Genomic DNA, 54,218 nt, shown 5'->3' with positions numbered 1-54,218 from the left:
TCGTAGTTGCCGCCGCGTGCCCGTTCGACCATCGACGCCACGGCGTCCTCGTCGTCGATCCACTCCAGTTCCTCCTCGCCGGACGCGCCGCGGCCCTGCCCGCGGAGTTCGTGCGTGATGTCGGTCACCAGGAGGTCCTCGATCGTCGACCCCGCGAGGTCGGCCTCGTTCCACCCCCAGCGCTCGTAGAACCGCTCGTTGGCCTCGCGGAGCGCGAGCGTCTCCGGGTCGAACTCGACGACGGCCTCGTCCGCGAAGTCCGCCAGTCGCCACGCGGTCGTCGAGCCCGTGACCTCGACGAGGTGGGCGAGCCGAACCGGAAGCGTCGTCGCGAGGTCGGCTCCCGGACGGACGTGGTCGGCCCGTGGGTCGCCGACCACCGTCTCCACGTCCCCCCGATCGAGGTCGGCCGCGACCACGACCGGCGTCGCCTCGTCGCTCTCCCTGAGTTGTTCGTACGCCGCCGCGCTCGAACAGACCACACAGTCGAGCGACTCGTCCGAGAGCGCGTCGTCGAGTCGGTCGTCGTCGGTGACCGTCACGCCGCTCTCCCCCGAAAGCGCCGCGACGAGAGGTGTCCGCCGGTCGCCTGGCGCGACGACGGCGACACGGGTCGCTCCGTCCCCCGGGTCTGACATTGGGACCTTATTTGCCAGTTCGATTCAAATATCTCCCGGTAACGGATCGGATACTGACAAATTCGACGGTGGCACACCAGGGTCGCCCCGGACTCAGAGGTCGTCGCCGCGCGGCACGCCCCTGAACTCGAAGCGCGCGCCACGGTCGCGCTTGGCGGGCTCCGTGTCCGGATCGGGGGTGTCGCCGTCTGAGGCGCTCCGGGCGCCGTCGGCGACCCTGGCCGTCCAGCCGTGGGCCTCGGCGATCTCCCTGACGACGGCGAGGCCGAACCCGGTGCCGCCGTCCTCGGTGGTGACGCCCCGCTGGAACGCCGTGCCGGGGTTCGATAGCTCGATGCCGGGGCCGTCGTCCTCGACGTAGAACCCGGGGTCGTCGTCGAGCGTGCCGACGCGGACGGTCACGTCCTCGCCGGCGTCGTCGGCCTCTGGCCGACTGCTCGTGGAACCGTGTTCCACGGCGTTGCGAAAGAGGTTCTCGAAGAGGCGCGCGAGCCGTTCGGCGTCGGCCTCGATGGCGTACTCCCAGTCCTGCTCGAGCGTCGCGGTCGCGGTGGCGACGCTCCCCCAGGCCCGCGCTGCGACCGTGGCGCCGTCGAGCCACTCCGTCTGTTCGACCCGACTCCCTTTGCGGGCGTAGGTGAGCACGTCGTCGACGATCGACTCGATGCGGTCGTGCATCTCCGCTATCACGTCGAGTTCGGACTCGTCTCCCGACTGGCGGTAGAGGTCGAGCCGCCCCTGGGCGACGTTCAGCGGGTTGCGCAGGTCGTGAGAGACGATGCTGGCGAACTCGTCGAGGCGCTCGTTCTGCCGGTCGAGTTCGCGCTCGCGGCGCTTCTGGTCGGTGACGTCGACGGTGATGCCGACGATCCCCCGGAGACGGCCGGACTCGTCGTACCACGGCGCCTTGTTCGTCGAGAACCACAGGTCCCGGCCGTGGGGCGGCTGGACGTGTTTCTCTTTGTCGCGCAACGGCTCGCCGCTCTCCATGATCCGCTGGTTGTCGGCGGTCGCCTCCTCGGCCACGTCGAGGGGGTAGAGGTCGAAGTACGTCTTGCCGTGGACGTCGTCGGGCGTGTGCATGATCTTCCCGTCGGTCCCCTCGATGAACGGCTCGACGAGGTCCTCGCTCACCTGGACGTGTCGGCCCCGCGTGTCCTCGAAGTACACCGACATCGGGACGTGTTCCATGACCGAGCGCAGCATCGCTGCCTCGTCGTAGTCGGCGTCCGGGTCGTCGTCTGGCACCGTCGCGACGAGGTAGCCGATCCCCGCCGAGCGGTCGGCGACGATCTCCACCTCGCTCTTGAACGCCCCGTCGACGCCGGCGCAGTGCCACTCTCGGCGCTCGAAGTCGCCGGTCATCGCCCCCTCGACGAACGTCTCGACCGGCCCGCCGTCTCTGATCCACTCCAGTTCTTCCTCGCCGGGCTCGCCCCGGCCCTGGCCGCGGAGCTGGTGCGTGATGTCGGTCTCGCGCAGGTCCGCCAGCGTCGCGTCCTCCAGGTCCGCCGGATCGAGCGCCCAGTGCTCGAAGAAGGCGTCGTTGGCCTCGCGGACGGCGTAGCTTTCGAGTTCGAACGAGACGATCGCCTCGTCGCTCAGGTCCGCGAGGTGCCAGCCCACCTCGTCGCGCTCGTGCTCGACAAAGTCCCGCACTCGCGAGCGCACGAGGCGTTCGGTGTGGTCGCCGTCGGCGACGTACGCCGCCACCGGGTCGTCGAGCACACGGTCGAGCAGGTCCGCCGGCACGCGCTCGCCGCCCGGGTCCAGCACGACCACCGGTCGCGCCCGGTCGGTCTCCCTGACGGCGTCGTACACCGTCTCGTCCGGCCCGCAGACGATGCAGGCCGCACCGTCCTCGACGCCCTGACGGGCCGCGTCCGGTCCCTGACCCGACGGCGTCGTGACGGCGAGCGACGAGTCCCCCTCCAGCGCCGCGACCGCCGCGTCGCGGACCGTCGCGTCCGCCGCGACGACCGCGACCCGTGCCGAGATGTCACCCGAGCGAGGCATGGCCCCGACTATGCCGGTATCGCAAATAAACGCACCGCCGGTAGCGGGACACCGTCTCCGTGCGCGGAACAGGGGCCCGGAGCCGCTCGGCTCCGGCCGAAGCGAACCAGCTATATTCTCGGAGGAGCCTCTGGATAATATCATGCCGAAGATCAGCGTGGAGGTGCCACAGGAACTGCTCGAGGACCTGGACGAGCACGTCGGGGAGGACGGGAAGTTCGTCAACCGGAGCGAGGCCATCCGCGCCTCGATGCGCAAGACGCTCGACCTGCTCGACGACATCGACTCCCGGCAGGGGCGACTGGAGGAGGAGACGTGACCGACGCCCGCCCCGCGCCGTCGCCGGTCCAGGTCGGCCTCATCGGACTGTTCGTCACGGCGCTCGTGACCGCGCAGGTGACCGCCTCGAAGCTCCTGCAGTTCGGCCTCCCGTTCGAACTGCCGCTCGCGGGCGGGTCGCTCGTGCTCCCCGGCGCGGCGCTCGCGTACGCGGTCACGTTCTTCGCGTCGGACTGTTACGCCGAACTGTACGGTCGCAAGGCCGCCACCGTCGTCGTCAACGTCGGTTTCGTGATGAACGCCGTGCTCCTCGTGCTCGTCTGGAGCACCATCGCCGCGCCGGCGCTCCCGCAGGCCGCCCCCGGCCAGATCGATCTCGCGGCCTTCGAGAGCGTCCTCGGGTCCAGTACGGCGATCGTCGCCGCCAGCCTCTCGGCGTACCTCGTCAGTCAGAACTGGGACGTGTTCGTCTTCCACTGGATCCGCGACTACACCGACGGCGAGTACCTCTGGCTGCGCAACATCGGGTCGACGGCCACGAGCCAGCTGCTCGACACCGTCATCTTCGTCTCCGTCGGCTTCGTCCTGCTCGGCGAGACCACCTTCTCGACCGCCGTCACCCTGATCGCCGGCCAGTACGTCTTCAAACTCCTCGTCGCCGTCGTCGACACGCCCTTCGTCTACGCCGTCGTCGCCGCCGTCCGCTCCGGGAAGACCGCCGACGCCACCGCCTACTCGCGACCGGAGTGAGGCGACCGTCGCGGTTCGACCCGCTCGTTCCGCGCCCGTGGCGCCGGTCCGTTCGACCCCTACAATTATGCCGATACACCGTCTGGAACGTGGCATGAACGTGGACGCCGACGAATTTATCGACGAGCGACCCGCCGCGGCGACGGCCGTCGTCGCGGCCGTTGCCACCGCCGCGTACGCCGGTATCCAGCTCGTCCTCGACGGCGAGGTGGCACTGGCCGAGACGGCCGCGTTCGTCCTGATATTCACGCTCGTCTACGTCGGGGGCAACCGCTACCTGCAGAGCCGAGGGGCTGACGGCGACAGCGGCGACAGCGGTGACGGCACGGCCGACGCCGTCGACCCCGCCGACGAGTGACTCACTCCAGAAATCTGCCCAGCCCCGACTGCCGCCGAGCGACGCCGGCCGGGTCGGGCTCCCACGCGCTCCGCCGCGCCCGGATCGCTTCCGCTTCCGTCTCTTTCGCCTCGTCTTCGTCCGCTTCCGCATCGTCTCTCTCCGCCTCGTCGACCGGTTCGTACGCCGGACACGCCGGCCCGCAGTCCGCGACCGGCCGGACGAGTTTCGCCTTCCACTCGCACCACGGGAGCCCCGCGTCCGCGTGGTCGGCCGGCTCTGCCGCGTCGGGGACACAGCGCGCACAGTCCGGTAGGTCGTAGGTCCGCCAGCCCTTCCCGTAGGCGCGCTCGGCGATGCGGCGGCGCTGTCGCCGCTTCTCGGCGACCGTCGCGGGCCGCACGTCTGTCCGTCCGGGCTCGCGGTCGAGCAGTTCGATGCCCGGCTCGTCGGTCGCCAGCGGCTCGGCCTCGCGGACGACTTCCCGCTCGCCCGTCTCGGGGTCGAACCGCCAGACCCCGACTTCCGCTGGGAGCCGGTTGAGGTGCGCGCCGGTGACGTACGTCTCGGTCGCGAGGACGACCTCGTCGAACACCCCGAGTGAGACGTCGATACGCAACTGGTCGCGCAGGTCGCCCGGGCGGTCGAGGTCCGGTTTGTTCTCGATCCCGACCAGCGAGTCGAACCAGTCGGGGTAGCGGACGGTCTGGCGCACCGCCGTGCTCGACCCGCTGCGCTCGCGCTCGAAGAAGCCGAGTTCGACCGCCCGCTCCGCGACGGCGCGAGCGCGGTCCGGGTGGCAATCGAAGGCCGCAGTGACCGACCGCGCGGTGCCCGGCCCGACCCGGCTCTCGATGGCCAGCGGCGGGATCGTTTCGGGCGTGATGGCCGCACGGCGGTCGAACTCGGGCCCCGGCTCGACGCAGACCACGTCGGCGACTCGCCGACCGTGGACCGCGGCGCCGAGCTGTCGACCCACGACGCGGTCGGGCCGCTCGAGGTGGGCACACAGCGCGAGTTCGAACGCGAACTCCTGCACGTCCGGGCGTTAGCGCGAGCGGATATAAGCCCGCTGGCGGCGGCCGTCCGCTGGCGACGGACGTTCACTGGCGGCGACCGAAGTGGAGTAACTGGCCAGTATCCGCATCGAAATGGCGAAAGAACTATGTAAATCTGTTAAGCTATGTCATATACGACAAACAGGGGTGACGACATGGGGGCATGCGGGCTGGGACCCGCAGGCCGGGAGTCGGACGCCGACGTGACTCACGGAGGGGTCGCTGGCGGCCGGTAGTCGTCGCTCGCGACCGAGGGACTGATGGAACGGGACAGTGGCGGACGGCGGGTCGGGTTCACCGAACGGGCACAGTCAGTCTTCGACTTCTCGATCGGTGTGACCCTCTTTCTGGTCGTCGTGCTCGGCGTGCTGGTGTTCGTGCCGACGGCGTTCGGATCGATAAACGACGATGCGGGGGTCAGCAACGAGGACAAGCTCGCAGCCGAGCGTGTCGCGGACCACCTCGTCGGGACGTCGTTGGCGGCGTCGAACTCATCGAGAGGTCTGAGTCGGGTCTGCACGATAGCGTACTTCCGTAACACTGCGGAGTGTGGATTCGAAACGAGAAACTCGCTATCGGAGGATTCGGTACGTGCCTCGACGCAACCACTCAACGTGACGATCGAGGGAGACATCGACGGTGACGGCGTTCGTGACCTGCTCTGCTGGGACCAGAGTGCGGAGACGCTGGCCCGTGTCGCGAACTGCGGCGATCCTGCAGACACGTCGTTCACTGGCGGGTCGAGTGCGACCGCGAACCAGAACTACGTGACGGCCACGAGATTCGACCGACTGGAAGGTAGAGACGTGTTCGTCGTCGTCAGGACGTGGTAAGATGATCGGGGACAACAAGTACACGACGGAAGAGAGGGGGCAGTTGTTCGCACTCGAGGGATTGCTGGCTGCACTGGTTGTGCTCGCGGGGATCGCGTTCGCACTGCAAGCCACGGTACTCACGCCGTCGACGAGCGGGGCGACAGAAGCACCCGCCGATGCGACGATGGTCAATAGCATTCTCACGACGGCGGCCGAAAACGGGGAACTTCAAACGGCGCTCGTCAACGACTGGGGTGGCGCCGGTTTCTCGGGGTCGGCCGGGCAATGGTACACCGGTTCGTATCCGTCGAACGATTTCGGGACCGCGCTGGAGCAGGGACTCGGACCGACGGTCACAGTTAACGTTCTCATCTATCACCGTCAGCCGATGGACGGCCACCAGCAAACACGCTTCATCTACAACGGTGCGCCCGGCGACGGGGCCGTTCGGAGTTCGACGACTCTGACCTTGTACGATCGCGACGTTTCGAATCCAGGGACGTTCTACGCCGAAGACGTGAGTCCGAGCACGGAACTGTACAACGTTCTCGAAGTCGAGGTGGTCGCATGGCAGGGGTAGCGTTCGGTGAATCGAGGGAGATAGAGCGTGGGCAACTCCTGCTCGCCGGTGCGTTCGTGTTGGCGGTCGCGCTCATCGGTCTGACCGTCGTCCTCACGTCGAGCAGTTACACCGGAACTCTGGCCAGCCAGGAAAGCGAGGTCGTCCGCGGTAGTGATGCGATCACAGTTCGCGACTCGGTCGACACCGACCTGACCAGACACTTCCGATACGTCTTCGAAAATTACGCACCCAGCAATCGCCGGGCACAGTTCAAATCAGTCCTCTTCCCGATTGGGAACGAGACCAATACCCACTACGCGAGTCGAGGGCGGATGGTCAACGTGACGGAACCACCGAGCGGGGGGATGTTCATCGAAGGGACGCGATTCAAACAGGTAGAGCCGTTCCAGAAATTTACGCAGCCAGCGGGCGGTGGAACCGGGGGAACGGACTACTGGTATCCCGCCGAGAACGTCGAACTGAGAAATGCGACGATAGTGGTCAATAACATACTGGGCGGGAATCAACCCGAAGAAGCATTCAATATGAGTCTCGATACGCCGGCGGCCGCCGGCGGAAACTGGAGTTTTGTCGTGTACGAGGATTTCAGCAGGCCGTCCGGTGAGGAGCTAATCATCAGAAGTAGAAGCCCTACCGATACTGTTCGAACCTGCTATAGAGATGAAGTCTCGAGTTCTTCTTCGAAAAAGGCCACGATCCATCTCCACAATGGCACGGTTAACGGAGACGACTGTGATGCGTTGACCCCGATCGATCCTGGCCGTCACAAGTACACGCTCAACTTCACTCGCGGCGAGAAAGTATTCGGGAAGTACTGGATGATCGTCGACAAACCACCGACAGAAGGGAGTCCGACTCTCAACTCGAAATTCGCAGCCGGTACCCGGTCGACCGCAGAACCAGTTCTGTTCGGTGCCCGCGTCAGATATCGCTATCACTCGGGGACGGTCGCCTACGAGACCAACATCGACATCGCACATCGGGAGATATCATGATGGACGACCGCGCAGTATCGTCGGCAGTCTCGTACGTCCTCATCATCGCACTCGCGTTCACGTTGACGACGGGGCTCGTTCTCGGGACGGAGTCGCTCGTCGAGAACCAGCGCCAGGACACCGCCCGCCAGCAACTCGAAGTCGTCGGCCAGCAACTCGCCTCGACGGTCATGAACGTCGACCGGTTCAACGAGACCGAAGCGGTCCCGGAGACGGCCGCGATAACGCGACAGTTTCCCCAGCGTGCGGCGGGGTCGCAGTACCAGGTCGGTGTACTCGTCGACGACAGAGACGCCGGCCGGTACACGCTCTATCTCGACGCTGTCGACTCCAACACGAACGTTACGGTGCCCGTTCGAACCGCCGATTCGGACCTGCGTCCCGTACGGGTCAACGGCGGGACTCTCCGTGTCACGTACGTCGATGCCACCGACGAAGTGGTGATCGAGCATGCGTGAGGAATCCCTCCGATCGAGCGAGCGCGGGCAGAGCGAACTCATCGGCTACGTACTGGTGTTCTCGGCGGTCATCCTGGCCATCGGGTCGGTCGTCACGTTCGGGGTAACCGCTCTGGACGAGGTGCAGTCGGCGACCGTCGCCGACAGCGGCGAGTTCGCGATGCAGTCGGTGTCGGCCGACATGGAAGCGCTGTACTACGGAACGGCCACGAGTCGCAATACGGAGCTCACGCTCGAATCGGCGACGCTCGAAACCGGTGCGCCGACGATCGTCAACGTCACGGCCAACCGTGGGGGCACGAAAGTAGCTACCAACCGGACGTTCAGGCCGATCGTTTACAAGACCGACGACGTGGCGATCGCCTACGAGAACACACTTATCGTCCGTGACCAGGCGCGAGGTTCGGTCGCCGTCAACGAACCGCTCGTATCTATCTCCGACCATCGTGCGGTCATCCCGGTCGTCGAGACGAACGCCTCCGTCCAGAGCGTCGGCGGGAGCACTCAGCAGGTCAACGCAATGTTGAACGGCAGCACAGCCGAGTCGCTGACTAGCAAGTCCGGAGATAGCGTGCGACTGAACGTGACTGTCCAGAGCGTTCCCGACCGAGTGGACGTGTGGGAGCGCCAACTTAACGAGAGTGTCGGCGATATGGTCCGCCCTCCCAGCGCACCGCTCGCCGGTCGTCCAGCGTGCAAGCGGCCGGAACCGGGATACGTCACCTGTATCGTCGCGACGGACCGGGTTGTCATCTCACACGCGGAGATCGATTACGAATTGCGGTAGCTATCTTGTTCTGGCGTCCCCGAAGTCTCCAAGCGCGATTGCGGAATTACTTGCGACGAGATCCTGTCACTGCCCTCTCTGACGGCGGTCGACTTTTCAATCTTCGACCGAGACGACGCGAGCAGACGTTCGGAGGTACGCGATTCGACCTTTCTTCGATGTACCAATCGTGAGCGCCGCTTCGTTCTTCAGCGTCATGTCGTACTCGATGGTCGCGTCGTTCGTGAAGTGTTCCAAGTTCGCAACGATACCTCCTCGTACTGTTGCATGTTTGTCTAGATACACGTCGGTCCCGTCGCCGTCGCTCCCACTTCCGGGACCGTAGATCACACCTGTGAAGACGGCGTGCTCCTTGATCTTCACTTCGTCATCGGGATCCAGATACACCCAGAACTTTGCCGCCTTGTCGCTTGGCGTCGTAACCTCACCGCCCGAATCCGGGTCGGTCGATGAACCACCGTCCATATGCAGCGAGGTGCTCGTTCCGGCACCTTCGACGAACACCGCGACGCGGTTGTCGTTGTTCCCGATGACGTTGATTTCGGCATTTTTCGGAATATCGACGTTTTCTTCGACGTATATTTTGATGGCCCCGTCTCTCGTGTCGAGTGTCAGGTCGTCGCCCTGTCCCAGGCGCAGGTGATTCAGTTTATACGTTCCATCGTCGAGTGTGCAGGACTCCGACGTCCCGTCGGGGTCGCAGTCGAGAGTACCTGAAGAGATGTCCGACGCACTGTCGCCGACACTCGGTTCTTCATTCGTAATGTCAACTTCTTCAGGTTGGTCCGAGACGACCATATCCTGCAGGCCGTCGCTCATCTTGTCCTTGACGTCCGATTCTGGCAGGTTCTCGTGGATCTCTGTCGACGATTTGGGATTCCCGCTCGAATCCCGAAGTTGCGCGCCACCGGTCACCTTCACCTGATCCGTGACGTAGATGTCTCCGTGGACTGTCACAGTGCCTTTGATCCTGACGCGCCCGTTGACGACGAGGTCTCCTTTTATTTCAGTACCGTCCTCTATCTTCAGTTCGTTGCTACTCGGATTGGGCTCGACGTAGAGTGACTCTTCGATCGTGACTCCCCGGAACGCTTTGACCTTCCCGTCGATCCGCACGTCGTCCTCGAACGTCACCCCACTGTTGGGAAACGTGACTGTGTCACGGATGTTAGTATACCCTTCAAAGGTGACATCGTTCTCTATCGAATAGGCGGAGCTCGACGAGCGGCGCTCGCCCAGAAGTGTCTCCCCTTCAACATTCACACCACCACACGAACTTGAACCGTATATCTTCTTGCTGTCGGGGAATTCTTCCACGACAAAGTCTCCCTCGATCGTGAAGCAGTTCGTAAGCCCCCCCTCTGCAGATTTGAGATACACATCGCCACTTGAACAACTCGTCGTACCGGTTGGGTCGTAGCAAGTCGTACTCGCCGACTTGGCGACGTGTGAGCCGATGCCGCGAGACGAGAACACGGCCCGGGAGATAGTCGCGCCCGTCTTTGCCGGTCCTTCGAGCGTGAACGATACTCGCTCGTTGTCTGAGTCGTAGTCGACGTCGGTTCCGACCTGATCCCGGAACGCGCTCCCCCAGGCCCGATAGTATTCACTCTCGATTGTGATGCGGACCTCTGTCCCCGGTGTAAGTGGGTTGACCGAATCGTCGGCCGCGGTTTTCGGGTTCCCATCCAGACGTGAGAGGACGTCTTCGACGCTCGTTCTCCGTAGCGTCACCCGGTCGTCGACGTTCTTTCCTGAAACGACGACGATGGGGACCGTGAGTGACGATCCGTCTCCTGCTGCTCTGTAACTCACTTTCGGCGGTGAGACGACCGACGATCCGTTGCCGGTTTTTTCGAAGAGCCCACCGTTCTGGTAGGCGAGCGTTCGCTGGTCTTGTTCGTACTGGATCTCACCGAGCGTCAACGTGACAGAGTCCGTCGCTCCGGAGTCCTGATGGACGATCGAGACAGTCATCTCACCTGCAGTCTCGTCTACCTTCGCCGACCCGTCACGGAGAGCATTGAGTTCGACGTTCGCTGTCTCTTTCCCCTGAGACACTCGCTCGATCTCCGATCCGAGCGATTGCATCGACTGCTCGGCGGCCTCGTAGGAAGATTCGCTCTGCGCCTCGTTTATCGCCGTCGACCCCGCGACGACGACAACCGTCGCCCCCGCGACGATCAATCCTGCAAGTAGTACCACGGCGATGACGTTCGATTGCGCACGCCACTCTCGCCACCCTATCTCCCGATGTGCACCCCTTCGCATCGTTAGTACTCGATTGTAGTAATGTTCTCTTACGGTGAGATAACGTTTTCGGCCCCGAACGAGGCCAGCGGGGAATTACCCTCTCAGACCCTTTCAGAGAGGATTTCTGCCGACAGGTCGCCCGGAACGACTGTCGGCGAATCCGGCAGATAGCGACTGGATCGAACGAAAACTCGACCGGCGAACGAACGTCCACTCGTCGATAGGACGATCTTACCCGTCGCAGGAGACGCAGTCGCTATCCACCACGTCCAGGTTTCCGTCGAGCGTGACGGTCAATCGGTCGTCGGCGAGGGTGATCTCGACGGTGACGCGCCAGGGGTCGACGCTATCGACGGTGGTGTACTCGTCGTCGACGCACCACGGGAGCGTCCAGTAGGGGCGTGAGGACAGGTCGATGCCGTGGTCGTCGTAGAACGCCGTCACCACCGACTCGTCGAGGAGGACGAGGCCGACCGGGGAGCAGAGTTCGTTGCGACAGCGTTCACAGACGTGTTCGGCGCGCAGCGACACGTCGAGACAGCAGTCGCCGCCGCGGACGATCTCGGTGTGGATGCGGCCGGCGCAGGAGGGACAGACGCCGTCGGCTGCCAGACAGTGGAGGTGGCGGACGCGCTCGTCGAAGGCGGTCGCGATCTCCGCGTCGGTGCGGTCGACCAGTCCCCCAGGGGGGAACTCGTACTCGCCGTGGGACTTCCCGCAGTCGACGCAGTCGATGCGGAACTGCTCGTCGGCGTAGCGGGCTTCGAGGCCGCCGCCACAGCGGGTGCAGGCGCCCTCGACCTCGAAGGGGTCGACGTCGGGCTGGCGGGTGAACGTGCCCGCGCGGACAGCGCGGACGACCTGTGCGCCGGCGTGGCGGAGGTCGTAGCCGTCGTCGGTCTTGGCGACGAACTGGTCGGTGAGCTGCTGGAGGTGGTAGTTGAACTGCGCGCTGTCGCGCATGTCCACGTCGTCGTGGAGCGCGGAGAAGGAGACGGGGCGGTCGTCGGCGCGCCAGAGCGCCTCCAGAATGTCGAGGCGGGTCTCGTTGGCGACGACGCCGAACGCCTCTGCGGGGTCGACCGCCGCCGCGTCGGCGTCGGCCTCCTCGCCGGCCTCGTCTCGTGCTCTGCTCATACTCGATCGTTTGCCACCACTCCCCAAAAGGGTTCCCTGAAGCGGTTTTTTGAAGCATTTCTGTCAGTACGGCGGGGTAGTTTCAGCGAGCGAAAACGCTCGCGTCCGCTTACTTTGGAGTACTCGCAAGACGTGAACGATGTGTGCATCGAGCGATACGGGCCCCAGTTTCCGGTCGACCGGGCGTTGTGAGACGCGAACCGTGCTGGTCGTGGACGACGACCCGGAGCTGACAGCGCTGGCGGGCGCCTATCTGGGGCAGCTCGAGGACGTGGCGGTCCGGACGGCGTCCGACCCCGAGGACGCGCTCGCGCGGCTCGACGAGACGGTCGACTGCGTCGTGAGCGACTACGAGATGCCGGTGATGGACGGGCTCGCGCTGCTCGACGCGGTCCGCTCTTCGTATCCCGACGTCCCCTTCGTGCTCTTCACGGGCGTCGGCGACGAGTCGGTCGCCGAGCGGGCCCGCGAGCGCGGCGCGCAGTACATCCGAAAGGGACCGTCGGCGGGTGGATTCGACCGGCTCGCGGCGGAAGTCGAGGCGGAACTCGGTCGTTGACCCGTCGGACCGGTCGACGAGCGGGTGTACGAGCGCGTTTCGCGGGCCGCGACGAGCGCAAACAGTAGGTTTATCAGTCGCAGAGGGCGAAGATTCCCCAAGATTACTCTCCAGATGACGACGAACACACAACCGGAGGTGAACATCGGACTCGTCGGTCACGTAGACCACGGCAAGACGACGCTGGTGCAAGCCCTGTCGGGCGAATGGACGGACCAGCACTCGGAGGAGATGAAGCGCGGGATCTCCATCCGCCTCGGCTACGCCGACGCGACCTTCCGCCAGTGTCCGGACGGGGACGTCCCCGACGCGTACACTGTCGAGGAGACCTGCGGCGAGCACGACGTCGAGACGGACGTGCTCCGCACGGTCTCGTTCGTCGACGCTCCGGGCCACGAGACGCTGATGGCGACGATGCTCTCGGGCGCGTCGATCATGGACGGAGCCGTCCTGGTCGTCAGCGCGAGCGAGCCCGTCCCCCAGGCACAGACCGAGGAACACCTGATGGCGCTGGACATCATCGGGATCGACAACATCGTCGTCGCCCAGAACAAGATCGACCTGGTCGACGCCGAACAGGCCCGCGAGAGTTACGAACAGATCCAGGAGTTCGTCGAGGGCACGGTCGCCGAGGGGGCGCCGATCGTCCCGATCAGCGCCCAGCAGGGCGTCAACATGGATCTCCTCATCGACGCGGTCGAGCGCGAGATCCCGACGCCGGACCGAGACCCCGACGCGGACGCGGAGATGCTCGTCGCGCGGAGCTTCGACATCAACCGGCCCGGCACGAAGTGGGGCTCGCTGCTCGGCGGCGTCCTCGGCGGGTCGCTCGTCCGGGGCGAACTCGAGGCCGACGACGAGATCCAGCTCCGCCCCGGCCGCGAGGTCGACGAGGGCGGCCAGTCCGAGTGGCAGCCCGTCGAGACCACGGTCAGGTCGCTCCAGGCGGGCGGTCAGAGCGTCGAGACGGCCACGCCCGGTGGACTGCTCGGCGTCGGGACGGGGCTTGACCCGTCGATCACGAAAGGCGACGCGCTCGCCGGACAGGTCGCGGGGCCGCCGGGGACGCTCCCGCCGACCCACGAGCAGTTCACGATGGACGTGGACCTGCTCGACCGCATCGTCGGCGAGGACGCCGGCGACGTCGAGGAGATCTCGACTGGCGAGCCGCTGATGATGACCATCGGCACGGCCACGACGGTCGGCTCGGTCACCAGCGCGCGCGGCGGCGAGGCCGAGGTCGCGCTCCAGCGCCCGGTCTGTGCCCGCGAGGGCGCGAAGATCGCCATCAACCGACGGCTGGGCGGCCGCTGGCGGCTCATCGGGATCGGTACGCTGCGGGAATGAAGGTCGTCATGGACACGAACGCACTGATGATGCCCGTCGAATGCGACGTTCGCGTGTTCGAGGAACTGGAGCGGCTGGTGGGGGGCGTCGCGCAAAGCGCGACGGAAACGCCGAGCGGCGACGAGCCGCGAGGCCAGAGCGAACTGCTCGTCCCCGAGGCCGTCCTCGACGAACTCGCGAAACTCGCGGACGGGGCGGGCGAAGAAGCCACCGCGGCCAGCGTCGGGCTGGACCTCGCGCGCGACCGCTGTGAGTCGGTCGCCCACGACGAGGACTACGCGGACGACGCGGTGCTCGCGCTCGCCGAGCGCGACGACGTTTCACACGCGGTCACGAACGACGGCCCCCTCAAACGCCGGCTGCTCGACGCGAGCGTTCCGGTAATTAGTTTACGGGCCGAGAACAAACTCACAGTCACTCAACCATAACATGTACAAACGGGTTACACTCCGCGACACGGTCGAAGTTCCGCCGGCACACCTGGCGGAGGTGACGCCGGGGCTGGTCAAACGGCTCCTGCAGGACAAGCTGGAAGGACGAATGGACGAAGACGTCGGATCGGTCGTCTCCGTGATCGACGTCCACGATATCGGCGAGGGCGCGGTCGTCCCCGGGCAGGAAGGGGTCTACTTCACCGCCGAGTTCGACGCGCTGACCTTCGATCCGAAGATGCAGGAGGTCGTCGACGGCGAGATCGTCGAGGTCGTCAACTTCGGCGCCTTCGTCGGCATCGGGCCGGTCGACGGCCTGCTCCACGTCTCGCAGATCTCCGACGAGTACCTCGCCTACGACGAGGAGGGGCAGATGCTCTCCTCGCGTGACTCCAACCGCACGCTCGGGGTCGGCGACGCCGTCCGGGCGCGGATCGTCACCAAGAGCATCGACGAGCGCAACCCGCGCGACTCGAAGATCGGCCTCACGGCCAAACAGGTCGGCCTCGGCAAGCACGGCTGGCTCGAAGAGGACCGTCAGAAGCGAGAGGCGGCGCAAGCGGGTGAGGACTGATGGCCGACAGACTGGTCTGTCGCGAGTGCCACCGCGTGCAGGACTCCGAGGAGGCCGAGACCTGCATCTCGTGTGGCTCCTCGTCGCTGACGGAGGACTGGGCGGGCTACGTCGTCATCGGTCACCCCGACCGCAGTCGCATCGCCGAAGAGATGGGCGTCACCGAACCCGGGCAGTACGCGCTGAAGGTCCGCTAACGTGACTGTCGTCCTCGAACTCCAGGCCGCGCTTCGATCGGAGCTCAAGGACCCGTTCGGTCCCGTCTCGACCGACACGGCCGCCGTTCTCGCGGACGCCGGCGACCCGCTCGTCACCGTCGGCGACATCGTCACCTACCACACGCTCGCCGCCGGGCACACGCCCGACGTGGCGTTCGTCGACGAGCGCACGGAGCGCACTGCCGTCGACGACGAGATCAGCGAGGCCATCGAGGACTCGCAGTTCGACCGCGTCGTCGCGGTCGAGAACCCGGCCGGCACCCTCACCGCCGCCCTCCTCGACGCGCTGGCCGACGCGCTCGCGACCGGCGAGCGAACGCTCGTCCGCGTCGACGGCGAGGAGGACCTGGCGGCCCTGCCCGCTATCGCCACCGCGCCCGACGGCGCGAGCGTCCTCTACGGCCAGCCCGGCGAGGGCGTCGTCCACGTCGGCGTCGACGCGGGCGTCCGCGAACGCCTCGTCACCCTCCTCGAACGCATGGACGGTGACCCCGACCGCGCGCGCGAACTCCTCCGCTGCGACCGCGCGTAGCCGTCGCTCCGTCCGCGACGCGACCGCTCGATTCTCGATTCGTCGCGCAGAACGACACCTGCCAGTCGAACCGCCGACCGCGAGCGGTCGGTCGTTTGCGCGAGGGGCCGTGGCCTGGCGTTCGCATCTCCGCGTGCCGGCCGCGACGAGAGCCGGGATCGCGGGTCACGTATCGAGCGGGCGAATCCGCCCGTCGTCGTCGAACTCGACCCGGAGGGCCGCCGGTCGCTCGCGGAACGGGGCGTTCTCGTCGTTGCCGAAGAACGTGCTCCACAGGTCGCCGGCCGCGTCCCGGAAGAAGACGTTGTGCCCGCCGTGCGGGATCGCCAGGTAGCGGTCCCCGTACGGACCGTAGAGGTCGTCCGCGCTCGCCACGTAGCAGTGGTAGTCGCCGTCGACGAAGTCCGCGGCGGCGAGGTGATAGCGCCCCGCCGCCCGAAACAGGAACGCCCCCTCGAACCCGACCTCCTCGGCGTTCGCCGGAGCGAGGTGCGTCAGGTCCTCGGTGATCCCGGTCAGCTCCTCGTTCATGGGCGCGATCTTCCCGTTGCCGCAGACGAAGTAGACGGTGCCGTCGTCGTCCTCGAACAGCGAGGCGTCGATGTCGCCGCTGATCGGCAGGTCGGGTTCGATCGCCGACTCGTAGGGCCCGCGCGCCTCGCCGCTGGTGCTCTTCAGGACCCCGTTGCCCAGCCAGGGGATGCTGTAGGTGATCCAGAACGTGTCCCGCAGGTAGTGGATCTCCGGTGCCCACAGCGGCCGGAAGGGGGCGCCGTCGCGCTCCTGGATCTGGCGCTGCCAGGTCCCCTGCCGGTCGACGCTCCAGACGACCGAGCGCTCCCGGGGTTCGGTGACCACGGGTTCCCAGCGCTCGAGGTCGGGCGACTGCCAGACCCGCAGGTCGCCGGTGACGCCCCACCAGTCCGGGGCGCCGGTGGTGCCTGTCAGGTAGTACGTGTCGTCCGGTCCGCGACAGATCGAGGTGTCTCTGACGGGGTAGTCGAACAGCGGTTCGACGTCGGCGACGACGGTCGCGCCGTCGCCCGTCCGGTCGTCCGTCGTGTCGGCGTCCTCGCTCATCTGTCCTCGCTCGACTTCTCAGCGGTCCGCCACCGACAAAGCCGTTGTGTCCCCGGAACCCGCTCAGGCGCGCTCGTAGGTCACGAACGACAGTTCTCCCTCGGCATCGCGGGCGACCTCGACCCACTCCGCCGGGTCCCACTCGGGAAATCGCGTGTCCCCCTCCGGTTCCAGTGGAACCTCGGTCAGTACGAGTCGATCCGCTCTGGGCAGGAACTGCTCGTAGACGGTCGCGCCGCCGGCGACGAACGCCGTCTCGGTGCCCGTCTCCGCGGCCGCCTTGACCGCGGCGTCGACGCCCTCGACCTGGACGACGTCTTCCGGCGCGTCCACGCCCGACCGAGTCAGCACGACGTTCGTCCGGCCGGGGAGCGGGCCGCCGAGCTGTCCCGAGATGGACTCGTAGGTCACCCGGCCCATGATCACCGGATGGCCCGTCGTCGTCTCCTTGAAGTGAGCCAGGTCCGCCGGGTAGTGCCACGGCATCTCGCCGTCCGCGCCGATGACGTCGTTCTCGGCGACGGCGGCGACGAGCGCTATCTCCATCGACGAGTCGGCCGAGTCCACCGTCATCACTCCGCGACCGCGAAGTCGAGTCCGGGCGCGGCGTCGTAGTCCCGGAGCTCGACGTCCTCGAACGCGAGGTCGTCGATCGGTTTGTCGGCCACCTCGATTGTGGGCCGCTCGCGCGGTTCGCGGGTCAACTGCTCCAGCAGGTTCGGGACGTGGTCGGCGTTCTCCGTGCCGGGTTCGTCGGGCGCCTCGGTCAGGATCCAGTCTCTGACGCCCGCGTACTCCGCCCGCTCGTCGACCGCGGTCATCCGCTCGCGCAGTTCCTCGCGGTTGGCCTCGTACCACTCGCCGCGCGCCCCCTCGCCGCAGTAGGCGTGGGCGTCGACGATGGAGTGGGAGAACTTCCCGACTTCGAAACCGGTGCGCTGGGCGACGATGTGGGTCACCAGCGAGTAGGCGGCGATGTTGAACGGGATGCCCAGCGCGATGTCGCCCGAGCGCTGCGTGAGGTGGAGGTTCAACCGGTCGCCCTGGACGTTGAAGACGAACGTGTAGTGACAGGGCGGGAGGGTGCTGACGGCCGCGTTGGCGGGGTGCCAGGCGTTGACGACGATCCGGCGCGACTGCGGGTTCTCGCGCAACTGGTCGAGGACGTACTGGAACTGGTCGAAGGTGCGCTCGTCCTCGTTCATCCAGCGGTGGGCGTCGTCGGGCCAGGACTCGCCGTCGAGCCCGCCCTCGGGGACGGGGTAGCGCCGCCAGAAGCGGCCGTAGGCGGTGTCGAGGCGTCCGTCCTCGTCGGCCCACTCGTTCCAGATCTTCGTCTCCTCGCGGAGGGTGCGGATGTGCTCCTCGCCGGAGAAGTACCAGAGGAGCTCGTGGATGAGGGAGTTCCAGCGGTACCCCGAGAGGTCCTTGGTGGTCAGGAGCGGGAACCCCTCGCGCAGGTCGACCTCGTGGTGTGCGCCGAACGTCGACAGCGTGTCCACGCCCGTCCGGTTCGGCTTGTACGTACCCTCGGCGACGGCCTCCCGGACGAGATCCAGATACTGCTGCATCGTGAGGCGTATCTGCAGCGCCCGACCAAAAACCCACAGCTTCTCGGTCGACGCCGCTCGGTCGCCCCCTCGCGTCCACCAGTCAGGTCAGCGAGCACGCGCGTCGAGTCGTCGACCGAGGAGCGCCGTTCCGACGAGCGTGAGCACGGCGACGGCGACCGTGGTCCCGACCTTCGCGAGGAGCGTCACGCGCTCGCCGCTCCACAGTTCGTACCCCTGGAGGAGCACGAGGTAGCTGAGCGCCCCGAGCGCGACCCAGCCGACCGACCGCCGCCAGTCGCGCATCACTTCGTCGCGACGGCCTCGATCTCGACGCCGACGCCCTTCGGGAGCGCGTCGACGCCGACGGCGCTCCGGGCCGGCGGCTCGTCGTCGAAGAACTCCTCGTAGGTGTCGTTCATCGCGTCGAAGTCGTCGATGTCGTCGAGGTACACGGTGACTTTCAGCACGTCGGCCATGCTCGCGCCCGCTTCCTCCAGGATCGCCGCGACGTTCTCTAGCGACTGCTGGGTCTGCACGTCGATGTCGGCCTCGTCGAGGAGGTCGCCGTCCGGCGTCATCGGGATCTGGCCCGCGGTGAACACCAGATCGTCCGTCTCGGTCGCCTGGCTGTACGCGCCCACTGCCGCGGGCGCCGCGTCGGTGCTGACGATGCGTTTCATATCCGAAGGAGCGACCGCGACGGCCTTAAAATCACGTCTGTCCGTGTCGATCTCTCCTCCTATCGGGCCTCGCTCAGCCGAGTCGCGCTGTCGCGGCGGACCAGCACGTAGCCCGCGACGACGAACAGCGCTCCCCACGCCAGGAATCCGAGGTCCCACAGGAGCACGGGCCCGGGGCCGTCGGGTCGGACGTGGTGGATCGCGAGCAGGTGATGGTCGACGACGCCCTCGACGAGATTGAACAGCCCCCAGCCGAGGACCGTCGACCCGAGCAGCGTCCGGCCAGAGGGTGGGACGACGGGGTCGCGCCACGCGCGCCACAGCAACCAGACGCCGGCGAGGGTGAAGACGTACGCCGCGACGTGGAAGAGCCCGTCGGCGAGCACGTTCAGCGGCAGGTCGCCGGCGACGCTCGGGTCGGGATGGGCCGAGAGCATGTGGTGCCACTGGAGGACCTGGTGGAGGACGATCCCGTCGAAGAAGCCGCCGAGGCCGACGCCGAGGACGACGCCGGCCCGGGCGAGCGGGACGATATCTGCCGGGACGCCCAGCCAGGTGCCCGACCGGTCGCTCATGCCGGCGATAGGCGGACCGCGAGCAAAAGCGCGCGGCCGGCGAGCGAAACCCCGCGTGGGCCCCCCTCGCGGGCGCGGCGACGCTCGGGTTCGGGCGATCGGGTTCAGTCGGCCCGGTTCAAGCGGTCAGCTTCGGTTCGAGGTCGCCGCGCTCGTCGAGCTGTTTGAGGATGTCGCTGCCGCCGACGAACTCCCCGTCGACGAACGTCTGCGGGATGGTCTCGCGGTCGCTGTGTCGCTCGAGCGCGGTGCGGAACTCGTCCAGCGATTCGAGCGTGTCGACGACCTCCACGTCGTCGCGGTACTGCGTGAGCAGCGTCAGCGCCCGGTCGGAGTAGCCACACTGGGGCATCAGCTCCGTCCCCTTCATGAACAGGACGACTTCGTTGTTCTCGATGGCGTCGTCGACTCTCTCGTCGACCTCCTCCTGGGGAAGGCTCTCGTTCGGGTCGAATGTCATACCGGTATCCTGGGACCCCTCGTGGATACCTCTTGCGACGACCGCGTGGAGCGTCGCACTGGCGCGACCGACGAGTCGCGACCCTCGCCGCGCCGTCACCGCGGCGCGTCGTCGGGCGCGCTCGGCGGCGTGTCGTCGGCCGCGCCCTGTTGGCCGTCGGTCGGAGCACCGCTCGGCGCCCCGCTCTCGGCGAGTCTGGTGACGAGCACGCCCCGGAGCGAGTGGGGGCTGTGCTCGCGGACGACGACGAGCATGTTGGCGGCGAAGAGGGCGAACCCGACGGTCGCGAGCGCGCCCGCGCCGGCGGCGACGAGCGCGGGGAGCGAGAGCGCGCTCGCGAGGACGAGGCCCGCGGCGCCGCCGAGGATACAGACGAAGTCGGCGGCGGCGACCCGGTCGTCGTAGAGGTCGTCGATCATCGGCACCTGCTCGTAGCCGAGCAGGTCGCTGTAGCGGTGGACCCACACGATGAATGGGACGACGTGGTACAGCGTCCCGAGGACGACGAAGCCGACGACGCCGAACAGGAGCAGGTGGCGGGGACCACCGCCCAGCAGGGCCGTCCGCGAGAGCGGGTCGACCAGCCAGGCCCGGGCGCTGAGCAGCGCCCAGGCGACCATCGCGACGGCGACGACGGCGTAGCGCGAGAGCATCGGCGTCCACTCGACCTCCGTCTCGACCAGCCGGCGCGCGAGGAGGACGCCGAAGCCCAGGAGCGCGACGGCGACGAGGAGCCCGCCGCCGCGAGCGAGCGGTGCCGACCCGAGGAACCGGCCGGTCGCGAGCGCGAGGACGCCGACGGGGTAGCCGACCGTTTCGAACCGCTGGAGATGGCGGTCGACGCCGTGGAGTTCGGTCTGGGTGAACATCGTCGCGAGCTGGTAGAGCGCGCCCAGCACCGTCGTCAGGACCGCGCCGAACACCGCCAGCGTGGCGTGGGCGGCCGAGACCCGGGGGCGAGCCAGCCCGGCGGACGAGAGGACGGGGACGGAGTAGTCCATCGCGAGCGCGAAGCCCATCGCCGGGACGACGGCGAAAAAGCCCAGCGCGAGCGCGAAGTGGCGCTCGGTCACGTCCCAGGGCCGCGCGCCGAGGAGCGTCCGGCCGACGTTGTAGACGAACGTCCAGAACCCCAGTACGGCGAGTATCCCGAACGCGTGGACCCAGCCGAGCGCACCGGCCGCGAACGACGCCGCCATCCCGCCGACGCCGGCGGCGACGAGCCACAGCTGCACCGTCGCGAGCCGCCGGGAGTGGAGGGCGGCGTTCGACCACACGGGGACGAACTGCACCATCGCGCCCATGATCGTCACGCAGACCCACCCGGCGAGCAGGAGGTGGACGTGTGCCAGCACGGAAAGACCCGGCAGCGCACCGAGGGCGTCGAGCACGCCCGCGACGCCGCCGGCGACGAGCAGGCCGAGTCCGACGAGGAAGTGGCGGAGCGGGACCGTCATCGGTGGCTGCTGGTCGGTGTCGACCGCCCCCGGGATGGCGCTCATACCCGCCGGTAGGGGCCAGGAACTCGTCGGCCTGTGGCCGAACACGTTCGGCCGACCGGCATCGACACCAACGACCCATCACCGGACCGGACTTATAAATCGTCTGAAGGCCAAGTGTCGGTATGGCAGACCGCCGTCCGAACTACGCGGTCGTCCCGTTCCAGCAACACCTCGGACAGAACGAGGAGAGCCTCGCCGTCCCCTGGGCGGAGTTCGTCGGCGACGAGACAGACGAGCTGACGTTCACGGTTCCGACCGACGACGCCACCGACGCGTATCTCGAACTCCAGGCGTACGACGTCGAGGAGTACGGCCACGAGATCCGGGTCAACGGCGCCGCGCTCTCGGGGTTCGACATCCCGCCCAGCGACGGCTGGCAACAGTGGATGGACACCCTCTCGGGGATCGAACTCCACGAGGGCGAGAACACGATCAAAGTCGAGCGCGACGCGACCACGACCGACGCGTTCGTCGTCGGCGTCGTCATCGTTCACTGGAAGGAGCCCGTCTCCTGACCCCCCGGGGCCGACGCCCGACTCCGACCCGCGCGCGAGCGAACTGACCCGGATCTCCCGCCGAAGACATATAAACCCCGCCTCACTCCCCGAAATACGCGTTGGTAACACGTACCACATCAAACCGGGCATCGGAGGCGCTATGGCGGTAATCCGGGGAGACACGCGGCGTATCGGCGGCGTGGCGCTCGGCTTCGAACACCCAATTTTATATAGAAGCACATTCATACTCTCGGTTGAACATGAGTCAGCAGCGAATGCAGGGTCAGCCCATGATTATTCTGGGTGACGACTCCCAGCGGATGAAGGACAAGGACGCACAGAGTCACAACATCTCGGCGGCGCGCGCGGTCGCCGAGTCGGTCCGCTCCACACTCGGACCGAAGGGGATGGACAAGATGCTCGTCGACTCCCTGGGCGACGTAACGGTCACGAACGACGGCGTGACCATCCTGACCGAGATGGACATCGACAACCCGACGGCCGAGATGATCGTCGAGGTCGCCGAGGCCCAGGAGGACGAGGCCGGCGACGGCACGACGACCGCCGTCGCGATCGCGGGCGAACTTCTCAAGAACGCCGAGGACCTCCTCGAGCAGGACATCCACCCGACCTCGATCATCCGCGGCTTCAACATGGCCAGCAAGAAGGCCAAAGACGAGATCGGCGAGATCGCCACGTCCGTCGACCCGAGTGACGAGGAGATCCTCAAGTCCGTCGCCGAGACCTCCATGACCGGCAAGGGCGCCGAGCTCAACAAGGACGTCCTCGTCGACCTCGTCGTCGAGGCGATCCAGGCGGTCACCATCGAGGCCGAGGACGGCTCGCACGTCCCGGACCTCGAGTTCCTCAAGCTCCACACCCAGACGGGCCGTTCCGTCTCCGAGTCCGACCTGCTGACCGGCGGCATCATCGACAAGGACGCCGTCCACAGCGACATGCCGTCGACGGTCGACGACGCCAACGTCCTCCTGCTGGACACGCCCATCGAGGTCGAGGAGACCGAGACGGACGCCCAGCTCAACCTCGACAGCCCCGACCAGCTCCAGGACTTCATCGAGCAGGAAGAGGAGCGCCTCAAGGAGATGGTCCAGACCATCGCCGACTCCGGCGCCAACGTCGTCTTCTGCCAGAAGGGCATCGACGACATGGCCCAGCACTACCTCGCCAAAGAGGGCATCCTCGCCGTCCGCCGCGTGAAGAAGTCGGACATCGAGTTCGTCTCCGAGATTCTCGGCGCGCGCATCGCCTCGGACATCGACTCCGTCACGTCCGAGGACGTCGCCAGCGGCTCCGTCCGCCGCGACGAGGACGACGAGATGTTCTACGTCGAGGGCGAGGACGGTCACGGCGCGACCCTCCTCCTCCGCGGCTCGACCAACCACGTCGTCGACGAACTCGAGCGCGGCATCAACGACGCGCTCGACGTCGTCGCCTCCACCGTCGCCGACGGCCGCGTCCTCGCGGGCGGCGGCGCAACCGAGGTCGAACTCGCCGGCCGCGTCCGCGACTACGCCGACTCCGTCAGCGGCCGCGAGCAGCTCGCCGTCGAGGCGTTCGCCGACTCGCTCGAGCTCGTCCCGCGCGTGCTCGCCGAGAACGCCGGCCTCGACTCCATCGACACGCTCGTCGACCTCCGCGCCGCTCACGAGAACGGCGACGAGCACGCCGGCCTGAACGTCTACTCCGGCGACGTCGTCGACACCTTCGAGGCCGGCGTCGTCGAGCCGGCCCACGCCAAGGAGCAGGCCGTCTCCTCGGCCTCCGAGGCCGCGAACCTCGTCATGAAGATCGACGACATCATCGCTGCCGGCGACCTCTCGACCGCGGGCGGCGAGGAAGAGGGTGCGGGCGGCCCCGGCGGCGCCCCGGGCGGCATGGGCGGCATGGGCGGCGGTATGGGCGGCATGATGTAGGAGCGGCGAGCGCGAGCGAGGCGCTCCGAACTGCCGAGCGGGGAACGGAGTGACCCGCGAGGCAAGCCCACTTTTTGCCGCTGGGGTATCCTCGGCGCGCTCCGCGCGCCTGCGGGTACCTCTCGCGGCAAAATCATGGGTGAAAAACGCCGGGCGCTCCCGCTGGTCGCGACCGGTGAACCGCGCGCCTGCGGCGCGCGGATTCCTCCCCGTCGACTACCGACTGCCGCACCGCCCGCTGACTACCTTCTCACGTTTTCGCGCCGACGAGTCACGCAGGTGGCGTCGGTTCCTCCTCGTCGGCGATCCGCTCGACCTTCGTCCCGCCGCAGTTGCGACACGAGGTGATCTCGAGGTCGTGGTCCGTGTAGTACTCCTCGCCACAGCTCTGACAGCGGTGGGTCGGCATCTCCTGTTCCTGCCGGTCGCCCGTGACGACCACGGGACGCGGCGAGTCGAGCGTGACCTCCTGGCTGACGCTCCCGAACAGCACGGAGCCCAGCGGCGACCGCTTGCGCCCGCCCAGCAGGATCATGTCGGCGTCTGCCTCGTCGGCGGCCGCGAGGATCTCCGACGCCGGGTCGCCGAAGCGAGCCGTGGTCTCGACCGACAGACCGGCTTCCCGGAGCCGGTCGTACGCTTGCTCGCCCGATCTGAGCTGTAACGGCGACGGGTCTTCCGTGCGGTCGGCCTCGTCGAACACGTGCAACAGCTCCACTTCGACCGACGACGCCGCGTCCGGCAGACCGATCGCCGTCTCTACCTGTGCCGTCGCCCGCGACTCCGCCGTGTCGACCGGCAACAGGACTGTGTACATGGATATTTCACCAACGTTAATGTACAACAAGTAGTGTGAAAACCCTTCCCCCGATGCCCAGTAGACGAGAGCCAGCAGTGCATCGGAAGGCCGCGGATTCGGGCGTGAGCGGTCGAACCTCTAAGTATCGGGAGGCGGAACTACCGGTATGCAGACGCTCCTTCTGGACCCCGATGCAGTCGAAGCCGCGGCGGAGACGTCGGCGGTCGTGGACGCCGTCGAAGCGGCGTTCGTCGCCGACGCGCGCGGGGACACGCAGATGCCCGCCAAGTCCTACATCGACCTCCCCGAGTACAACGGCGACTTCCGGTCGATGCCCGCCTATCTCGACGCCGGCGACTGGGACGCTGCGGCGGTCAAGTGGGTGAACGTCCACCCCGACAACCCGGCGGACCACGATCTGCCGACGGTGATGGGCACCGTCGTCTACTCCGACCCGGAGACCGCGTTCCCGCTCGCGCTCCTCGACGGGACGACCATCACCCGCAAGCGCACCGGCGCGGCGGCCGCCGTCGCGACGAACTACCTCGCCGTCGAGCACGCCCGGACGATGGGTCTCGTCGGCGCGGGCGTCCAGTCCTACGCGCAACTGGAAGCGGTCGCGACGGTCCGCCCGATCGAGGAGGTGGTCGTCGCCGACCGCGACGAGGAAGCCATCGCCGAGTTCGTCGACGCCTTCGACGACCGGTTCGACGTGCGCGGCGGGTCCATCGAGGAGGCCGCGCAGTGCGACGTGCTCTCGACGGTGACGCCCGTCGAGGAGCCGATCGTCCACAGCGTCGGCGACCACACGCACGTCAACGCCATCGGCGCCGACGCCGCCGGGAAACACGAGATCGCCGACGAGATCCTGCTCGACGCCACGCTCGTCATCGACGACTACGAGCAGTGCACCCACTCCGGCGAGATCAACGTCCCCTGGAGCCAGGGTGTCCTCGATGACGACGACATTCACGGCGAACTCGGCGACGTCGTCGTCGGAGAGAAGCCGGGTCGGACACCCGAGACCGGCGTCACCGTCTTCGACTCCACCGGACTGGCGATCCAGGACGTGGCGGCCAGCCACGTCGTCTACGAGTACGCCACCGAGCACGACGTCGGCGAGCCCGTCTCGCTGGTGGATACGGACGTGCTCTGACCGCCGATTGGGGGCTCACCGCAGTCGTTCGAGGTCGTCGGGCGTGTCCACGTCCAGTCGGACGCCCGGATCGCCGGTCTCGACGACCGCGGCGTCGTCGGCCGCTCGAAAGACGGTGCGGCCGCCCGTGTCGCCGTCGAGCGCGGCGAGCCCCTCGAAGTGGACCGCGTCGAAGAGGACGGGATTGCCCCGCTGACCGTCGTACCCGGCCGCAAGCGCCGAACCGTGCCCGTCCCGATACGCCGCGACGAGGTGATCGACGGTGGTCGCGTCCACCCGCGGCATGTCCCCGAGCGCGAATACCACTGCGTCGGCACGGTCTCGCGCCCACGTGACCCCCTGACGGACCGACGTGGCCTGTCCGACGCCGGCGTCTGGGGTCTCGACGATGTCGAGGCCGAGACCGGAGAGGGCGTCACTGACGCCCGTTGCGTTGGGGTCCACGACCGCCGCGACCGGGCCGAGATCGGCCTCGGCGAGCGTCCGGGCGGCGTGGCGAACGAGCGGGACGCCGTCGAGGTCGGCGAGTAGCTTGTTCCGGTCGCCGAAGCGGTCGCTCCCGCCCGCAGCCAGAAGCACGCCCGCGACGGTCGCGTCGTCGGACACACCGCGGAGTACGTCCGGTTCCGGGAAGTGTCTGCCGCCACAGCTCACCTGGTCCGCGGTACTACCAAGGCCGCGGACGTGGTACAGTGTGACATGAATACGGCCGAGCGGATCGTCGCCACGCTGGAAGCGCTCGACGTGGAGTACGTCTTTGGCTACCCGGGCGGGCGCGTCATCGAGGTGTTCGACGCGCTGGCGGAGTCGGAGGTCGAGGTGGTGCGCCCCCGCGACGAACGCGAGGCCAGCGTCATGGCCGAAGCGGTGGGCCGGATCACCCGCGACCCGGGCGTGCTCGCCGGACAGGGCCCGTGGATCGGAAGCCTCGGTGCGATCGGACAGATGGAAGCGCGACTGGGGTCCTCGCCGATGGTGGTGATCACCGAGATGAGCGAGCGGGGCGACTACTCGACGCTCGCGCCCTACCAGCAGGCCAGGGGTGACTACGGCGGACTGGACCTGCCGTCGATACTCGACGGCGTGACAGCGGAGCACTGGGAGCCCCGGACGCCCACGGAGACCGTCCGAAGCCTCCAGCTCGCGTTCAAGCACGCCACTGCGGGTCGACCCGGTCCGTGTGCAGTCGTCCTCGACGGCGATGCGGTGACCGAGGAGGTCCCCGAGGATCCGACGCCGCCGCTGTGGGACGACGAGGCGCAGACCAGAACGTGGGACGCACGCCCGGTCGACGGCGACCTGTCGCGAGCGGCCGACGCGCTCACCGAGGCTGGCCGTCCCGTCGTGCTCGCAGGCAACGGCGTCCACGCCGCGAACGCCTACGACGAACTCGAAGCGGTCGCCGAAGCAGCCGACGCAGCAGTCGTCACGTCCTACCTCGGGAAATCGACCATCGCCGAGACCCACGAGCGGGCCGCGGGCGTCGTCGGGTCGTTCGGCCACGAGGGCGCGAATCATGTCGTCAGCGACGCCGACGTGTTGCTGGTCGTCGGCTGTCGGCTGAACCCGATGGACATCAACTGGGGCGCGGCGTCGTTTATCCGTCCCGACGAACAGACGATCCTCCACGCGGACATCGACCCGCGCAACGCCGGGTGGGTGTATCCCGCCGACGTGGGGCTGATCGGCGACGCACGGGCGACGCTCGACGCCCTCAGCGACGCGCTGAGCGGTCGGGGTAGCGACCGCGGCGGTGGAGGCGACTGGGCGCTGAACCGGGCGCGAGCGGCTCGCAAGCGCTTCACCGCGCCGGCCTGCGAGTCCGACGCCGTCCCGATAAAGCCCCAGCGAGCCGTCGCGGCGATCGAGTCCGTCGTCGACGCGGAGACGGTCGTCACAGCGGATTCGGGGAACAACCGTTTCTGGCTGCTCCACTACCTCCAGACGCCCGCTCGACGGACGTACTTCGGGAGCGGCGGCGTCGGCGGGATGGGGTGGGCGGCGCCGGCGGCGGTCGCCGCGGCGCTGGTCACGGATCGGCAGGGCATCGCCGTCGCCGGAGACGGCGGCTTCGCGATGACGATGACGGCGGTCGAGACGGCCGTTCAGCAGGACGTGGCGCCGCTGTTCGTCGTCCTCAACGACACCTCGCTGGGGATGGTCCGCCAGATGGACGAGGCCCTCCCCGGGACGGAGTTCCACGATACCGACTTCGTGGCCGTCGCCGAGGCGATGGGTGCCCGGGGCGAACGAGTGACGGAGCCTGCGGATCTAGAGCCCACGCTGGAGGCTGGGAAACGGGCCGACCGCCCCACCGTCGTCGACGTCCGGATCGACCGCGACGAACAGATGGCCGACCAGCTGGCGTCGTCGTTCTACGAGGAGGTCGGCGGACTCCACGAGTGACGCCGTCGCTGGTCCGAAAGAGCGAACAGGTGGCAACGGCTGATTCGCGAAGCGGCGTGCCACGCTCCCGCTGACCGCTCCGCGGTGGGTCTCACGGCATAGGCGGGGTTGGTCGCGGTTCCCGATATAAATGTCAGCACTACTGGTTGCGGCAACTTTTTCCACCGCGTGGGCGAACAGCGCGTATGGCAACGGTACTGGTGACCGGCGGGACCGGCTTCATCGGCGCGTACGTCGCGGCGGATCTGGTCGAACACGGGCACGACGTGGTCGCGTTCGACCTCTCGACGGACGAGACCCGACTGGCGAAACTCGGCGTGGCGGACGACGTCGAGGTGGTCCGCGGCGACGTGACGGACCCGACGGCAGTGGTGCGTTCGATCCGGGAGACGGGGGCGACGCACGTCGTCCACCTGGCGGCGCTACTGACCGACGGTGCGCGCGGAAACCCGCGAGCGGCGCTGGAGGTCAACTGCGGTGGGACCAACAACGTCTTCGAGGCGGCCCGGACCCTCTCGGACCAGGTCGAACGGGTCGCGTGGGCCTCTTCCGCGGCGGTGTACGCCCCGCCCGGGCGCTACGCCGGGAACGACCGAGACGGCTGGGTCACCGAGGACGACCTCGTGTACCCGGACACCCTCTACGGCGCGACCAAGGAATACAACGAACACCAGGCCCAGGTCTACCACGAGGAGTACGGCGTCTCGCACGTCGGCCTGCGGCCCACGGTCGCGTACGGTCCGTACCGCGAAACGGGCGGCTCGGCGTTTCTGGTCGACCTGATCGAGAAGCCGGCGCTGGATGAGTCGTTCGCCGTCGAGTACGGCGACCAGACCATCGACTGGCAGTACGTCCGCGACGTCGCACAGGCGTTCAGGAGGGCGGCGTTCGCGCCTGAATCGGACCTCTCACGGCGGATATACAACGTCCGCGGCGAGTGCCAAACGATTCGCGAGGCCGCCGAGACCGTCGAGTCGGTCGTCCCCGGCGCCGAGATATCCGTGTCTGACGAGGGCGACCTCCCGTGGACCCAGACGCTCGATACGACGCCCGCTCGCGAGGACCTGGGCTACGAACCGGAGTACGACCTCGAAGCGGGCATCCGGGAATACGTCTCCGTCCTGCGCGAGGAACACGGGTTGGATCCGCTGTAGTCCGTCTCTGCTGTGGTGTCCGGCTGTTCTTTCGTGGCGTATCCGCTTCAGTACGCTGGATACGGGGGCTCGACCGTCTCGATCCGTCAGTCGGCGGTCGCGTTGTAGGTGATCGTGACCGACGCGGAGACGGTGACGGGGCTGGCGTCGATGGTCGTCCCCTCCTCGGCGCCGACACGGTCTCCGACGAAGCCCACGTGGTCCCCGGTCGAGACCGAGTCGACGCTCCCGAGCGAGAGGCCGGTGCTGTCGGCGACGGCTTCCGCCTGGACGCGCGCGTCGTCGACCGCCTCGTCGATGGCGTCGGTGCGGAGATCCTGCCGGCGGTCCTCCGAGAGGGTGAACGTGACGCCGCCGACCTCGGTCGCGCCGTTCGCGACGGCGGCGTCGATCACGGCACCGGCCTCGCTGGTGTCACTCGTCGTCACCGCGAACGACTGTCGGGCGACGTAGGTGGTCGGGGCGTTCCCCTGGCCCTGTCCCTCTCCGGGCTGCTCCTGGCTGACCGAGTAGTCCGTCGTGCGGACCGAGGTGACCGAGAGGTTCTCGTCGTCGAGCGCCGCGCGCAGGTCGGAGACGTTCGACGCGAGGTCCTCGGTCGCGTCGCTGGCGTTCTCTCCTTCGGCGGTGACGGCGACGTGGACGACTGCCTGGTCCGGTTCGGCGGTGACTGTCCCGGTCGCCGAGACGGAGACCGTGGCGCTCTGGTTGCCGGCGCTCTGGCTCTGTAGCGCCCCGGCCCCGGCGACGCCGAGGGTGCTCAACAGGACGACGCTCGTCAGCAAGACCGCGGTGAGTTTGCTCTCCATGGCCTCACTCGCAGACCCGCCCACATTGTAATCTCCGCGTTATCACGGGTACGGTGAGCCAACTCGACCGGTAAGTGGCTGCCCGCTCGCGGTCGTGAGACGTCCCGGTACGCGCGGGACGGTAAGGCCGCGTTTCCGGGGACGGCGGCCCCGTTCGGCAGGGCCGGCAGGCGACCGCTGTCAGTCCGTAGTCTGAGAGTATCGGTCCACCCACTCGTCGAGTGAGATGCCCATCGTCGCCTGCGTGATCGCGTTCGACGAGGCGGCGTTGGCGCTCGCGACGAGTTCCGCTTCGAGCGTTCGCTCCGGTATCTCGCCGATAAAGTGAGGGATCGCCCGCTGGACCGCGAGCGGACAGCCGACCTCGTGTGCGAGCGCGTACCCGGACAGCGAGTGGGGGATCACGCCGCTCGCGTAGGTCGGGTCGGGGTCCACGAGTTCGTCGTCGACGTGGCCGACGTACTCGTAGCACTTGCCCACGTCGTGGAGGAGACAGGCCGCGACGAGGGTGTCGGTGTCGACCGCGGCGTCGTGACGATTCCGCTGGACCGCGGCGGACTCGACGGCGATCTCGGTCACGCCGCGGGTGTGTTCGACGTTGCTCACCTCGTCGATGTTCCAGGCGTAGGGCACGTCGCGAACGTCGCGCCACCCGCCCCGGCGGAGGCCGAGCACCCACGCCTCGACGACCTGCTCGCGGAGTCGGTCGCCGGTGATCGCGTCGAGTTCGGGGAACGCGTCGCGGACCTGCGCTTCGTAGTCGGAGTCGTCGGAGTCGTCGGCCATCAGTGCGCCTCGGTGCCCGTCGCGTCCTTCTGGACGGTCTCGCGGCCGATGAACCGCGGTCGTTCCGCGACGGCGAGGAAGTTGTCCACGTCCTCGCGGGCCTTCGCGGCGACTTCCCTGCTGGGATCGTAGTCGCGCGACCCGGGCGATCCCAGCGCGTCGTGCAGGTCTTCCAGCGACTCGAAGTACAGTTCGGCGACGCCGTCGAACTCCGAGGCCTCGGGGTCTGTGGGATAGACGGTGTGATATCGGACGACTCCCTCGATGTCGCGGGCCAGTGGGGTGTGCTGGGTCTCCCAGTAGTCGCGGAACTCCTCGTGACTCATCCCGGACTTGCGGACGAGGAATGCCGAGTGCTTGTACAGGCCGTCCGTGTCACCGTATCCCGACTCTCCGTGGCCGTCGTCGGCCCCGCCGCCCGTCTCGTCTTTCTGGACGACCTCCTCGCCGATAAATCGGGGCCGCTCTTCGACGGCGAGGAAGTCGTCCACGTCCTCGCGGGCCTTCGCGGCGACCTCCCTGGTGGGGTCGTAGTCACGCGACCCGGGGGACCCGAGCGCGTCGTGGAGGTCGTCGAGCGACTCGAAGTACAGTTCGGCGATCCCGTCGAACTCCGAGGCCCCGGGGTCGGTCGGCACGACGGTGTGATACCGGACGACCCCTTCGATGTCTCGGGCGACGGGCGTGTGCCCGTCGAGCCAGCGCTCGCGGAACTCGTCGTGGCTCAGCCCCTCGCGGCGGACCAGCAGGGCGACGTGCTTGTACATGTCTCACAAACCGCCCGGGTGGCGGATGAATTTTCCGGCGATACTTGCCAGCCGTGGCAAGCGTCGTGTCGACCGATAGACCAGTGTGTGTGCCGGGCGAACCGCCGACGATGGACGAGACACCGCACGTGCTCCTGACGAACGACGACGGCATCGACGACCTCGGGCTGGAAGTCCTCTACGAGCACCTCTCGGAGGCAGTCGACGTGACGGTCGTCGCGCCCGCCGAGGACCAGAGCGGCGTCGGCCGGAGGAACTCCTACTACGCGGGCCTGCGCGACCACGAGTGGGGGTACGTCGTGGAGGGGATGCCCGCGGACTGCGTCGCGTTCGGCCTCCGCGGACTGGACGAGCGACCGGACCTCGTGGTGTCGGGCGCGAACCCGGGGCCGAACATCGCCCTGCACCGCCTCGGCCGGTCGGGAACCGTCGGCGCGGCGGTGGAGGCGGCCCACCTCGGGATCCCTGCGATCGCCGTCTCGACGTACGACCCCGTCGGCGGGGAGGTCGACGACCCCACGCCCGAGTCGTTCGCCCGCTCCGCGGAGTTCACGACGGCGCTGTGCGAGCGACTCCCCGATTCGGGTGCTTTCGATGCCGTCGACTACCTGAACGTCCACGTTCCGACCGAACGCGCCGAGTCGCCGGCGGTCCGGATCACCCGTCCGAACGAGGCGTTCGACGTGACGGTCTCCAGAGACGGTGACGCCGTCTCGTTCGAGGACCGGAGTTACGACCCGCTCCGCGAGGACCTCGACGTGGACTTCCCGGACGACGAGGGCGAGACCGACCGGCTCGCCCTCTCCGACGGCGACGTGAGCGTCTCCCCGCTCGGCGTCCGCGACCAGGTCACCGAGAGCGACGCGCTGGCCGACGCGCTCGACGGACTGGAACTGGCCTGAGCGGCCGACCGCGCGACGAGGGCGTGCGACGAGGACCGTGGCTCAAACGGTCGTCGTATCCTTCTGAAGACACTTACCGGGCGGAACCGACGGAAGAGATATGAACCGACGCGAACTCCTGGCCGCTCTCGCTGCCGGGACGGCCGTAGTTCCGGGCTGTCTCGACGGCGACTCGAACGGCCCGGGCGACGGGTCGCCGTCGCCGACGCCCACCCAGACGCCGACGGGGACCGTCCCGGTCACGACGGACAGTGGGACGCCGGACACCGAAACAGACACAGGCACCGCGTCCGGCGAGTTCGTCCGCGAAGCGTTCGCCGTCCCCGAACTGGCAGCGCCGAACTCGCCGGACTCGTTCGGCGTCTACGGCGCCCGCGACGAGCAGTACGTGGTCGCGCTCCTGGACGGAGCGGCGGCCTCGCGGCCGGCCGTCGACGAGATCGCGCTGGTCGCCGACGGGGGCTCGCACGACGCGCAGAACAGCGTGGGATACGGCGGCTGGGCCCTGTTCGACTACGGCGGCGCGTACGACCCCGTCGACAATCCGGCCGGCTGGGTCGTCTGCCAGTTGCCCGACCCGCTCGACGTCGAGAGCGCGGCGATCACCTGGCCCGGCGGCGAGTACCCGCTCGGCGACGACGTCCTCGCGGACCTCGCCCGGCCGCCCGCGTCCTTCGAGATCACGTCCTTCGACGCGCCCGCGTCGGCGACGCAGGGAGAGACGTTCACGCTCTCGCTCGCCGTCGAGAACACCGGCGACGTGGACGGGACGTTCGTCGGCGCCGTGAACCGCAACTTCCCGGCGTACGCGCCCGTGGCGTCGATCCGACTGCCGGTCGCGGCCGGCGAGACCGCGACCTGGGAGCGGGAGGTCACGGTCGACGACGTGGGCTACGAGGGGAGCGGCGAGCTGCGCCTCTGGCTGTACTGGCGGGACGACTCCGCGGACCAGCAGGTGACGGTCGCGATAGGGACGGACTCGGACGACGGCACACGGACGCAGGGGACCGACTCGCTCGACGGGACACAGACGCAGGGGACCGAACCGGCAGGGACCGCCACGGATCCGGACGGGAGCACGAGAACGGACGGACGCGGCGGCACCCGAACCGAGACCGACCCGCCGACCGAGACACCGACCCCCACCGCGACCACGACCGAGCCGATCACCCCGGAACCCTCCGAGTGACTGCCTCCGCCCTCTCGCAAATGTTGCCGTAACTTGATTGGGCCGGCGACCGTATCCCGTCCCATGCACGAGCGCGAGTACATGGCGGGGACGCGGGGGACGATGGCCGTCGACTGGGAGGAGCGCATCGACGTCCGGCGACTGCGCCGCGAGCGCTACGAGCGGGCGCTCGACCGCCTCGACGACTCGCCGCTCGGCGCCCTGCTGCTCGTCTCGGACCCCAACATCCGCTACGTAACGGGGCTGGCGATGACCGGCGGGAGCGGCGCCGACCACTACACCCTGCTCACCGAGGACGGCGACGTGGTCCACTGGGACACCGCCGACCACGCCGCCAACCAGCGGTACAACTGCCCCTGGCTCGACGATATCCGCTACGCCGCGCCCGGCCTCGGAAACGTCCCGCGCGCCTCGGGCAGCGACTCGGCGCGCGCCTTCCTCGCCGGGAAGATGGCCGACCTCGTGAGTGACGCGATGGCCGAGTACGGCGTCGACGATCTGCCGCTGGGCGTCGACGTGGGGTCTCGACGACTCCACGACGCCCTGGAGGAGCGCGGCGTCGAGACCCGGACGAAGGACGCCACCGACCTCATGCACGACGCCCGGAAGACCAAGACACGCGACGAGATCGAGTGTCTCCGACAGGTCGCCGCGATCTGCGAGGCGGGCTTCCAGCGGATCACCGAGACCGCCCGCCCCGGCCGGCGCGAGTCCGAGGTCTGGGGCGAGGCGGTCAGGGAACTGTATCGTCACGGCGCGACCGTCGGCGGCGGCTACCTCACCTCCGGCCCGAACACCTGGCCGAAACACCAGGCCAACACGACCGACCGCGCGATGCGGCCCGGCGACCTCGTCTACGCCGACTTCTACAACGTCGGGTATCTGGGCTATCGCTCCTGTTACTACCGCACGTTCTCGCTCGGACCCCCGTCCGACGCCCAGCGCGACGCCTACGAGACCGCCGTCGACAACCTCTACCGGGTGCTGGAGGCGATCGAACCCGGCGTCACGACCGACGAGGTCGCCGCCCACTTCCCGGACATGGCGGGCGAGCACGCCGACTGGTACGACGCCGACGAGCACTGGCAGCTGACGACGAACCACTGGGCCCACGGGCTGGGGCTCCAGCTCTACGAGGTGCCGCTGGTCTGGCGCGGCGTCTCGCCGGACCACCCGATCGAGATCGAGGAGGGGATGACGATGGCCGTCGAGACGCAGGAGCCCGCCGACCGACAGGGCGTGCGCGTCGAGGAGATGGTCGTCGTCCGCGAGGACGGCGTCGAGGTGCTGAGCCAGTGGCCGGTCGCCGAGATCACGCAGATAGAGTACTGACCGAGTGTCGAGACCGATACAGTCGCCGCTCGTCGCCGCTCATTCGGCCGTTCGCTCGAAGACCGCCTCCCGGTACGACTCGTCGCCGATGCGCGTCTCGCTCTCGTCGACGCGCTCGAACCCGGTCGAGCGATAGAACTCGGTGCCGGTGTCGTTCTCCGCGAGGACCATCGCCCGTATCGTGTCTGCGCCCTCGGCGGCGAGTTCGTCGACGGTCTCGCGGAGCAACTCCCGGCCAGTGCCCTCTCCGCGATGACTCGGCGCGACGTAGAGCCGGAGGATGTCCCCCATCTCCAGGTCGACGACGGCGTGAGCGAACCCGACGACCGCGCCGGACTCGGTTTCGGCGACCAGCACGAGCGTCGTGTCGTCCTCGATAGCGGCCGCCAGCCGGTCGACGTCGTACCACTCCGAGACGCCCGCGCGGATGCTCTCGCGGCTGATCACGTCGGGATAGTCGTGCTCCCAGCAGTCCCTCGCCACGTCCTCGATGGCGGGCGCGTCGGCCGTCGTCGCCGCCCGGTACGAGACCTGCTCGCGCATGGCAACAATTGGCACGGTGAACGGTTGTATCTTTCGAGCGTGAACCTCGCCGTCGCTCTCTCGACCGGCGATCGGCCCGGACCGTTAACCGGCGGCCGGACGAACGGGGCGTATGGACCTCGGTACCGGGCTGTTCACCTGCCAGCGCCGCCCCGACGACGACCGCTCCTCCGAGGCCATCTACGACGAGTTGCTCGCCCTCGGCGAGGCCATCGACGACGCCGGTCTCGCCTCGGCGTGGGTCTCGGAGCACCACTTCACCGACGACGACTACCTCTCGGGGACGATGCCGGCACTCGGCGCGCTCGCGAGCGCCACCGACGACATCACGCTCGGGACGTGTATCGCGCTCGCGCCGCTGTACGACCCCGTCCGACTCGCGGAGGACGCCGCCACGGTCGACCTCCTGTCGGGCGGTCGCCTCGCGCTCGGCCTCTCCATCGGCTACCGCGACGAGGAGTTCGAGAACTTCGGCGTCCCGAAGGCCGAACGCACCGAGCGCACCGAGGACGCCGTCGATATCCTCCGCGGCGCGTGGTCCGACGGCCCCGTCGGCGTCGACCCCGAGTTCCACGCTATCGACGCTGGAACCTCTGTGACTCCGAAACCGGCCGGCGACCCGCCGATATTTCTCGGCGGTGCGGCGAAACCGGCGGTCCGCCGGGCGGCCCGCATCGGCGACGGCTGGTGTGCGCCCTCCTCGCTGTCACTGGAAGGGGTCAGAAAACGCGTCGAGGACATCCGAACCGTGCGTGACGAAGAGGGAATCGACGGCGATTTCCAGATATACCTCATCAAGCACGGTTTCGTGGGAGATTCGATGGAAGACGCGTGGGAGGCGATGCGCGACGGCTACTTCTACCTCCAGCGGCGCTACGCCGAGTGGTACGAGGGCGAGTCGATCGACGAGCTCCCCGCGGAGCGCCGCTCCGAGTTGAAGGACGAGGCGGTCTTCGGCACGCCGGACGACGTTGTCGAGGAGTTAGACTGGTACGGCGAGGCGCTCGGTGACGATATCCACGTGATCCTGCGGACCTACTACCCCGGTATCGGCACCGACGCGATGGCCGAGTGCGTCGAACGCCTGGGCGACGAGGTCGCACCGCGAGTGTGACAAGAACGGTCGGTGTCGTGAAACACTGCGTAAGTCTTCTGGCGCGCGCTGTCGCGAGTCCCGTCTCGCGACAGCACCGTGCGAGGTCTTCGCGAGTGAAACGAGCGAAGGCTCGGAAGATGACCGGAGGGAGTCTTCCGGTGGATGACTGAGCGAACGGAGTGAGCGAAGGAGTCGGCTGGGGAGGTGTGAGGCCGTCTACGGTGCTGTGCGGAGGCACTGCTGTCCTGGTGGACTGAAAGGGCGAGGCTCGCTCGCGTTTAGTTCAGTCGTCTGAGCAGGCTCTATTCGAGGGAGCGGAGCGACCGAGAATATCCTGCTCAGCGACCGCGAGAGCGAGGTGCGAGCGAAGCGAGCACCTCGACACGCGAACGGGGAGCGTAGCGAGCCGTGAGCGAGCGAGCCGAGAGCTTTCGTCGCTTGCCGTCGAGCGCGGTCGAATCAACTGCTAGCAAGCGAGCCGAGAGCTTTCGTCGCTGTGCCGCGGTTGCGGTCACTTCAACCAGTAGCCCAGCACCGACGCCAGATCGAACGATTCGCCCTCACTCGCTCGTGCCGGTCTTATAAACTCCCCGGGCGCTCGCGAGATGCGCCTCACCGTCGTCGGCGTACACGTCGACGTCGACGACGCCCACGTCGCTCCCCTGCCGGAGGACGTCCGCTTCCGCGGTCAGGTCGCCGGTGCCCGCTTCGAGGTAGTCCATCCGCATGTCCACCGTCGGGACCGGTCGGTCGACCAGCGAGACCAGCGCCGCGCCGCCGACGGTGTCCGCCAGCGTGTACGTGACGCCGCCGTGGGCCAGCACGCGTTCGCTGTGCCACGACAGCTCGTTGCGCATTTCGAGACGTCCCTCGGCGTGGCCGTCGTCGATCTCCGTGAGTTCGATCCCGAGGAGGTCCGCGAACGGCATCTCCTCGAAGAAGGTCTCCACGTCCATGTGCGAGTGGTTCGGGCCGGCTCTGTGTAAATCTCCGGTCGATGGGTGGGTGTGTCTGATAGAACCGCTCGCGTTGCTGGAGACAGCACCGCACTCGTGATCGTGGCTCAGTACAGCGTGAAAGCCCCGACCGGTTCGAGGGCTGCGACTCGCTGCGCTCCTCACTCCGTTGTCGTTCGAAAGAGCGCGAAGCGCTCTTTCGTGATGACGAGAGAGCTTCGCTCTCTCGAACCACGGTGCTTGCGTCGTCTCGCACCTCGAACCGGCCGCCCCTTTCATTCCCACCCGTGTCGGCTGCTTCGACAGTCTGTGCGGGTGGGAATGAAAGGGGCGACCCGCTGGACGAAGGCCGGCGAAGTAAGCACCGCAGGCGAAGCCGAGGAGCGCAACGAGCCGCCCGAGTCCAGCGGGTCGGGGCTTTCACGCTGTTTGTAGTTTGCTGGTCGCTTCCAGTGCTGGCTACAGCCACTCCCGATCTCAAACCCGGCCCGTCAGATCCGCGGCCATGACGAAGTCGGGGTTCTCGCTGACGGCGATGCCGGCGTAGGCGGCGTCGGAGACGTGTCGGGCGGTCTCGGGGATCAGGACTCGCGTCCGATCCGCACCGATATCGGCCGCGTCGCGAGCGATAGCGGCGAACAGCGACTGCGCGGCGGGGACGCCGTCCCACGCGCCGACGCCGTACTCGACCCATCGCTCGGTCTCCCCGCTCTCCCCGTCGTCCTCACCGCTCCCGCTCTCTCGTTCGTAGTCGCGCGTCCGATACGCGGCGCCGCAGGTCCCGTCGGTGCCCTGGACGGCGAACACCGCGGTCTCGGCGGCGGCCTCGCGGAACCGTTCTCTGGAACACTCCGAGAGCGCCCACGACTCCTCGGGGTCGAGCGTCAACCCCGCGAGTTCGCGGTCGGCGTCGCTGCGCTGCCAGTAGCTCCACGCCGCGTCGGGATCGGGGACCGCTTCCAGCCCGCTCGCCCCGTCGCTGTCGGCGCAGGCGTCGACGTCGGGGTCGGGATGGGCCCAGCGGAACTCGGTGGCCGGGTCGTATCCCACCCCGCGGGCGGCGCCGAGGCCGGCGACGTTCCACGAGAACACCATGTTCCGACAGACCGTCGCGCCGCGCTCGCGCGCCCAGTCGAAACAGGCCCCGTTCATCGCCTCGGCGACGCCGCCGGCGCGGGCGTCGTCGGCCACGCGCATCCCCTGCGCCCACGCCTCGTGCTCGGAGAGCAGGACGACCTGACAGACGCCGATAACCCGCCCGTCCGACTCGGCGACGACAGTGCGCTGTCCGGGACCGTCGCTCTCGATCCACTCGGGGAACACGTCCGCGATGTAGTCGCCGCGGTCGAAGCGGTCGCCCCACGTGTCGCTGGTGAACGCCGCGATGTCGTCGTGGTCGCTCGCGCGGGCCTGACGGACCTCCATCCTACGTCCAGGGGACCGAGCGGTCCTGGATCTCGCCGGCGAGCGAGGTTGCCATCGCCTCCTCGACGCTCTCAGTGTTCGCCAGCGCCCACATCAACTTGACCTTGGCCGTCCCCGGCAGGGTGTCCTCGCCCTCGACGATACCCGCGTCGAGCAGGTCGCGCCCGGTGTCGTACACCCGGTCGCAGACCCGCCCCTCGAGACACTGGCTCGTCATCACGACCGTCGTCCCGTCGGCGACGAGTTCCTCGATGCGCGGGATCCAGTCCGTGTGGACGTGCCCGAGTCCCGTCCCCTCCAGCACGACACCCGATTTGCCTTCGAGGGCATCGAGGAAGGCCGGGTCGGTGCCGGGCGTGAACTTCAGGAGTTCCACGTCGGTCGCGAGGTCGGGGTCGACGTCCAGTTCGGTCGCGTCGCGCTCGCGGTGCTCGCGGCGGAAGGTGATCTCGGGGTCGCCGTCGATGCTGTAGTCGGCCTCGCCGAGCGGTTTCGCGCCGACGGTCTCGAAGGCGTCCCGGCGCGAGGTGTGGTTCTTGCGGGCGCGGACGCCGCGGTGGAGGGCGCAGCGGTCGTCGGACTCGTCGGCGTGCATGCAGATCAGGACCTCGGCGCAGTCGGACTTGGCCGCTTCGACGGCGCAGACGGCGTTCATCACGTTGTCCGAGGACGGGCGATCTGCAGAGCGCTGGCTCCCGGTGAAGACGATGGGGACCGGCGTGTCGAGCATGAAGGCCATCGCGCTGGCGGAGAACTGCATCGTGTCGGTGCCGTGCATGACGACGACGCCGTCGGCGCCGGCCTCGATCTCCTCGTGGATCGCGTGGGCCAGGTCCTGCCAGACGTCGGGCGTCATGTTCTCCGAGAGGATATTCGCGACGACGCGCCCGCGGTAGTTGGCCATCCCCGCCAGATCCGGAACGGCGCGGAGGACGTCCTCGGCGTCGAACTGCGCGGTGACGGCGCCGGTGCGGTAGTCGACGGTCGAGGCGATGGTCCCGCCGGTGGAGATGAGCGAGACCGTGGGCAGGTCGTCGTCGAACTCGATGGTCGAGCGGTCGCTCTCGGCCTGGGCGTCCTCGACGTCGTACACGTCCGATTCGAGGACTTCCACGTCGGCCTCGTCGCGGTCGATCCCGACGTTGTACCCCCCTTCGAGTTTGACGACCAGGTGCTCCCCGGTCGTCGAGGGCATGAGGACGCCCTCGTGGGTCTGGTCCGCGCGTTCCACGCGGACGCGGTCTCCTGCGTTCATGTCCCGCCGTACCGCCGCCGCCGACTTGAACCCATTTGTTTCCCGCCCCCACTCAGGGGCGGAACACCGGCCGGATCATCCCGTCCTCTTTCTCCCGGAACATCCGGTAGGCCTCCGGGCCGTCCTCCAGCGAGAACTCGTGGGTCGCCAGATACGAGGGGTCCAGCTCGCCCTCGACGGCGTAGTCGAGCAGTTCGGGGACGTACCGCTGGCCGTGCTGCTGGGCGGTGCGGACGGTGATCCCCTTGTTCATCAGGATACCGAGGGGGAACTTGTCCATCAGGCCGTAGACGCCGAGGATCGAGAGGGTGCCGCCCTTTCGGCAGGCGACCATGGCCTGCCGGAGCGCCTCGCCGCGGTCGGTGTGCAGGCCGAACTGCTGTTTCGCCCTGTCGTAGGCGTGGGCGACGCCGGTCCCGTGGGCCTCCATGCCGACGGCGTCGATACAGGCGTCGGGGCCGCGCCCGCCGGTCAGCGCGTCTAACCTGTCGAGGACGCTGTCGACCTCGGTGTAGTCGATGGTCTCCGCGCCGGCGTGCTCGCGGGCCGCGTGCAGGCGCGCGGGGAAGCGGTCGATCCCGATCACCTGCTCGGCGCCCATGAGATCGGCGCTGTGCTGGGCCATGAGGCCGACGCCGCCACACCCCCACACCGCGACGGTGTCGCCGTCCTCGATGTCACAGAAGTCCGCGCCCATGTACCCCGTCGGCCACGCGTCGGAGACGAACAGGGCCTGCGTGTCGTCGAGTTCGTCGGGCACCTGGAAGCAGTTCTCGTCGGCGTGGGGGACGCGGATGTACTCGGCGTGCGAACCGGCGTAGCCACCGAACGCGTGCGTGTAGCCGTAGATTCCCGCCGTCGAGTCGCCGAGGATCGGTTCCTGCATCTCGGCGTTGGGATTCGTGTTGTCACACAGCGACCAGAGGTCGTCCTGGCAGTAGGCGCAGGCGCCACAGCCGATGAACGAGGGGACGACGACGCGCTCGCCCGCTTCCACGCCCTCGACGCCTTCGCCGGTCTCGGCGACTTCGCCGACGAACTCGTGGCCGAGCACGTCGCCCTCGCGCATCGTCGGGAGGTAGCCGTCGACGATGTGCAGGTCGGAACCGCAGGCGGTCGACGCCGTGACCCGCAGGACGGCGTCGTTCGGGTTGACGAGCGACGGCCGCGGCACGGAGTCCACCCGCAGGTCGTTCGTCCCGTGCCAGCACAGCGCCCGCATCTCGCCGATCCCCTCCGTACCGGTCCCGCTGGTGGCGTCGCTCACAGCAGGTCACCCTGCCCGCGCGCCGACGGGTTCCCTTCGAGCGTCGGCGTCTCGCCCGTCTCGACGAGGCTCTTGAACCGGCGGAGCGCCTTGCCGGCGGCCGCGTCCGGGAGCAAGTCGAGTCGGTCAATCACGGTCGTCGCGACGCGCCCGCCCGGCGGGTCGAAGCGGAGGTGCAGCGTCACTTCCGTCTCCTCGCCGTCCCCGCGCTCGAGGAAGCGGACCGACCCCTCGTTGGGCACCTGCGCGCCCGGCAGGGACTTCCAGCGCAGGAACTCCCCCGGGTCGGCGGCGACGACCTCCGCGTCCCACTCCAGGGAGATACCGCGCGGACCGGCGATGGCCCAGTGCTGGCGGTCCTCGCCGATCTGGTCGACCTCGGCGAAGTGGGCCCACATCTGCTCGTGTGTCTCGGGGTCGCGCCACCGGTCGTACAGTTCCGCCGCCGGCCGCTCGACGGTCATCGACCGCTGGACGTCGAGCGAGTCGCGCGGCGCGCCCTTCGCGGGTCGCTCCTCGGCGGCGGTCCAGCCGGCGGACCCGCCGCCGGAGGACCTCCCGCGGATCGCCCGATTCAGGAGCCAGCCGCCGGCCACGGCCGCGGCCACCCCGCGGACCGACCGACGGGCGACACCGTAGAGGAGGAGGGCGCCGCCGGCGACGCCCGCGGCGACGCGCCTCCCTCGTCCCGAGTCTGTTCTCCCGGTCGAACGGCCTGATCTCTCCTTCGACGATTCCCGTTCGCCTCGCTGTGTGTGTTGACTGGTCATCGAAAGCTCACCCGCACGGCTCACGAATGTCGCGACCGTGCGACGGCGCGTCGACTCCTCCCCGTCTCGACCGACGGAGCGGAGCGACGACGCTCGGATCCGATCCTCGGCCGACTCCCCCGTCAGTGTCGACCCTGCAACAGCAGGCAAGGGAGAGCGCGGTCGCCGTCCCCAGTTCCGCCCGCTCGCCCCCCTCTCTCGCCCGCTCAGATCTCGTCCAGAAACGCCCGGAGCTCCTCGGTCGCGACCGCCCGCTCGTCGCGGAACACGCAGTGGCCCGCGCCGTCGACGTGGACCAGCCGCCCGTCCTCGATCAGTGCGACACTCTCGCCGTCGCGCTCTCTCGCTTCCTCGTCCACGTCGGCGCGGAGGACGAGCGTCGGCGCCTCGACGTCCGGGTAGACCGCTTCGGGGTCCGCCCACCCGCCCCGGAACACTTCCGTAATATTCGCGCTGACTCGGAGGCGCGCGTCGGCCAGCCGGCTCGCCAGTTCCGTCTCGCCCGCTTCGACGTGGCCGGCGAGTTCGTCGTCGACCTCCAGCAGTTCCGCCTTCGAGTGGTCGTGCCACCACAGGACCTGCTGGCGGACGCCCTCTATCTCCTCCTCGCCGACGCCGTCGCCGTCCCGGTTGTCGCGGTTGTGCTGCAGGAGGCCCGCCGGATCGACCGAGACGACCGCGCGCGGCCGGTCGGGGTAGTTCGCGGCCGTCGCGAGCACCGTGTCACCGCCCATCGAGTGGCCGAACAGGATCGGGTCCTCGACGTCGAGGCCGTCGAGCAGGCCGATCAGGTCCGCGGCGCGGTCGTCGGCGCCGTAGCCCGACTCCGGCGCGTCGGACTGGCCGTGACCGCGCGCGTCGTACAGAATCACGTCGTAGTCGTCCTCGAGGTCGCGGGCGAGCGGCGTTCGACAGAGCCCGTCGTCGAAGACGCCGTGAGCGACGACCAGCGGCGGGCCGTCGCCGCCGGTGCGCGCGTAGTGCAGTCGCACGCCGTCCTCGACCTCGACGAAGCCCTCCGTCCAGTCCGCCGGCAACTGCGGCTCGACTGTCATGGGAACGCGTACGCGGATCGGCCGCAAAAACGTGTGGGCGCCGGAAGCACGCGGACGGTGGCCCGACGGACCGGCCCCGGACCGTGCGTCACTGTTGTGTCGCCGCCGCGAGGACGGGAGGGAAAGCCACATGACGGTTCGACTCCGAGAGTGAGATATGTCTGAGCGGACGGACGAACGAGCGTCCGACGACGCCGAGGACCTCCTCGACGACGATTTCCGCGGCGATGTCGGCGGCGACGTCGGCGGCGACGTCGGCGGCGGCGCCGGCGGAGATGTCGGTCTCGACGACGACGAACTCGGCGTCGACGTGGACGCGCTGACCAGCGACGTGGGCGGTGGGAGCGGAGCGACGGAGTCCGCGGAGCCGGCGGTCGAATCGCGTTCGCAGTCCGGGCCGGGACTGATATCGCGGCTGACGCCGTCGCTGAGCCGGCCGTCGCTCTCGCCGGCCCTCCCCTCGCTCCGCTCGTTCCTGCTCGCGTTCGCGCTCGTGGTCGGTGGAATGCTCGCCGGGAGCGCCGTCCCGCTGATCGGGTCGGTCACCAGCCTGATCGGCCTCTTTGCCGGTGCCTTCCTCCTGGGGCTGGGGAGCGGGAAACGCCGGTACCTCCCGGTCGCGGTGGCCGGTGCGGCCGCCGCCGTCGGCGCCACCGCGATGCAGGGGGTGCTCACCCTGACCATCGTCGAGACGCTGGGCGCCGGCCCGACCGCCGCGCTCGGCGCCACGACGGGTATCGCAGCCGCGGTCATCGGCCACTACTTCGGCCGCGACCTGCGCTCGGGGCTGACCCGGGACGTTTAATCACCCGGCGCGACCAGCGCTGACCGATGGAACCGGACGGCTCGACGGTCGACGTACTGCGCTACCAGACCGACGACGGGCCGGTGTATCGCGCCGTGCCCGCCGGTGACGGCGAGGCCGTCGTCGCGGCCCACGAGCGAGAGCTCCGCAAGCGCCGGTCCCTCCGGTGGGCGGTGGGCGTCGCCGTCGCGCTCACGAGCGTCGGCTACGGGTTGCTGACCGAATCGCCGTTGCTCGGCCTTCTCGGTGGCGGGATCGTCGCCGCGGCGCTGTTGGTCGGTGGCGACGACGGCGAAGCGCTGGTCCCGGAACTCGTCGAGCGGAGCGTCTTCCGACACGACGCGGCGCGGCAGTACGGCCTCGAAGTCGGGTGACGGGTCAGCCGGGCAACTGCCACTCGTCGCCGTCGCGCTCGGCGATGTCCTCCTCGGCGAGTCGGTTCAGCGCCTCCTCGACGACTTCCGGCGGCGCCTCGACGCGGCGGCTGACCTCCTCGACGGTGCCCGACCGGGTCGCGAGCGCCGAAACCACGTCGCCCAGGAGGCGAGCGTCCTCGCCCTCGAACTGGTCGGTGAGGTCCTCCATCACCTCGGCGAGTCGGCCGTGGACCCACCGCTGGGCCAGCGAGAGCTCCCGGTCGAGGTCCTGCAGGCGGTCGAGTTCCGCCGCGAGTTCTCGCGTGTCGGGGCTCTCCTGAATCTCGGCGTCGATCGAGATGTGCCGGCAGGAGGCCACGTCGATGGAACTGCCGGGGTAGCCGCTCTTGGTGCCGAACTGGTAGGGCGAGACGGTGACTTCGAGGCGGAGGTTGCGGGCGATGCGGAAGTACTTCCGGCGCTGGTCGTCGGTGTGGCTCTCGACGAGGCCGGCGTCCTCCAGCCGTTCGAGGTGGTCGATGACCGCCTTCGGACTGACGCCGATGTACTCGCTGATCTCGGTGACGTAACAGGGCTTGTGCGCGAGCAACCGGAGGATCCGCCGACGGTTGGCGTTGCCCAGCAGGTCGAGCAGTTCGGCGGAGTCCATTCACCTGAAGTTCGTGGTCGAGGTGTATAAGCCTACCCCACCGCCGCGACGCCGGTCTGCGGTGACCTCACGGTCGGGAGCCCGTCACTCCGCCGGTTCGGCCGGGAGACGGCCGAACGCGTGGGCGGCCAGGCCCACCGCGAGGACGGAGGTGGCGACGCTCCCCGCGACGAGGACGGGGCCGGGGTCGTACCTGAGCGGCGGGTGGAGGCCGAACCCGTAGTCCAGTACGTCGTTGAACAGCGCGAGCGCCAGCGCCAGTCCCAGCGCGCCGCGGGTGGTGTGGCCGAAATGCGGGAGGAGGTACGCCTCCGGGATAAAGAGGACGTGGGTGACGAGGACGCCGAAGTACCGCCAGAGGTCGGGGAAGTAGAGACCCACGTGGAGGTTGAGCGCCAGCGCCGTCCACATGCCCGTCTCCACCAGCCAGACGAACGTTATCGTGTGCAGGTAGGCGAGCACCAGATTGCTCGGTGCCGAGTCGAGCCGGCGGCCGAGGTTCGGAAGGAGCGTCGCCAGCGCGAGCGCCATCAACAGCGTCGCGACGGGCGAGTCCATGTACAGCGGCCACAGGAGCGTGTCCACGTCCGCGAGCGCGGGGCTCTCGACGGAGAGGTAGAAGAAGAAGCCGACGAAGATGCCCGCGACGTTGGCGAAGATCAGCCAGACGAGACTGGGCGCGTTCTCCAGGTAGTAGCGCGCCCAGCGCCGCGGGATCACGTCTCTCCGGCCCTCGCCGGCCAGCGACCGGTCCATGCCAGACGGGGAGGGGGCCGCACACAAAGCCATGTCGAACCCGGGCAGCGGCGACTCGAAGCGCGGTTCCTGCGGCGACTCGAAGCGCGGTCCCTGCAGCGACCCGGAGGGCGGCTCCCAACCCGACAGCGCGGCGGCGTCGCGCGGTCTGAATGCGGGTCGGCATAAGGGTACCGGGGAAGGCTTATCAGCGTCCGTGGTTGTGATCCACTCGCACAGCAATGTTCGAACAGTTCTCCAGCGGCTACTACCTGGGGCGGCTCTACGTGGAACCCCGGGACGACGACGCGGCGGCGATCGCACGTACCCAGCACGAGCAGGTCAACGAGCAGTTGTACGCGGGGGAGGGAATCGAGCGCACGGACCTCCCGCTGGTGATGAAACTGGAGAACACACACTTCACCGTCTACGGCGACGAGCGCGTCCCGGCGGACACCATCGCGGTCCCCGAGGAACTCGTCGAGGAGACGCGCATCCGCAACCCGCCCGCGCTCCGCGAGGTGTTCCTCGCCAAGGCCGAGCGCGCGAAGCAGTTGCTCTCGGTCGCGGCCGGCACGCCGACCAGCGACGAGGCGATGGACGCGGCCGTCCCCGACCACCCGTTCGACGGCGGACCGTTCGGCGACGGCACGTTCGACGGACCGACCGGGATCTGAGCGTCGGCGTGAACGGTCGGGGGCGGGGAAGACTCCCGGAGAGACCTGTAGTTTTAACCCGACACGGCGTGGCCTTCCGGTGATGCTGGACCGGCTGCTCGGACGCGCACGATTGAAAGAGCGCATCGCGGACCTGGAAGAGGAGCTCGAACACCGCGAGCGCCAGCTCGAGGCCGAACAGGAGCGCCGGGCCGACGCCGCCAGCGACCGCCAGGAGGCCGAACAGCGGGTCAACCGCCTCGAAGACCGCATCGCCGAACTCGAGGGCGAGGTCGAGCGCCGCCGCGACGACCAGGACGGCGTCGACCGCTCCTTTGCCGCCACCGAGACGCTCCAGGACGGTCGTCTCCGGGCCGTCATCGACCGGCTGGAGTCGGTCGAGACCGACCCGGAGGGGGCGTTCACCGCCTACGTCGCCGACGGCCGCGACCTCTCCGAGGCCGTCAGGGAGGCGTTCGGCGACCGCGCGGCGCTCGTCGGCCGCGCCGCCCCCTGTCTCGCCGTCACCGACGACGCCGCGCTCGTGGACGCCTGCCTCTCCGTGCCGAACCCACCCGAGGCCTTCGCGACGTGGGACGACGCCTTCGCGTTCGAGCGGTCCTGGTTCGAACCGACCGGCTCGTTCACCTTCGCCCTGGTCCGCTCGGATCTGTTCGCCATGGGCGAGTACGACGGCGCCGAGCGGGTCGCATACCAGGGGTTCGACTCGCAACTGAAGAGTCAACACTCGAAGGGCGGCTACTCGCAGGCCCGCTTCGAGCGCCTGCGCGACGAACAGATCGACAACCACCTCGAACGGTGCCGGGTCGCGCTGGCTGAGAGCGACACCGACCGACTGATCGTCGTCGGCGAGCGCACGGTGCTCGACGAGTTCGCGGACGTGGCCGACACGGTGTCGACCGTCAGCGCCAGCGGCGACCCGGAAGCCGCGCTCGAGGACGCGTTCCGGGAGTTCTGGCGGGTGCAGTTACGGTCGCTGTAGGCGCTCCTCGCCTATCGAACGGCGTCGAGGAGCCGCTCCATCTCCGCCGCGGCCGACTCCGCGGCCTCCTCCGGGTGCTCGTCGGTCTTCTCGACCCACGTCTCGAACGACCCCAGTTTGACGAGGTGCCAGACCGCGTCGTAGACCGGTTTTCGCGCCTCGAAGCCGTCGGGGAGCGAGCCGGCGCGGTCGGTGTACCCCTCGCGGAGGGCTGTCCGTATCCGATCGGTGTCGTCGTGGACCATTTGCTTCTCGGCGCGGTTGAGTTCGCGGGCCGGGTCGCCGACGTGGGCGCGCTCCCAGTCGACGAACCCGATGCGAGCGCCGTCGTCGAAGAGGTTCGGATGGGCGGGGTCGCCGTGGACCAGCGCCGCGGGCGTCCCGCCGAGTCGGTCCCTGTTGGCTTCGACCGCCGCAGCGACCTCGTCGACGTAGTGCTCGAAGCGGTCGGTCGCGGCTCGCTCGTGCTGGGCGTCGACGAGGTCGACGAGCACGTCCGTCCAGCTACCCTCGTCGAGGACGAGTCCGTCCGCGCCGCCGCCGACGACGTGGCCGTGGCGGTCGAACTCGCGGGCGTGGAGGGCCGCCAGCGCGGCCCCCACCCGCCGGATCGCTCGCGCCTGATCGTAGGTGTCTCGCTCCCACCACCCGTCCGCGAAATTTCGGGCGTCCATCGGCTCCGTGGCGATGTACGGGCGTCCGGCGGCGGTCCCGGTCGTGACAACCGAGGGGACGGCCACGTCGTAGTGCGCGTCGACGTACTCGCTCACGGCGCACTCTCGGGCCGCGCGGTCCTCGTTGCCGTCGACGGCCGTCTTCAGATAGAGGGCCTCGCCGTCGGCGAACTCGACCCGGGCCGTTTCGTTCTGGTGGTTCCACGAGACGCCGGCGGTCCCAATCTCCGCGACCGCCCGACCGGGGAACGCCGCGTCGAGAACCGGTTCGAGAGTCGTCTCCAGTTCGTCTGTCACGTCGGGCCCGACACTGGGCGCCGTGTTAGGCGTTTGGAGGGGTTGAGAACCGCTCACAAGGGGCGGGCGGTGGCGGGTGTCGAGTCGTCCGGGACCGGCCGTGCGATTAAACGGCTCGGCGTCGAAGTCGGAGGTATGCGCGTCGCCATCCTCGCTCACGAGCAGTTCCCCGACCGCGCGAAGACGGCCGTCGGCGTCCTGCGGTACGGCGACGACGAGGTGGCGGCGGTCCTCGACCGAACACACGCGGGCGAGCGCGTCCGCGACCACGTCCCGGACGTACAGGACGCACCGATCGTCGGCGGCATCGACGACGTGGACGAGCCGATAGACGCGCTCCTGATCGGGATCGCGCCCATCGGCGGCGGGTTCGACGAGACCTGGCGCCCGGACGTGCGGGGCGCGCTCGAACGCGGCTGTGACGTGGTCGCGGGCCTGCACTACTTCCTCGCCGACGACGACGAGTTCGCTCGACTCGCCGACGAGCACGGCTGCGAACTCCGCGACCTGCGCCGGCCGCCCGAGGACCTGACCGTCAGCGACGGCACCGCGAGCGAGGTGGACGCCGACGTCGTCCTCACTGTCGGCACCGACTGCTCGTCGGGGAAGATGACGACGACGTTCGAACTCGCCGCGGCGGCCCGCGAGCGAGGCGTCGACGCCGGCGTCGTCCCGACGGGCCAGACCGGCATCGTCGTCGAGGACTACGGCATCGCGGTCGACCGAGTGATCTCCGACTTCGCCGCCGGCGCGACGGAGCGCATGGTCGAGGAACGCGCCGCCGATTACGACGTGCTGTTCGTCGAGGGGCAGGGCGCCGTCGGCCACCCCGCCTACTCCGGGGTGACGACGAGCATCCTCCACGGCGCGATGCCCGACCGACTGGTGCTCTGTCACGTCGCCGGCCGCGAGGCGGTCCACGGCTACGAGCAGACGCCCATCCCGCCGCCGAGCGACTACGCCGCCCTCTACGAGTCGCTCGCCGACCCGGTCGCTCCCGCAGAGGTTGTCGCGGGCGCGCTCGATACCCACCACCTCGACGACGACGCGGCCGGGGCGGCCGTCGAGGCGTACGGAGACGCTCTCGACGCGCCCGCGACCGACCCCGTCCGGTTCGACGCCGCGGAGATACTGCCCGCGGCGCTCGGGGAGGAGTGACCCGGATGCCGACGGACACCGGCGATTCGCTGGACACCGCGTTCGAGCGCGTCTCGCTCCCGCTCGCGGACCCGTTCACCATCGCCCGCGGGACGACCGAGACGGCCGAGAACGTCGTCGTCCGGGTCTCCGACGGGACCCGCGAGGGGATCGGCGCGGCCGCGCCCTCGGCGTACTACGGCGAGACGCCGGCGACCGTCGAGGCGGCGCTCCCGGACCTGCTCGCGGTCGTCGAGCGCGTCGGCGACCCGCACGCCCGCCAGCGGATCGAGCGTGAGATGCGGGAGACGGTGAGCCGCAACCCCGCCGCGCGGGCCGCGGTCGACGTGGCGCTCGCCGACCTCGCCGCGAAGCGACTCGACACCCCGCTCTACCGGCAGTGGGGGCTCGACCCCGCGGCCGCGCCGACCTCGTCGTTCTCTATCGGCTCGGCCGACCCCGACGAGATGCGGGCGAAAGCCGAGCGAGCAGTCGCGGAGGGGTACTCGGTGCTCAAGGTGAAACTCGGCACCGGCCGCGACGCCGAGCGGCTGGCGGCGGTTCGAGCGGGCGCGCCCGACGCTCGCATCAGGGTCGATGCCAACGGCGCGTGGACGCCAGCGGAGGCCGTCGCGAAGACCGAGATGCTCGCCGAGCACGACGTGGAGTTCCTCGAACAGCCGGTTCCAGGCCCGGACGTGGCGGGACTGCGGCGCGTCCGCGAGCGCGGCGCGGTTCCCGTCGCGGCGGACGAGTCGGTGGTGACGGCGGCGGACGCGGCCCGCGTGGCCGACGCCGTAGATATCGTGGTCGCGAAGGTCGAGAAGTGCGGGAGCCTGCGCGAGACGCGGCGGGTCGCGTCCGTCGCCCACGCGCACGGCTGTGAAGCGATGCTCGGGTGTATGGTCGCGTCGTACGCCGTCGTCGCGGCGGGCTGTCACCTCGCCCCGCTGTTCGACTACGTCGACCTCGACGGGTCGCTGCTGCTCGCCGAGGACCCGTTCGACGGCGTCCCGATGCCCGGCGGCGAGATCGATCTGGCGGCGGTCGACCGGCCGGGGACGGGTGCGGTGGAACCGGGCGGCGACGAACCGGGCTGACCGCTCACAGCCGGTCGACGGTCGCGGCGTAGACGCCGCCGAGGACGACCCCGTAGACGAGGTGCCACAGCAGGGACGGCGGCGCGAAGTTCGGGAACGGCGGCGAGGCCGGCGACCCGACGGCAGAGAGCCAGACGGGCATGATAAGCGCCGCGAAGACGGCCCACGTGGCGACGCCCCAGGCCGCGCCGGCGCCGACCTGCTGGGCCGGTGACTCCAGGTCGAGCGCGCCGACGATCGCGGCGAACGCGACGCCCAGCACGGCGCCGTGGGAGACGTGGACGAACATCCCCGTCGCGACGCTGGGCGGCGGCGCCAGCGTGTACAGCGACGGGATCGCCACGGCGAGCGTCGGTTCGTTCATCGCGACGATCAGCGCGCCCATCAGGAGCGCGCCGAGGATCCCCCCGACGACGCCCGCTTGCCAGGACCCGTTCGCAGTCTCGGTTCCTCTCTGTGTCTCTGTCGCAGTGGACATAGTCGAGTGGTCGCCCGGACTCCGAAAGAAGCCGGCGCGAAAATGTGGTAGTGGTGTCACGACGCACGAGGGCGGTACGGTTATGTAGGGCAACCACCCCGGAAGCGACCGGCAAGCCACCGCTCGGGCCGCTCAGATCCAGTCGGCGAAGGAGTCGCGCTCGCGGCTCAGTTCGACGTACTCGCCCTGCATGCGAGCGAGAGCCGTCTCCAGGTCGCCGCCGTCGTCGAGGTGCTCGCGGACCCGCGCCTGCTTCCAGGCGCTCGGGGTGACGCCCGCCTCCCAGCGGGCTTCCAGCGGCGCGAGATAGCGGTCCCGCGTCGCCTCGCCGACGCCCTGTTCGTCGAGGCCGCGGCGGGCGAACGCGAACACCTCGCCGAATATCTCGTCGGTGTCTTCGGTGCGGTCGCCGTCGGCGGTGACCCACGCGAGGTCGGCGTCGGGGCCGTCCGCGACGGCCGCGTAGAAGCTCTCCTCGGCGTCCGCCCACGGCAGCGTCTCGAGCGGGTGGTCGGCCGCGACGAGCCCGCGGAGGAGGCCGGCGGTGAGCACCTGCAGGCCGACGATGTCGCGGACGGTCGGCTGTGTCGGGAGCGGGCGGTACTCGATGCGGAGCGAGCGCTCGTCGCAGGCGCCGTCGACGGCGTCGCCGCCGGCGACCCCGCGGATCCACCGCCAGAACGTCCCGCGCTTGTAGTCGAACTCCCAGACGTCGCTCGCCGGGTCGCCGCCCTTCTGTCCGCCGGTCTCCACGTCGCTGTCCTCGCCGCCGGCTCGCGGGCTCCGCCCGCTCACTTCCGAGGCGCTTCGCGCCTCGCTCTCGATCCACTCGCGCAGGAAAGGGGCGAAGGTCTCGTCGGCGACGACGTGTTCGACGGCGTCGGCGGGGTCCTCGAGGTCGTCGGGCACGCGGACTTTCCGACAGCCCTGGTTCATCGACTGCTCGAAGGCCGCGATCCGGAGTTCGTGGTGCGTCTCGTCGACGAGCGCCTCGGGGTCGACGGTCTCGTCGTAGCAGTCGCCGGGGAGGAAGGGGGAGTTGGCCGAGAGAGCGAGCAGCGGCCCGAGCGTCCGGGTCGCGAGGTTGTGATAGCGGGGGAACTCCGCCGGGTCGGGCACCTGGACGTGGGGCTGGATCGACGTGGCCAGCGACTCGAAGAGGATGGTGCGGTAGCCGGCGGTCGCGCCCGGCACGGAAAAGTCGATCTCGCCGCCCGATCGCCGGACCGCGACGTTGTCGAGCGCGCCGTAGCGCGGGTCTCGGCGCATGTTCCTGGCGACGAGCACCGGATCGTCGGGGCCGCTTCCGGGGACGACGACCGGTCGTTCCTCGGCGGGGTCGGTTCCGTCGTCCGCGCCCGCTGGCCCGCCCCGGACCTCCACGTCGTCGAGGTACGCGTGGGTGCCGTCGGCGGGCGCGACGGCGGGCATCGCGTCGAGGACGACCTCGAGGCCGTGCTCGCGCGCCCGCTCCCGCGTCGCCGCGAGGTCGGCCGTGATCTCCTCGGCCTGTGCGGCGATGCCGTTCTCGTCGAACCGGCTCGGCGCGGCGTTGAGTTCGGCGTTGTGCAGGCCCAGTTCCTTGTCGGCGGGCCCGTCGTAGACGGACTCGGGGATCGGCGCGAGCGTCGCGTCCTCGCCCGCACCGTCGAGGGCGTACACTTCGAGTTCGAGGCCGAGGGTGGCGGCGGCGTTGTCGAGGCGACCCTCGCCGAGGGCGTCGACGAGGCGGTCGGCCTGCTCGCGGACGCGGCGGTCGAAGTCGTCCGTGCCGGCGAGCGAGCGCCGGACGAGCGACACGTGGTCGGTCATTGGTGAGAGGTGGACCACCCCGGGCAAAAACCCTCTGGCGCGCTCCGGTTCGGCCCGGTCGGCGGCGCGCTCCGGTCGACGAGTCAGCCGACTCACATTCGGCAGACGCGCGACTGACGGGTGTTTTTGTAGGGAGACGGCCGTCGCTAGAGCGATGGCTACGTCGGCGAACGGGTATTTCGAACGGGACGTACTGGTACAGGCGGGGCCGCTCATCGGCGCGACGACGCTCGCGCTGACGGCGGCCTTTCTGGGCATCGTCGGGATCGCATCGGGCAACGCGGGGGGACTCGTCGGGCGACTCCCCCTCTACGTGCTGGCGGGGTCGGTCGGCTTCGTCGCCGCCCTGCTCGCCGCCGAGCACTCGCAGTTGTACGGGCGCGAGGCGCTCGTCACCGCGGCGGGCGTCGGCATCGTCGGCTTCGTGATGATCGGCCTCGGCACGGAAGGGATCGTCTACGGGATGACCCACCCCGACGCCGTGGTCGCGTCGCACCTGTCGGTGTACCTGCTGTCGGCGGCGATGATCGCCTCCGGTCTGGGCTACTGGACCGTCCGCAACTGGCGCGAGGTGACCGCCGCCGTGAACACGAGCGGGCTCTGAGCAGGCGCTTCTCCCGCTCTCTCCCCGACCACCAGCGTCGGCTGGGCCGGACCGGGAACCCGCTCTCTACTCCTGGAACTCCTGGACGGTCTGGCCGCGGATGGAGACGACCGCCACCAGGACGAGAATCGCGTAGAACAGCCCGACAGTCGCCGCGACGAGCTGCCCGGAGACGC

At 68.8% G+C, this 54,218-nt stretch carries 61 protein-coding genes (2 of these 61 running past the window's edge); 30 read left to right on the top strand and 31 right to left on the bottom strand.

What is annotated here, in order from left to right; all coding sequences use genetic code 11:
• A protein-coding gene (locus D1409_RS05885; RefSeq protein ID WP_123535069.1) for a PAS domain-containing sensor histidine kinase crosses the window boundary here: on the bottom strand, window positions 1–638 show its start. 1,186 nt of this gene lie to the left of the window's left edge; the window shows 638 of its 1,824 coding nt (coding positions 1–638); the start codon lies at window positions 636–638; its stop codon lies off the left edge, out of view.
• A 93-nt stretch (window positions 639–731) separates the two neighbouring features.
• A complete protein-coding gene (locus D1409_RS05880; RefSeq protein WP_123535067.1) occupies window positions 732–2,654 on the bottom strand; it encodes a PAS domain-containing sensor histidine kinase in 1,923 nt (640 codons plus the stop codon).
• A 142-nt stretch (window positions 2,655–2,796) separates the two neighbouring features.
• Here D1409_RS05880 and D1409_RS05875 point away from each other — a divergent pair, with 142 nt between their 5' ends.
• The 3 genes from D1409_RS05875 to D1409_RS05865 all read left to right on the top strand — a co-directional run bounded on the left by D1409_RS05875 (window position 2,797) and on the right by D1409_RS05865 (window position 4,041).
• Window positions 2,797–2,973, top strand: a complete 177-nt coding sequence (locus D1409_RS05875) for a ribbon-helix-helix domain-containing protein (RefSeq protein ID WP_123535065.1) — start codon at window positions 2,797–2,799, stop codon at window positions 2,971–2,973.
• Window positions 2,970–3,683 (top strand): queuosine precursor transporter, encoded by a 714-nt coding sequence (locus tag D1409_RS05870; RefSeq protein ID WP_123535062.1) that lies wholly within the window; start codon window positions 2,970–2,972, stop codon window positions 3,681–3,683. Before D1409_RS05875 ends, D1409_RS05870 begins: the two co-directional genes overlap by 4 nt.
• A 94-nt stretch (window positions 3,684–3,777) precedes the next feature.
• Complete coding sequence (locus tag D1409_RS05865) at window positions 3,778–4,041, top strand: hypothetical protein (protein ID WP_123535060.1); 264 nt, start codon at window positions 3,778–3,780, stop codon at window positions 4,039–4,041.
• Window position 4,042: 1 nt separating this feature from the next.
• Here the strand turns inward: D1409_RS05865 and D1409_RS05860 are convergent, their stop codons facing one another.
• Complete coding sequence (locus D1409_RS05860) at window positions 4,043–5,059, bottom strand: DUF5787 family protein (RefSeq protein ID WP_123535058.1); 1,017 nt, start codon at window positions 5,057–5,059, stop codon at window positions 4,043–4,045.
• A gap of 279 nt (window positions 5,060–5,338) precedes the next feature.
• On the opposite strand from D1409_RS05860, the gene D1409_RS05855 reads away from it, so the two are divergent.
• The 5 genes from D1409_RS05855 to D1409_RS05835 are packed head-to-tail and all read left to right on the top strand — an operon-like array spanning window position 5,339 to window position 8,716.
• Window positions 5,339–5,911, top strand: a complete 573-nt coding sequence (locus D1409_RS05855) for a DUF7287 family protein (protein ID WP_123535056.1) — start codon at window positions 5,339–5,341, stop codon at window positions 5,909–5,911.
• A 1-nt stretch (window position 5,912) separates the two neighbouring features.
• Complete coding sequence (locus D1409_RS05850) at window positions 5,913–6,473, top strand: DUF7288 family protein (RefSeq protein WP_123535053.1); 561 nt, start codon at window positions 5,913–5,915, stop codon at window positions 6,471–6,473.
• A complete protein-coding gene (locus D1409_RS05845; protein ID WP_123535052.1) occupies window positions 6,461–7,471 on the top strand; it encodes a DUF7261 family protein in 1,011 nt (336 codons plus the stop codon). The genes D1409_RS05850 and D1409_RS05845 overlap by 13 nt, the downstream gene beginning before the upstream one ends.
• Complete coding sequence (locus D1409_RS05840; RefSeq protein ID WP_123535049.1) at window positions 7,471–7,929, top strand: DUF7266 family protein; 459 nt, start codon at window positions 7,471–7,473, stop codon at window positions 7,927–7,929. The genes D1409_RS05845 and D1409_RS05840 overlap by 1 nt, the downstream gene beginning before the upstream one ends.
• Window positions 7,922–8,716, top strand: a complete 795-nt coding sequence (locus D1409_RS05835) for a DUF7289 family protein (RefSeq protein ID WP_123535048.1) — start codon at window positions 7,922–7,924, stop codon at window positions 8,714–8,716. The genes D1409_RS05840 and D1409_RS05835 overlap by 8 nt, the downstream gene beginning before the upstream one ends.
• Window positions 8,717–8,812: 96 nt before the next feature.
• Here D1409_RS05835 and D1409_RS05830 read toward each other — a convergent pair whose 3' ends face one another.
• The gene (locus D1409_RS05830; protein ID WP_123535045.1) at window positions 8,813–10,987 is read right to left on the bottom strand and encodes a polymer-forming cytoskeletal protein; all 2,175 of its coding nucleotides are present in this window, start codon (window positions 10,985–10,987) and stop codon (window positions 8,813–8,815) included.
• Window positions 10,988–11,200: 213 nt separating this feature from the next.
• Window positions 11,201–12,106 (bottom strand): winged helix-turn-helix domain-containing protein, encoded by a 906-nt coding sequence (locus D1409_RS05825; protein WP_123535043.1) that lies wholly within the window; start codon window positions 12,104–12,106, stop codon window positions 11,201–11,203.
• 202 nt (window positions 12,107–12,308) lie between these two features.
• On the opposite strand from D1409_RS05825, the gene D1409_RS05820 reads away from it, so the two are divergent.
• The 6 genes from D1409_RS05820 (at window position 12,309) to D1409_RS05795 (ending at window position 15,767) form a co-directional block, all read left to right on the top strand.
• Window positions 12,309–12,665, top strand: a complete 357-nt coding sequence (locus D1409_RS05820) for a response regulator (RefSeq protein ID WP_235853515.1) — start codon at window positions 12,309–12,311, stop codon at window positions 12,663–12,665.
• Between the two features lie 114 nt (window positions 12,666–12,779).
• Window positions 12,780–14,012 carry a translation initiation factor IF-2 subunit gamma gene (locus D1409_RS05815; protein ID WP_123535040.1) on the top strand — a complete coding sequence of 411 codons (1,233 nt, stop codon included), beginning with the start codon at window positions 12,780–12,782 and terminating at the stop codon, window positions 14,010–14,012.
• A complete protein-coding gene (locus tag D1409_RS05810; protein ID WP_123535038.1) occupies window positions 14,009–14,440 on the top strand; it encodes a PIN domain-containing protein in 432 nt (143 codons plus the stop codon). The genes D1409_RS05815 and D1409_RS05810 overlap by 4 nt, the downstream gene beginning before the upstream one ends.
• Before the next feature lies 1 nt (window position 14,441).
• Window positions 14,442–15,017 carry a DNA-directed RNA polymerase gene (locus tag D1409_RS05805; RefSeq protein WP_123535036.1) on the top strand — a complete coding sequence of 192 codons (576 nt, stop codon included), beginning with the start codon at window positions 14,442–14,444 and terminating at the stop codon, window positions 15,015–15,017.
• Complete coding sequence (spt4, locus tag D1409_RS05800) at window positions 15,014–15,214, top strand: transcription elongation factor subunit Spt4 (RefSeq protein WP_123535033.1); 201 nt, start codon at window positions 15,014–15,016, stop codon at window positions 15,212–15,214. The genes D1409_RS05805 and spt4 overlap by 4 nt, the downstream gene beginning before the upstream one ends.
• Window position 15,215: 1 nt before the next feature.
• Window positions 15,216–15,767, top strand: coding sequence for a GTP-dependent dephospho-CoA kinase family protein (locus tag D1409_RS05795; protein WP_123535031.1), 552 nt, complete (start codon window positions 15,216–15,218; stop codon window positions 15,765–15,767).
• 165 nt (window positions 15,768–15,932) lie between these two features.
• On the opposite strand, the gene D1409_RS05790 is transcribed toward D1409_RS05795, so the two are convergent.
• The 8 genes from D1409_RS05790 to D1409_RS05755 all read right to left on the bottom strand — a co-directional run bounded on the left by D1409_RS05790 (window position 15,933) and on the right by D1409_RS05755 (window position 21,617).
• Window positions 15,933–16,847, bottom strand: coding sequence for a family 43 glycosylhydrolase (locus D1409_RS05790; protein WP_123535029.1), 915 nt, complete (start codon window positions 16,845–16,847; stop codon window positions 15,933–15,935).
• Window positions 16,848–16,910: 63 nt separating this feature from the next.
• Complete coding sequence (locus D1409_RS05785; protein WP_235853514.1) at window positions 16,911–17,420, bottom strand: dihydrofolate reductase; 510 nt, start codon at window positions 17,418–17,420, stop codon at window positions 16,911–16,913.
• Window positions 17,420–18,418 (bottom strand): thymidylate synthase, encoded by a 999-nt coding sequence (thyA, locus tag D1409_RS05780; protein WP_123535027.1) that lies wholly within the window; start codon window positions 18,416–18,418, stop codon window positions 17,420–17,422. The genes D1409_RS05785 and thyA overlap by 1 nt, the downstream gene beginning before the upstream one ends.
• An 87-nt stretch (window positions 18,419–18,505) precedes the next feature.
• On the bottom strand, window positions 18,506–18,703 hold the full coding sequence (locus D1409_RS05775; protein ID WP_123535025.1) for a hypothetical protein: 198 nt from the start codon (window positions 18,701–18,703) through the stop codon (window positions 18,506–18,508).
• Window positions 18,703–19,080 (bottom strand): Rid family detoxifying hydrolase, encoded by a 378-nt coding sequence (locus D1409_RS05770; protein WP_123535023.1) that lies wholly within the window; start codon window positions 19,078–19,080, stop codon window positions 18,703–18,705. The genes D1409_RS05775 and D1409_RS05770 overlap by 1 nt, the downstream gene beginning before the upstream one ends.
• Before the next feature lie 59 nt (window positions 19,081–19,139).
• Complete coding sequence (locus D1409_RS05765; protein WP_123535022.1) at window positions 19,140–19,655, bottom strand: DUF2243 domain-containing protein; 516 nt, start codon at window positions 19,653–19,655, stop codon at window positions 19,140–19,142.
• Window positions 19,656–19,773: 118 nt separating this feature from the next.
• A complete protein-coding gene (locus D1409_RS05760; protein ID WP_123535020.1) occupies window positions 19,774–20,115 on the bottom strand; it encodes a glutaredoxin family protein in 342 nt (113 codons plus the stop codon).
• A 95-nt stretch (window positions 20,116–20,210) separates the two neighbouring features.
• Window positions 20,211–21,617, bottom strand: a complete 1,407-nt coding sequence (locus tag D1409_RS05755; RefSeq protein WP_123535018.1) for a heme-copper oxidase family protein — start codon at window positions 21,615–21,617, stop codon at window positions 20,211–20,213.
• Window positions 21,618–21,739: 122 nt separating this feature from the next.
• Between D1409_RS05755 and D1409_RS05750 the strand changes: the two genes are divergently transcribed.
• A complete protein-coding gene (locus tag D1409_RS05750; RefSeq protein WP_123535016.1) occupies window positions 21,740–22,132 on the top strand; it encodes a DUF7383 domain-containing protein in 393 nt (130 codons plus the stop codon).
• Window positions 22,133–22,374: 242 nt separating this feature from the next.
• Window positions 22,375–24,048, top strand: a complete 1,674-nt coding sequence (thsB, locus tag D1409_RS05745; RefSeq protein WP_394339018.1) for a thermosome subunit beta — start codon at window positions 22,375–22,377, stop codon at window positions 24,046–24,048.
• 271 nt (window positions 24,049–24,319) lie between these two features.
• Here the strand turns inward: thsB and D1409_RS05740 are convergent, their stop codons facing one another.
• On the bottom strand, window positions 24,320–24,865 hold the full coding sequence (locus D1409_RS05740) for a universal stress protein (RefSeq protein ID WP_123535012.1): 546 nt from the start codon (window positions 24,863–24,865) through the stop codon (window positions 24,320–24,322).
• 148 nt (window positions 24,866–25,013) lie between these two features.
• Between D1409_RS05740 and D1409_RS05735 the strand changes: the two genes are divergently transcribed.
• On the top strand, window positions 25,014–26,003 hold the full coding sequence (locus D1409_RS05735) for an ornithine cyclodeaminase family protein (RefSeq protein WP_123535010.1): 990 nt from the start codon (window positions 25,014–25,016) through the stop codon (window positions 26,001–26,003).
• 15 nt (window positions 26,004–26,018) lie between these two features.
• On the opposite strand, the gene D1409_RS05730 is transcribed toward D1409_RS05735, so the two are convergent.
• Window positions 26,019–26,609, bottom strand: a complete 591-nt coding sequence (locus D1409_RS05730; RefSeq protein ID WP_123535935.1) for a nucleotidyltransferase family protein — start codon at window positions 26,607–26,609, stop codon at window positions 26,019–26,021.
• Between the two features lie 93 nt (window positions 26,610–26,702).
• Here D1409_RS05730 and D1409_RS05725 point away from each other — a divergent pair, with 93 nt between their 5' ends.
• A complete protein-coding gene (locus tag D1409_RS05725) occupies window positions 26,703–28,409 on the top strand; it encodes a thiamine pyrophosphate-binding protein (RefSeq protein ID WP_123535008.1) in 1,707 nt (568 codons plus the stop codon).
• A gap of 185 nt (window positions 28,410–28,594) precedes the next feature.
• The gene (locus tag D1409_RS05720; RefSeq protein ID WP_123535007.1) at window positions 28,595–29,563 is read left to right on the top strand and encodes an NAD-dependent epimerase/dehydratase family protein; all 969 of its coding nucleotides are present in this window, start codon (window positions 28,595–28,597) and stop codon (window positions 29,561–29,563) included.
• Window positions 29,564–29,649: 86 nt separating this feature from the next.
• Here the strand turns inward: D1409_RS05720 and D1409_RS05715 are convergent, their stop codons facing one another.
• The 3 genes from D1409_RS05715 to D1409_RS05705 form a co-directional block, all read right to left on the bottom strand.
• On the bottom strand, window positions 29,650–30,372 hold the full coding sequence (locus D1409_RS05715) for an SIMPL domain-containing protein (RefSeq protein WP_123535005.1): 723 nt from the start codon (window positions 30,370–30,372) through the stop codon (window positions 29,650–29,652).
• 180 nt (window positions 30,373–30,552) lie between these two features.
• Entirely contained in the window at window positions 30,553–31,158 is a 606-nt protein-coding gene (locus D1409_RS05710) for an HD domain-containing protein (RefSeq protein ID WP_123535003.1), read from the bottom strand.
• Complete coding sequence (locus D1409_RS05705; RefSeq protein ID WP_123535001.1) at window positions 31,158–31,925, bottom strand: EthD domain-containing protein; 768 nt, start codon at window positions 31,923–31,925, stop codon at window positions 31,158–31,160. The genes D1409_RS05710 and D1409_RS05705 overlap by 1 nt, the downstream gene beginning before the upstream one ends.
• A 110-nt stretch (window positions 31,926–32,035) precedes the next feature.
• Between D1409_RS05705 and surE the strand changes: the two genes are divergently transcribed.
• The 3 genes from surE (at window position 32,036) to D1409_RS05690 (ending at window position 35,348) form a co-directional block, all read left to right on the top strand.
• Window positions 32,036–32,827, top strand: coding sequence for a 5'/3'-nucleotidase SurE (gene surE / locus D1409_RS05700; RefSeq protein ID WP_123534999.1), 792 nt, complete (start codon window positions 32,036–32,038; stop codon window positions 32,825–32,827).
• A 100-nt stretch (window positions 32,828–32,927) separates the two neighbouring features.
• Window positions 32,928–34,016, top strand: coding sequence for a hypothetical protein (locus D1409_RS05695; RefSeq protein ID WP_123534997.1), 1,089 nt, complete (start codon window positions 32,928–32,930; stop codon window positions 34,014–34,016).
• A 63-nt stretch (window positions 34,017–34,079) separates the two neighbouring features.
• Window positions 34,080–35,348: a M24 family metallopeptidase gene (locus D1409_RS05690; protein ID WP_123534995.1), complete on the top strand. Its 1,269-nt coding sequence runs from the start codon at window positions 34,080–34,082 to the stop codon at window positions 35,346–35,348.
• 39 nt (window positions 35,349–35,387) lie between these two features.
• Here the strand turns inward: D1409_RS05690 and D1409_RS05685 are convergent, their stop codons facing one another.
• Window positions 35,388–35,891 carry a GNAT family N-acetyltransferase gene (locus tag D1409_RS05685; RefSeq protein WP_123534993.1) on the bottom strand — a complete coding sequence of 168 codons (504 nt, stop codon included), beginning with the start codon at window positions 35,889–35,891 and terminating at the stop codon, window positions 35,388–35,390.
• A 112-nt stretch (window positions 35,892–36,003) separates the two neighbouring features.
• On the opposite strand from D1409_RS05685, the gene D1409_RS05680 reads away from it, so the two are divergent.
• A complete protein-coding gene (locus tag D1409_RS05680; protein ID WP_123534991.1) occupies window positions 36,004–37,005 on the top strand; it encodes an LLM class flavin-dependent oxidoreductase in 1,002 nt (333 codons plus the stop codon).
• Window positions 37,006–37,547: 542 nt separating this feature from the next.
• Here the strand turns inward: D1409_RS05680 and D1409_RS05675 are convergent.
• From D1409_RS05675 to D1409_RS05650, 6 genes are all read right to left on the bottom strand, one after another.
• A complete protein-coding gene (locus tag D1409_RS05675; RefSeq protein ID WP_123534989.1) occupies window positions 37,548–37,943 on the bottom strand; it encodes a PaaI family thioesterase in 396 nt (131 codons plus the stop codon).
• Between the two features lie 477 nt (window positions 37,944–38,420).
• Window positions 38,421–39,368 carry a GNAT family N-acetyltransferase gene (locus tag D1409_RS05670; RefSeq protein WP_123534987.1) on the bottom strand — a complete coding sequence of 316 codons (948 nt, stop codon included), beginning with the start codon at window positions 39,366–39,368 and terminating at the stop codon, window positions 38,421–38,423.
• Between the two features lies 1 nt (window position 39,369).
• A complete protein-coding gene (gene gatD, locus D1409_RS05665; protein WP_123534985.1) occupies window positions 39,370–40,623 on the bottom strand; it encodes a Glu-tRNA(Gln) amidotransferase subunit GatD in 1,254 nt (417 codons plus the stop codon).
• Window positions 40,624–40,675: 52 nt separating this feature from the next.
• Window positions 40,676–41,845, bottom strand: a complete 1,170-nt coding sequence (locus D1409_RS05660; RefSeq protein ID WP_123535932.1) for a zinc-dependent alcohol dehydrogenase — start codon at window positions 41,843–41,845, stop codon at window positions 40,676–40,678.
• A 41-nt stretch (window positions 41,846–41,886) separates the two neighbouring features.
• Window positions 41,887–42,660 carry an SRPBCC family protein gene (locus D1409_RS05655; RefSeq protein ID WP_123534983.1) on the bottom strand — a complete coding sequence of 258 codons (774 nt, stop codon included), beginning with the start codon at window positions 42,658–42,660 and terminating at the stop codon, window positions 41,887–41,889.
• A gap of 206 nt (window positions 42,661–42,866) precedes the next feature.
• Window positions 42,867–43,715: an alpha/beta fold hydrolase gene (locus D1409_RS05650; protein ID WP_123534981.1), complete on the bottom strand. Its 849-nt coding sequence runs from the start codon at window positions 43,713–43,715 to the stop codon at window positions 42,867–42,869.
• Window positions 43,716–43,872: 157 nt separating this feature from the next.
• On the opposite strand from D1409_RS05650, the gene D1409_RS05645 reads away from it, so the two are divergent.
• Window positions 43,873–44,520: a DUF456 domain-containing protein gene (locus tag D1409_RS05645; protein WP_123534980.1), complete on the top strand. Its 648-nt coding sequence runs from the start codon at window positions 43,873–43,875 to the stop codon at window positions 44,518–44,520.
• A gap of 26 nt (window positions 44,521–44,546) precedes the next feature.
• Window positions 44,547–44,894 (top strand): hypothetical protein, encoded by a 348-nt coding sequence (locus tag D1409_RS05640; RefSeq protein ID WP_123534978.1) that lies wholly within the window; start codon window positions 44,547–44,549, stop codon window positions 44,892–44,894.
• A gap of 4 nt (window positions 44,895–44,898) precedes the next feature.
• Here the strand turns inward: D1409_RS05640 and D1409_RS05635 are convergent, their stop codons facing one another.
• Entirely contained in the window at window positions 44,899–45,546 is a 648-nt protein-coding gene (locus D1409_RS05635; RefSeq protein ID WP_123534976.1) for an ArsR/SmtB family transcription factor, read from the bottom strand.
• An 84-nt stretch (window positions 45,547–45,630) separates the two neighbouring features.
• Complete coding sequence (locus D1409_RS05630) at window positions 45,631–46,302, bottom strand: DUF1405 domain-containing protein (RefSeq protein ID WP_123534974.1); 672 nt, start codon at window positions 46,300–46,302, stop codon at window positions 45,631–45,633.
• 221 nt (window positions 46,303–46,523) lie between these two features.
• On the opposite strand from D1409_RS05630, the gene D1409_RS05625 reads away from it, so the two are divergent.
• Together D1409_RS05625 and D1409_RS05620 are read left to right on the top strand one after the other, a co-directional pair.
• Complete coding sequence (locus D1409_RS05625) at window positions 46,524–46,958, top strand: DUF5802 family protein (protein ID WP_123534972.1); 435 nt, start codon at window positions 46,524–46,526, stop codon at window positions 46,956–46,958.
• Between the two features lie 82 nt (window positions 46,959–47,040).
• Window positions 47,041–47,940 carry a Vms1/Ankzf1 family peptidyl-tRNA hydrolase gene (locus tag D1409_RS05620; RefSeq protein ID WP_123534970.1) on the top strand — a complete coding sequence of 300 codons (900 nt, stop codon included), beginning with the start codon at window positions 47,041–47,043 and terminating at the stop codon, window positions 47,938–47,940.
• An 11-nt stretch (window positions 47,941–47,951) separates the two neighbouring features.
• On the opposite strand, the gene D1409_RS05615 is transcribed toward D1409_RS05620, so the two are convergent.
• Window positions 47,952–48,911: a phosphotransferase family protein gene (locus D1409_RS05615; protein WP_123534968.1), complete on the bottom strand. Its 960-nt coding sequence runs from the start codon at window positions 48,909–48,911 to the stop codon at window positions 47,952–47,954.
• A 135-nt stretch (window positions 48,912–49,046) separates the two neighbouring features.
• Between D1409_RS05615 and D1409_RS05610 the strand changes: the two genes are divergently transcribed.
• Together D1409_RS05610 and D1409_RS05605 are read left to right on the top strand one after the other, a co-directional pair.
• Window positions 49,047–50,069, top strand: coding sequence for a DUF1611 domain-containing protein (locus D1409_RS05610; RefSeq protein WP_123534966.1), 1,023 nt, complete (start codon window positions 49,047–49,049; stop codon window positions 50,067–50,069).
• Between the two features lie 5 nt (window positions 50,070–50,074).
• The gene (locus D1409_RS05605) at window positions 50,075–51,148 is read left to right on the top strand and encodes a dipeptide epimerase (RefSeq protein ID WP_123534964.1); all 1,074 of its coding nucleotides are present in this window, start codon (window positions 50,075–50,077) and stop codon (window positions 51,146–51,148) included.
• A 4-nt stretch (window positions 51,149–51,152) separates the two neighbouring features.
• Here the strand turns inward: D1409_RS05605 and D1409_RS05600 are convergent, their stop codons facing one another.
• The gene (locus tag D1409_RS05600) at window positions 51,153–51,626 is read right to left on the bottom strand and encodes a DUF6789 family protein (protein ID WP_123534961.1); all 474 of its coding nucleotides are present in this window, start codon (window positions 51,624–51,626) and stop codon (window positions 51,153–51,155) included.
• Between the two features lie 132 nt (window positions 51,627–51,758).
• Window positions 51,759–53,438 carry a hypothetical protein gene (locus D1409_RS05595; protein ID WP_123534959.1) on the bottom strand — a complete coding sequence of 560 codons (1,680 nt, stop codon included), beginning with the start codon at window positions 53,436–53,438 and terminating at the stop codon, window positions 51,759–51,761.
• Between the two features lie 154 nt (window positions 53,439–53,592).
• Here D1409_RS05595 and D1409_RS05590 point away from each other — a divergent pair, with 154 nt between their 5' ends.
• Complete coding sequence (locus tag D1409_RS05590; protein ID WP_123534956.1) at window positions 53,593–54,042, top strand: hypothetical protein; 450 nt, start codon at window positions 53,593–53,595, stop codon at window positions 54,040–54,042.
• Between the two features lie 66 nt (window positions 54,043–54,108).
• On the opposite strand, the gene D1409_RS05585 is transcribed toward D1409_RS05590, so the two are convergent.
• On the bottom strand, window positions 54,109–54,218 hold the 3' end of the coding sequence (locus tag D1409_RS05585) for a DUF2270 domain-containing protein (protein WP_123534954.1). 565 nt of this gene lie beyond the right edge of the window; the window shows 110 of its 675 coding nt (coding positions 566–675); its start codon lies beyond the right edge, outside the window; its stop codon occupies window positions 54,109–54,111.

It is taken from the genome of Halosimplex salinum, from assembly GCF_003730195.1.
Classification (GTDB): domain Archaea; phylum Halobacteriota; class Halobacteria; order Halobacteriales; family Haloarculaceae; genus Halosimplex; species Halosimplex salinum.
This window is presented reverse-complemented; position numbering and strand designations above follow the sequence as displayed.

Excerpts from the sequence above, each read along its gene's own strand:
- D1409_RS05680 (WP_123534991.1), top strand. The coding sequence starts at position 36,004 with ATGGACCTCGGTACCGGGCTGTTCACCTGCCAGCGCCGCCCCGACGAC.
- D1409_RS05710 (WP_123535003.1), bottom strand. The coding sequence starts at position 31,158 with ATGGCCGACGACTCCGACGACTCCGACTACGAAGCGCAGGTCCGCGAC.
- D1409_RS05605 (WP_123534964.1), top strand. The coding sequence starts at position 50,075 with ATGCCGACGGACACCGGCGATTCGCTGGACACCGCGTTCGAGCGCGTC.
- D1409_RS05595 (WP_123534959.1), bottom strand. The coding sequence starts at position 53,438 with ATGACCGACCACGTGTCGCTCGTCCGGCGCTCGCTCGCCGGCACGGAC.
- D1409_RS05810 (WP_123535038.1), top strand. The coding sequence starts at position 14,009 with ATGAAGGTCGTCATGGACACGAACGCACTGATGATGCCCGTCGAATGC.
- D1409_RS05660 (WP_123535932.1), bottom strand. The coding sequence starts at position 41,845 with ATGCGGGCGCTGTGCTGGCACGGGACGAACGACCTGCGGGTGGACTCC.
- D1409_RS05880 (WP_123535067.1), bottom strand. The coding sequence starts at position 2,654 with ATGCCTCGCTCGGGTGACATCTCGGCACGGGTCGCGGTCGTCGCGGCG.
- gatD (WP_123534985.1), bottom strand. The coding sequence starts at position 40,623 with ATGAACGCAGGAGACCGCGTCCGCGTGGAACGCGCGGACCAGACCCAC.
- D1409_RS05670 (WP_123534987.1), bottom strand. The coding sequence starts at position 39,368 with ATGGAGGTCCGTCAGGCCCGCGCGAGCGACCACGACGACATCGCGGCG.
- D1409_RS05655 (WP_123534983.1), bottom strand. The coding sequence starts at position 42,660 with ATGACCAGTCAACACACACAGCGAGGCGAACGGGAATCGTCGAAGGAG.
- D1409_RS05640 (WP_123534978.1), top strand. The coding sequence starts at position 44,547 with ATGGAACCGGACGGCTCGACGGTCGACGTACTGCGCTACCAGACCGAC.
- D1409_RS05875 (WP_123535065.1), top strand. The coding sequence starts at position 2,797 with ATGCCGAAGATCAGCGTGGAGGTGCCACAGGAACTGCTCGAGGACCTG.
- D1409_RS05590 (WP_123534956.1), top strand. The coding sequence starts at position 53,593 with ATGGCTACGTCGGCGAACGGGTATTTCGAACGGGACGTACTGGTACAG.
- D1409_RS05695 (WP_123534997.1), top strand. The coding sequence starts at position 32,928 with ATGAACCGACGCGAACTCCTGGCCGCTCTCGCTGCCGGGACGGCCGTA.
- D1409_RS05840 (WP_123535049.1), top strand. The coding sequence starts at position 7,471 with ATGGACGACCGCGCAGTATCGTCGGCAGTCTCGTACGTCCTCATCATC.
- D1409_RS05815 (WP_123535040.1), top strand. The coding sequence starts at position 12,780 with ATGACGACGAACACACAACCGGAGGTGAACATCGGACTCGTCGGTCAC.
- D1409_RS05755 (WP_123535018.1), bottom strand. The coding sequence starts at position 21,617 with ATGAGCGCCATCCCGGGGGCGGTCGACACCGACCAGCAGCCACCGATG.
- D1409_RS05740 (WP_123535012.1), bottom strand. The coding sequence starts at position 24,865 with ATGTACACAGTCCTGTTGCCGGTCGACACGGCGGAGTCGCGGGCGACG.
- D1409_RS05865 (WP_123535060.1), top strand. The coding sequence starts at position 3,778 with ATGAACGTGGACGCCGACGAATTTATCGACGAGCGACCCGCCGCGGCG.
- D1409_RS05785 (WP_235853514.1), bottom strand. The coding sequence starts at position 17,420 with ATGACGGTGGACTCGGCCGACTCGTCGATGGAGATAGCGCTCGTCGCC.
- D1409_RS05720 (WP_123535007.1), top strand. The coding sequence starts at position 28,595 with ATGGCAACGGTACTGGTGACCGGCGGGACCGGCTTCATCGGCGCGTAC.
- D1409_RS05770 (WP_123535023.1), bottom strand. The coding sequence starts at position 19,080 with ATGAAACGCATCGTCAGCACCGACGCGGCGCCCGCGGCAGTGGGCGCG.
- surE (WP_123534999.1), top strand. The coding sequence starts at position 32,036 with ATGGACGAGACACCGCACGTGCTCCTGACGAACGACGACGGCATCGAC.
- D1409_RS05790 (WP_123535029.1), bottom strand. The coding sequence starts at position 16,847 with ATGAGCGAGGACGCCGACACGACGGACGACCGGACGGGCGACGGCGCG.
- D1409_RS05600 (WP_123534961.1), bottom strand. The coding sequence starts at position 51,626 with ATGTCCACTGCGACAGAGACACAGAGAGGAACCGAGACTGCGAACGGG.
- D1409_RS05675 (WP_123534989.1), bottom strand. The coding sequence starts at position 37,943 with ATGGACGTGGAGACCTTCTTCGAGGAGATGCCGTTCGCGGACCTCCTC.
- D1409_RS05685 (WP_123534993.1), bottom strand. The coding sequence starts at position 35,891 with ATGCGCGAGCAGGTCTCGTACCGGGCGGCGACGACGGCCGACGCGCCC.
- D1409_RS05765 (WP_123535022.1), bottom strand. The coding sequence starts at position 19,655 with ATGAGCGACCGGTCGGGCACCTGGCTGGGCGTCCCGGCAGATATCGTC.
- D1409_RS05825 (WP_123535043.1), bottom strand. The coding sequence starts at position 12,106 with ATGAGCAGAGCACGAGACGAGGCCGGCGAGGAGGCCGACGCCGACGCG.
- D1409_RS05625 (WP_123534972.1), top strand. The coding sequence starts at position 46,524 with ATGTTCGAACAGTTCTCCAGCGGCTACTACCTGGGGCGGCTCTACGTG.
- thsB (WP_394339018.1), top strand. The coding sequence starts at position 22,375 with ATGAGTCAGCAGCGAATGCAGGGTCAGCCCATGATTATTCTGGGTGAC.
- D1409_RS05645 (WP_123534980.1), top strand. The coding sequence starts at position 43,873 with ATGTCTGAGCGGACGGACGAACGAGCGTCCGACGACGCCGAGGACCTC.
- D1409_RS05635 (WP_123534976.1), bottom strand. The coding sequence starts at position 45,546 with ATGGACTCCGCCGAACTGCTCGACCTGCTGGGCAACGCCAACCGTCGG.
- D1409_RS05630 (WP_123534974.1), bottom strand. The coding sequence starts at position 46,302 with ATGGACCGGTCGCTGGCCGGCGAGGGCCGGAGAGACGTGATCCCGCGG.
- D1409_RS05760 (WP_123535020.1), bottom strand. The coding sequence starts at position 20,115 with ATGACATTCGACCCGAACGAGAGCCTTCCCCAGGAGGAGGTCGACGAG.
- D1409_RS05855 (WP_123535056.1), top strand. The coding sequence starts at position 5,339 with ATGGAACGGGACAGTGGCGGACGGCGGGTCGGGTTCACCGAACGGGCA.
- D1409_RS05845 (WP_123535052.1), top strand. The coding sequence starts at position 6,461 with ATGGCAGGGGTAGCGTTCGGTGAATCGAGGGAGATAGAGCGTGGGCAA.
- D1409_RS05850 (WP_123535053.1), top strand. The coding sequence starts at position 5,913 with ATGATCGGGGACAACAAGTACACGACGGAAGAGAGGGGGCAGTTGTTC.
- D1409_RS05725 (WP_123535008.1), top strand. The coding sequence starts at position 26,703 with ATGAATACGGCCGAGCGGATCGTCGCCACGCTGGAAGCGCTCGACGTG.
- D1409_RS05715 (WP_123535005.1), bottom strand. The coding sequence starts at position 30,372 with ATGGAGAGCAAACTCACCGCGGTCTTGCTGACGAGCGTCGTCCTGTTG.
- D1409_RS05705 (WP_123535001.1), bottom strand. The coding sequence starts at position 31,925 with ATGTACAAGCACGTCGCCCTGCTGGTCCGCCGCGAGGGGCTGAGCCAC.
- D1409_RS05620 (WP_123534970.1), top strand. The coding sequence starts at position 47,041 with ATGCTGGACCGGCTGCTCGGACGCGCACGATTGAAAGAGCGCATCGCG.
- thyA (WP_123535027.1), bottom strand. The coding sequence starts at position 18,418 with ATGCAGCAGTATCTGGATCTCGTCCGGGAGGCCGTCGCCGAGGGTACG.
- D1409_RS05610 (WP_123534966.1), top strand. The coding sequence starts at position 49,047 with ATGCGCGTCGCCATCCTCGCTCACGAGCAGTTCCCCGACCGCGCGAAG.
- D1409_RS05835 (WP_123535048.1), top strand. The coding sequence starts at position 7,922 with ATGCGTGAGGAATCCCTCCGATCGAGCGAGCGCGGGCAGAGCGAACTC.
- D1409_RS05650 (WP_123534981.1), bottom strand. The coding sequence starts at position 43,715 with ATGACAGTCGAGCCGCAGTTGCCGGCGGACTGGACGGAGGGCTTCGTC.
- D1409_RS05805 (WP_123535036.1), top strand. The coding sequence starts at position 14,442 with ATGTACAAACGGGTTACACTCCGCGACACGGTCGAAGTTCCGCCGGCA.
- D1409_RS05690 (WP_123534995.1), top strand. The coding sequence starts at position 34,080 with ATGCACGAGCGCGAGTACATGGCGGGGACGCGGGGGACGATGGCCGTC.
- D1409_RS05735 (WP_123535010.1), top strand. The coding sequence starts at position 25,014 with ATGCAGACGCTCCTTCTGGACCCCGATGCAGTCGAAGCCGCGGCGGAG.
- D1409_RS05750 (WP_123535016.1), top strand. The coding sequence starts at position 21,740 with ATGGCAGACCGCCGTCCGAACTACGCGGTCGTCCCGTTCCAGCAACAC.
- D1409_RS05775 (WP_123535025.1), bottom strand. The coding sequence starts at position 18,703 with ATGCGCGACTGGCGGCGGTCGGTCGGCTGGGTCGCGCTCGGGGCGCTC.
- D1409_RS05830 (WP_123535045.1), bottom strand. The coding sequence starts at position 10,987 with ATGCGAAGGGGTGCACATCGGGAGATAGGGTGGCGAGAGTGGCGTGCG.